Here is a 57,671-nt window from a genome sequence, read left to right on the forward strand (position 1 = left end):
GTCACGCTCGGGCCGCCGGCGATGGTCAGGCCGGTGTTGTTGAGCGTGGTGGCACCCGCGGTGACGCTGTTGACGGTGATGTCGTCGGCCAGGTCGAAGTTGACGTTGTCGTCGGCGCCGGTCTTGCTGACGAGGATGTTGCCGTCGGTGTTCTTCAGATCCACCGTTTGGCCCGGAGCGACGTTGGTGCCGTTGGCGCCCTGCGCGCTGACGTTGAAGCCCGCGTTCGCAGTTGCGCCAACCGCATCGAGCTGGCTCTTGTTGACGCCATCGGTCCCGGCAACGCCCGCGGCGACATTGGTGATCACCTGATTACCGGCATTGATACCAGCCGCGGTCACGCTCGGGCCGCCGGTGATGACCAAGCCGGTGTTGTCGAGCCGGCTGTTGCCGGCGGTGACGCTGTTGACGGTGATGTCGTCGGCCAGGTCGAAGTTGACGTTGTTATCGCCCGCGACCTTACTGACGGCGATGTTGCCATCGGTGTTGCGCAGGTCGATCGCCTCGCTGGGGTCGACGTTGGAGCCGTTGGCGCCCTGCGCGGTCAGGCCGAAGCCGGCGCCGGCGGCCTGCACCGCCTGGTTGGTAGCGAACAACTGACTGCCATTGACCGCGTCGGTGCTGGTGCCGCTGAGGCGGCCGGCGGCGACGTTGGTGACGGTGCGTTCGGCATTGGCCGCGCCCACGCTGACCGTGCTGGTCGGGGCGGTGCCGGCGAAGTTGTAGGTGGTGCCGCGGATCACGGTGCTGGCGGTGCCGACCGCGGCGGCGGTCGTCGAACCGCTGCCCAGCGCGACGCTGCGCGCGATGTTGGCCGAGGCGCCGTCGCCGATGGCCACCGCGCCGGCGGCGCCGGCGGAACTCGAATTGCCGAGGGCCACCGAGCCCTGCCCGGTCGCGGTGTTGAGGTTGCCCAGGGCCACGGCGCCCTGGCCGTTGGCGTTGTTGTCCGCACCGACCGCCACCGCACCGGTGCCGGTCGCGGTATTCGGATCGCCGATGGCGACCGCACCGTTGCCGTTGGCGGTCTGAGCGCGGCCGATGGCCACGGCGCCGCCGATGGCGCTGCTGCTGTTGGCGGTGGTGCCGGTCGAACCGATGGCGACGTTGCGACCGGTGGCGCCGGAAACGACGCCGTCGCCCTGGGCGATGCCGAAGGCGCCGTTGACCGTGGCGCCGCGGCCGAGGGCAATGCCCGAAGTGTTGGCTGCGCCGACCCCGGCCCCGCGGCCGATCGCGACGGAATCGACGGCATTCGCGTGCGCCGCTGCGGTCGTGCTGGTACCCGCGCCAAGGGCGACGGCGCCGGCGGCAGTCGCTTGGGCGAACTCGCCGAGGGCGACCGATTCGATGCCCGTCGCATCGGATTCGGTGCCGACCGAAGTGGACCGCTGCCCCGATGCCGTTGCCAGGTAGCCTACTGCAGTGGCGCTGAGGGCCGAGGCGCTGGCCGAATCGCCGAAGGCAGAAGCGTACTGGGCCGATGCCGTGGCCGATTGACCCAGTGCGACGGCATCCAAAGCATTCACCTGTGCCTTGTTGCCGATGGCGATACTGCCGATGCTGATCGCGCTGACGTCGGACTCACGGCCGATCGCGATGGAATCAATGGCTGCAGCCTCGGCTCCCGCGGTGGTATCAAACGCACCACCCAGGGCAATGGATCCTATGCCGCCCGCATTCGCATTCTCGCCAACGGCGGTGGATTCGCTGCCGGAAGCCTTGGACAAGGTGCCTAATGCGGTGGAATAGGTCCCCGAGGCACTCGCATCCTTGCCCACTGCCGTAGCACTAGTGGTAGTCGCCTTGGCGCCCTTGCCTATGGCGGTGGAGTGTTGGCCCTCCGCACTCGCACCGTTACCAAGGGCTGTCGCGTTTGTTTCACTCGCCTTGGCGATGCTGCCTACGGCAGTGGAAAAATCCCCCGATGCCTCCGAGTCGTAGCCCAATGCGGTGGCGCTGACCTTGGTAGCCTCGGCGCTGGACCCTAGGGCCGTCGCATAAGTTCCGCTCGAGATGGCCCGATAACCTACTGCCGTTCCCCAGGTCGTAACGCCGTCGGGGATGTCGGAAAATTCGCCGCAACGGAACCCACCTGCCTGGTTATCGTTGTAACAGGTCCAAGCCACCTCCGCAGATAACACAGGCGGCGCCGCACCGGCCAACACCAGCGCCACCGCCGACACCACCGCCGACGAAGCCTTGCGCGCCTGCTTCTTCCCGCCCTTAGCCAACTCCGAAGCCACCACCCAGGTTCCCAGGCTCTTGCTCCACACCTTGCAGTAAATAAAGTTCATCGGTCATTCCCCTTCGCCTTCCCGGCGATTCGCTCAGTTGTGAATACCGATCTCGGACCGATATCCGCCCGCGGTTAAGACGCCCCGTGAAAGGCGAACCGTGTAATGGAGGGTCTTGAATGCCGATGCGCTGCCGTTCGATTGCTCGAACCGAGGCCGTCCCGGGTATGGCCGATGGGCCTGCCATCGAATCCCCCCGCGAGCAGCAGCCACTCGGCTGTGTCGCTGTCCCTATGGCGGCCAGACTAGGGACGCCGATCGAAGCGGGCATCTAAGGAGATATATTTTTTTTGTGATTTTTTCGGGCCTTTTGCGCACCTCCTTCGACGACAAAGCTGAATGCCCTGGCGGCTTTTGCCCAGGCTGGGAAAGCCTTTCGCGGCCTGGGCCGACGGGGCGCGGCGGCCTGCGCGGGCCGCTCGCAGGCCCGGAAAAACGAGACTTAATCCACAAAAAAATGTGCGCCAGTACCGCCATGGAGATCTCGAGAAGAAAAATTGATCTTTCCCCGCAAGCGTTCCGGCGCGAAATGAACGCTACTGGGCGGATGCCCCACCCCCTCGGACGGCTCACGGGGGTCCGCCCTGCACGCTCACCGAGAGGACGGCCTTGCCAGAGCCGGCAACCGCCCATCCGTTGCCCACCTGACGGAATCCTCCGCCGCCGCGTCGCCGCGCAGCGCGCGCCTTCACCCACCGAGAGCGTCATGACCGAAGCCGAGTTCGAGATCTTCATGGATTCCCTTCGCGTCCCGGGCTCGACCCATATCTCGCCGAAGCGGGTCATCACCGCCCTAGGCATCCGGGCCAAGGACCTCACCGCGATCTCCAACCCGCACGGCAACGCGACGATCCGCAATCCGCACGGCTCGGCGAAACTGCAGCTCGCGCTGCGCAACCTGGTGCGGATCCTGTCGGCGGCCAAGGCCAACCACGAGAACGCCGAGCAGATGCTGTATTGGTTCATGAATTACCCGATTCCGCAGTTCTATTACCGGACCCCGTTCGAGCTGTACGCCGACGCGCGCACCGAGGAACTGCTATCGCTGTTGTCGATCAGTGCCCACCATCAAGCGGCCGGCGACGTCGCCGAGGCGCGCAAAGGCTGAACCCGATACGCAGGCGTACAGGGCTCGATCTCGCTCGGACATAAAGAAAGCCACGACGGTCGCGACCGCCGTGGCTTGGGGTGCCCCCTCGGGTCGGCTCAGAAGCGCAGCGAGTAACGCGCGTTGATGCCGTGGTCGTGCGCTTCGTCGGCGAACTGGCCGCTGTAGTTCAATTCCAGCAGGCTGCTCGGGCTCAGGCGTGCCGCCAGGCCGGCTTCGACCAGGGTGGCGTCTTCGCCCAAGGGCGCGCCGGCCACGCTGAAGCTATCGCCGCCGCGCCAGGCCACCTGGGTCTGCGGCGTCAGCTCGCCGCCGGCATGGCGACGCGCAAGGCCACCGCGCAGGCTCAACCAACTCCGATCCTGCTGCTCCCCCTTCAGGCCGACATCGAAACGCAGCCCCAGCGTCGACAGGTCGACGCGGCTTTCGGCGGCGCGACCGCTCAAGGCTGCGGCGGCACCACTTTCCTGGAAGGCATCGCTGTCCACCCGCACCTGGGCGAACTGCGCATAGGGCTCGAAGCCCCAGGCGCCGGCCTGCAAGCGATACGCGCCTTCGACGAAGCCCTGGCGCGTGTCGGCGTCGTAAGACGCACGGGTGCGATCGGCGAAACCGTCGAAGCCGATGCGGCGATCCAGCTCCACGCTCTGGCGCGCAACGGCCACACCGGCGCTGAGGCCGAACCCGCCCCAGCGACGGCCGCCGTACAACCCAAACTGGGTGGCGCGGACGCGGCCCCGGTCGAGACGGCCGTTGTCGCTGTCGATGCGGCCGCGGCCGGCGAGCGCACCGAGGCGCCAGCCGCCGTCGAAGCGATAGTCGTAGCCGAACAAAGTCGTCGAACCGCGGTACTTGTTGCGCGCGGCATTGCCGTCGCCATCGAGGGTGCCGCCGGACTTCAACAGCTCGATCCACGCTCCTTGCCTCAGCTCGTCACCCTCGCCGTCGCCCTCGCCGGCCCATCCGCTGCCGTTGCGCGCGCGCACCAGCGCGGCTTCGCGCAGGTGGCGGCTGTCGTCGAGCAGGATCGAACGCAGGCTGGCGTGGCCTTCGCCGCTCAAGCCATCGAGCGCGGCCAGCGCCTGTTCCGGGAACAACTGGGTCAACGGTTGCGGCAGGCCCTGCCCGACCGCGAGGCGGTCGGCTGCGGCCGCCGCGGCGAGTTGATTGCGGGTGCGCGCCACCGAAGCGAACGAGGCGCCGCGTACCACGCTCAGATCGACCTGGCTGGCCGCATAGCTGAGGCCGAACTTCAGGAACGGCGACAGCCAGGCCTGTTCCAGGGCCGCGAACTGCCCGGCGACGCCGCCGGCTGCATTGATGACGTTGAAGCGCTGGCCGAGCAGGTACTGCCCCGGCGCATACGCCACCTGCAAGGCGCCGCCTTCGATGGTCGCCTTGCCGCTCACCTCGATGCGGTCGGCGCGGCCGTCGGACGCGAGTTCGACGAGATAGCTGGAGCCGGCGGCTTGCACGTAATCGCCCTGCACGCTCAAGGTGCCGATGGAATTGCCGGGCGACACCCGGCCTTGCATCAGCACATCGCCGACGATGCGGCCGCTGCCGGCGAGTTCGCCCTGGGCCCGCACCGGCAGCGATGCGCTCGTCAGGCTGCCGTTGACCAACAAGGTGCCGCCTTCGACCTGTGCGGGATAGCGGTTGTCGCCAGTGAGTTCCAGTACGCCCTGTTTGACGTTGAGGCCGCCGAAGGCGTTGTCGCCGCTCAGGCGCAACCAACCCGCGCCGGACTTGCTCAACACGCCGGGGCCGCCGATGTCGTTGCGCCAGTCGTCCCAGGCATCGCCTTCCCACACCTTGAGGCCGCCGGCGGCGCGGTCCATCGCCACCTCGCTGTCTTTCAGGATTTGAGCCGGCCCGTCGATCGCCTTCTTCAGGTCGATCAGGCCCCAGCCGTAAATCACGTCGACGCCGGGCGCACCGAGGTCGGTCGCCGTGGTCAGCAACACGTCGCGCACCTGCGGGCCGCTCAGGTACGGGAAGCGCTCGAACAACAACCCCATCGCGCCGATCGCGTGCGGCGCGGCCATCGAAGTGCCGCTGAGGTCGGCGTAGTTCAATACCGGCTTGGTCTGGCCGAGCCGGATCTGCAGGGCCTGCTCGCCACTGAGCTCGCCTTCGATCTGCCCCTGCAAGGAGCCGCCGATGCTGGTGGAGTTGATCAAAGTGCCCGGCGCGGCCACGCACCAGTCCTTGGTGTAGGCGCAGATGCTGGAACTCGGCGAGATGACGTAACCGCCGTCGCCGGAGCGCTGCACGTTCGCCACGCTGAGCCAATACGGCTGCGCTTCGGGCCGGAACGCCGCCATGCCGGGATAGATGTTGGCGATGCGGCCGGAGTCGTTGCCCAAGGCGACGACGTTGACGATGCCGTGCCGGATCGCGCCGTCCATGTAGGCGTCATAGGAGGACTGATAGTCGCGATACGTTTGTTCGACCGCGGCCAGGGTGTTGGCCTGCGGCGAGTTGGCGATAGGCAACCAGATCTCCAGGTTCGCCGCACGCACACCGTGCGCACTCAGTTGCCGATAGAAATCCGTAACCACCTCGGCCTCGCCGCCGACGCCGCTGCTGGCGATGGCTGCGCGCTTCCAGGTGCCGTCGGCGCCCTGGTCCCAACGATAAATGGTGTCTCCGAAGAAACGCGCTGTCACCAGTCGCGAGCCCATCGCCACGCCGTGCATGCCGACGCCGTCGCGCTGAGCGACCATGGTGCCGGCCACGTGCGTGCCGTGGTTGCCGTAACCGGCGTATTGATACGGCGCGGTGCGGGCGGGATAGACGAAACTGAATTCGCGCGTGGGCGCATCGCCGCGCGTCGAGAAACAGCGGCCCGGCCCGCGAAAGACGATGACGCCGGGGTCGGAAATACAGCCCGATGCGCCCAGGCTGAGACTGACGTGCCCGCGCCCGGCGAATTCGGCATGGTCCAGGGCCACGCCGCTGTCGTACTGGCCCAAGGCGATGCCCGCACCGGTCAGGCCGCGCGCGTAGGCATGATGGGCGTTGATCGCGCCCAGGCCCCAGTCCCTCTCGAACTCTTTGCTGCGCCAACTGTCGGCATCGCCGTAGCGGCCGTCGTGCTCGCCGGGTGCGGCGACTTGCGCCGACGAAGGCGCGGATGCGAACAACAGGACACAAGCGATCGCGAGGGACAAAGGCTGAGCGCGTGCGCCGAGCGCTCGCGGAACCGCAACCGGGGCAATACGGGATGGCATGGAGCGAGGTTCCTCTTCGGTAACGACGATGAAGGACGGCGACGAAGGCCGCCGACAGTGGATTCCGATCTGCCGATCGACAGTTGCAGATCAACAGCTGCCGATTTCCGACGGCCGCTTTCGCGGCCCGCCGGTTCGTCTCGGTCGGTTTGGGTCCAGTGAGTGGGCGCCCGCTGCAATAACGTGATGACCTCCGTATCCCCCTACACCGCCGCGCGCCATGCGTGACGGTTTTCTCGTTCACCGTGATCGCGGGCACGCTGGCGACGGCTTGCACTCGAAGCCGAAGGCCGCAAACGTACGCGCGAATCGAAAGCAGGAGCCGACCGTACTCTTGCGAATACAGGCGGCATTGCTTCGCCGGGACGCCGCTACACCGACATCGAACGGCGTCCCGATCTTGTAACGCATGCAAGACAACGACACCCCAACGCTGTCACACCTGTAGTCGCGCGCATCGAAGGTCTTCGTTCAGGCGCTTGCACGGTCGCAGCCCGGCCTGAAACGAATCACCGATGCCGGCATCGGTCCGTTTGCAGAACGTCGCCGTCGATTACCGCGAAGGCACTGCGCGGCCTGTCCCAGTCGAATACCTGCACCGGCATGGGCGACTCCGACGGCGGCAAACCCGATGCAGCAGACCGATCTCCTCACCGCACCGCGGCCTCGCCGACAACGGGTTTCACCGCCTCGCCTTCTATAGTCCTGCCATCGGGCTTGGCCTCCCTCTTGGCCACATCGATATCGCCCGCCACGTAAAAGCTGAATTGCTCCGGCTTGAGGTATTTCCGGATCGCGGCATTCACCGATTCGGCGCTGAGCGCGGCCATTTTCCGATCGTACTCGGCCAGAAAATCCAGGCTGCGGCCGTAATACATGAGACCGCCGAGCAACGAGGCCAAGCCGGCATCCGTATCGCGGGCTTGTTCCTGCTCGGCGCGCATCGCCGTCGCCACGGTGCGCACTTCATCGGCGCTCACGCCATCGCGCAGCAGGCGATCGAGTTCTTCGCGTACGCCGCGCTCGACCTGCGCGAGATTCTGCGGAGCGGAGGTCGCGTGAACCATCCAGCTGCCTGCATCGTCGCGGCCGTCGAGGCTGGGCTGGGCGTCGAGCGTACTGGCGACACTGTAACTGAGCCCGCCCCGGTCGCGAATCCGCTGTCCCAACCGCGAATCGATGGTATGGCCGCCGAGAATCCGGTTCGCCACCCTCAACGCGAACGCGTCGTCGGTGTATTCGATCAAGGGAATATTGCTGCGCGCCAGCAGCACGCCACTGTCCTTGTCGGGCGTCGCGAAGCTGCGATGCTCGGCCGGCACCGCGACATGGCGCCTGGCGACCGGCGCATGGGCGCGCGGGGCCTTCCAATCGGCGAACAGCCGGCGCAATTCCCGCTCGGTCTCGACCGGATCGAAATCGCCGACCACGCTGATCACCCCGTTCGCGGCCCCATAGAAGTCCCGATGAAACGCCCGCACTTGTTCGCTGGTGAGGGCGCGGATGTCGGCCAGGGATCGTTCGGCATCGGCCTGGCGCATCGGATGGCCGACCGGCCAGGGATCGAAATGACGCGTCATGGCATCGCCGACGATGCTGTTCGCATCCTCGCGAGCGGCTTGCAGGCCGAGCGTCGCGCGTCGTTTGTATTGCTCGACCTGGGCATCGCTGTAGCGCGGCGTGCGCAACAGGCGCTCGGCCAAGGACAAGGTCTTGCCCAACTGCTCGCGTTGCGTGTTCAACGACAAATGCGCCGATTGCAAGCCGCCCCCCAGATCGATCGTGGAATTGAGTCTGGCCAGTTCCACCGCCAGTTCCGCGGCGCTCATCTTGAAGTTTCCGTCGCCCAGGAGCTCGCCGGCGGCTTGTGCTGCCGTATCGCGGCCACGCAAGCTCTCGACATCACCGAAACTGAAGAAGGCCTCGACCACGACCTTGTCGCCGCGGCTCTTCTTGGGCAACAAGGCCAGGCGCAATCCATCGCCGGAGCCGGTGTCGATGTGCACGAACCGGGTGCGTTGCCGGATATTGGAAAGCGATGCATCGAAGCGTTCGACCGTGTCGGCCTCGGCCTTGCCTGCGTAATCCGATAACAGGGATGCGGGCGATGGTGCGTCCGGGATCGCGACTCGCTGCGGCGATGCGGTCGCCAGCAAGCGTCCCAGGGTCCGGTTGGCCGGCCGCAGATAGGTACGCGCGACGCGGTTCACCTGCTCGGCGTCGACTGTCTCCAGGCTATCGCGATAACGGAAGTACAAACGCCAATCGCCGACACTGATCGCAGGGGTAAGCGCCATCGCCAGCCGGCCGGCGTCGGTGACTTCGCGAGCGAAATTCTGCCGCAGAAGCTGCTTGGCCGCGTCGACTTCCGCGGCAAGGATCGGCCGCTTGTCCAGCCCTTCGACTTGAGTCAACAGAAGATTCTGGGTGGCCGCGATGTCGGAGTCCTTCGCCAAAGTCGCGTAGGCCATCCACAGCCCCGGGGCTCGCAGCCACTGCGTGCTTGCGCCCGCGCTGACGGCATGCCGATTGCCTACCACCGTCGCGTACAGACGCTCGCCCACCGGCCCCTGCAAGATTTCGCCCAGGATCTGCAACGCCGGGGAATCGGCGTGGGTCGCCGCCGGCACGTGATATGCCGCCAACAACTGGCTGTAGCCGCCGACACGCCGCACCGTGACCTCGCGCTCGCCGGCTTGCGCGGGCTCGGCGGTGTACACCGTCTGCATCGGCGTGCGGGGCCGGGCGATCTTGCCGAAACGGCGCGCCGCCGAGTTCAAGGCCTGCGCCGGGTCGAAACCGCCGGCGATCACCAGGGTGGCGTTGTCGGGCCGGTACCAAGCGCGATAGAACGCTTGCAGCCGTTCGATGCGCAGGTTTTCGACATCGCTGCGCGCACCGATGATCCGTTTCCCGTAGTGGTGCCACTGATAGGCGGTGGAGGCCACGCTTTCGTAGAGTACGCCGGACAGATCGTCGTCGCGATTCTCCATCTCGTTGCGCACTACGGTCATTTCCCTATCGAGATCCTCGCGCGCGACGCGCGAGTGCACCATGCGATCGGCCTCCATGCCGAGCAACCAATCCAGCTTGGCGGCGTCGGCAGCGAACGAAGAATGGTAGTTGGTGTAGTCGGTCGTCGTGGTGGCGTTGGAGTCGATGCTGCGCTTGCTCAGTTCGGCGAAGATATCGGCGTGAGTAGGCGTGCCCTTGAACAGCATGTGTTCGAGCAGATGCGCCATGCCGGCTTCGCCGTAATTCTCGTGCGCCGAACCGACGCCGTAGACCAGATTGACGGTGACCTTCGCGTCGCCAGCGTCCGGAAGCAGGAGCACGCGCATCTCATTGCCGAGGCGATACTCGCAAACGCCTTCCATGCAGGGCCCTGAGGCGACGCCCGCGGGAGGTTTCAGGGTGTCCGCATTGGCGACGATCGAGGCCAGCGGCAGAGCGAAGAAAAACCAGGCCGACAGGGCCCGACGGTGATTCGATAACATGGGCTTTCCTAAAATCTAACGAGTCGCCTGCACGCTGCAGGCGAGGCTCGCGATAGACGGAAAGCAATCGGCAATAGTTCCCGCACCGGGCCGCTCACAAGTGTGATTCGGTAGGCCGGGCATTCAGCGCGAACGAACGCGGCAACTGAAATTTAACGAAGCCTCGCGGCGGTTACGCTCGCGAGGCTTGGGACTGGCTTGCGCGGTGAACCCGGCGCAGGCAACCGATCAGAACACCTCTCGGATGTCGGTGATCTTGCCCTCGGTGATCGTGATCAGCACGCTCTTGCCGGTCAGGTAATACTCGAAACGTTCGGCGATGGTCGCGCCGTATTTGTTCTGGATGGGGACGATGCGATCGGGCTTGCCGGCAACGTGCTGGAGCGTGCCGACGGTGTCGCCGACGTTGATCAATTTGTTGCCGAACGATACCGACTGGGCCCAGGCCGGCATGGCCAGAGTGGTGGCCAGGGCCAGGGCGATGACGAGACTGCGCATGGGAACTCCGTTTCGCGTGGGGGAACCGCCGACCGCGCGAGGCTTGTCGTCGGCCGGCGATGATGGACGCTCGACGCCCGCGTTGCGTAAGGCGACCAGGCCGGTAATCGCCGTTAACGTAATGCCGGATGGCGGGTCGGCGATGTGATGGCGTTCGCGGTGTTACATGCCGCTACGTCCAATCGACACATACGGCCAATCGACAAGCAATAACAAGCCTGCTCCCCGCGAGCGAGGAGGTTCTTCGCCGGTACGGATGGCCCGAATCCGGCTCCGGATCAGCGCTTGCGCCGCGCCAGACGCCGGTGGTTGGCCGACACCGTGCGCGCGACCGGCGCCAGCCCGGCCGAGAGGATGCGTTCGCCGCTCTGGGCGCCGCGCACCCACCAGTCGGCCGGCGACGGCATCGACCAAGGCGTCCAGGCGCCGCTCATGAGGTTGGACCAGGCGTCGTAGTACGCCTCCCACAACGCCCCCGACATCGCCCACGAGCCTTGCAGGGCGGCCGTCCACTTTTCCTCGAGCATGCGCTGCCACTCGCGTTGGTCGAGGACCGAAGGATCGGCGCCGGCCGCGGCGAAACGCATCAGGCGCTCGGCGATGACGAAGGGTGCGGAATACGCGACGCTGGACAATTGCGTGGTCGAATGCGCGCGGCGTGTCATGGCTCATCCCATCGGATCGGAAAAATCCAGTCTGACAGGGCCGTGCGTTGCCCACGTGACGAGGCATCGCATTGCAGCGACCAAGCCACTGGCTGAACGATTAAGCCGACATCGCGGCATCCCTGTTTTGCATAGGCAAAAAAAACAGGCCCGCCATTGCCGGCGAGCCAAGAGGAGAGACGAGATGAGACATGAGATGAGAGATACGGAGATGAAAGGCTGCGCAGATAAGGAAGGCGCGGATGCTTAGGCGGCAGGCCACCCCGGCTCGTCGGAGCCGTCCACGCGATTGAACAGATGGTCGACGCGCTGGAAGAAATCGGAGATGTTCTCGAACACCTCGTGACGCAGCACCAGGCCGCCGGCCTCGCGAACGAAGTACTTGAACACCCAGCCGTTGTCGGCGCGCTCGAATTCGCCGGTCTTTTCCGCAGGGGTCGGGGTCATGTGGATCTCCATGAAATGCCGGCATCCGTCCCTGCCGGCAGGGTGTAGGCGTTGCGCCCGATGCATTATCGCAAGCCGCACTCGCACCGCCTGAGATGGCCGAAAACGCGAAAACCCCGGCGCGGGCCGGGGTTTCGGGGTCGTTGAACCAGTGTTGGCGAGGAGTGGATGCGGAACTCATCGCCGGTCGGTGTTCAAGCTTGCGGCCGCGTCATCGCACGATGCCGTATGCGGTTCGCATCGCCCGCGGCCGCTTCGGCCCAGGCCACGCCGCGCGCGGGATCAACGCACCAAACGACCGCGGAACGCCGGCACCAAGGCCCCTTCGGCCAACTTGCCGTTCGGCTTCCAGACCACGGTCTGGGCCGGAAAGGATTTGTCTTTCGCATAGGCTGCGACCTTGCCGGCGAGCAACTTGACCGCGCCGCGGGCGCCGGGATTCCAGGCGAACACGCCTTCGCGGCCGTACCAGACCACCGGCGTCTGCGAGTCCAGGCGTCGGTCCGGGCACAGGGCGTAGTTGCGTTGCTCGATCACCCGCAATGCCGCGACGGGAATGCTTCTGATGCCGGGCCCGGTGCGTTCCGGCGAATGGTCGGGACACACGCGAGAGGCGCGCGCGATGGCTTCGTCGTAGACCTGGCGGTCGCCCGGGGCCGCCTGCGCCACGGACGCCGCGGCCAAGGCCCATCCGAAGCAAGTGGCGAAGATCTGCGCTTGGCGGTTCATGGAAACTCCTTACGTTTAACGATTGCGTTGACGCGTTTCGAGCGACGGCCCAGCCGGCCATGCAGAGCATAGCAACCGTAAATGGCTCTTCGATGCAGTACCAATGGCGGATGGACTCCATCGCAAACCAACGCGGAACGGCGGCGATGCAGGCCCTGCGAGCGGCTGGAAACACCGTTCGTCGACCGCCGCCGACGCTACCGGAAGCCTCGGACCGGGCATGTGAAATCCGCGCTCCTCGCACGCCGGCCGCTGCCTTTCCGGCGTTCGCTCAACCGGGAAAACGGCTTGCCATCAATTTACGGCGTAGCCGTCTCAAGGCCTGCGCCCACGCCCGCGTTTGCGCCGGGCGCGTAGATATCCGGTACGTACCGCTCCATGAAGGTCTGCGGGTAGCGCGGCGCGGTGAAGCCGTAGCGGGCGTAAAGCCCGTGCGCATCGCCGGTCGCCAGGGTGAAACGGCGCAGCCCCTGCAACTGCGGATGCGCCAGCACCGCCTCCATCATCTGCTTGCTGAAACCGCGGCCGCGGCATTCGGGCAACACGAACACGTCGACCAGGTTGGCGAAGGTGGCGTAGTCCGACACGACGCGTGCGAACGCGACCTGGCGGTCGCCGAGGAAGCCGCCGAAACACAGCGAGTGGGCGATGGATTTCTCGACCAGGGCCAGCGGGATGCCCTGGGCCCAGGTGCTGTGCTCGGACAAAAACCGATGCACGAAGCCGATGTCGATATGCTCGCGTTCAGAGGTGATGCGTAGTTCGTTCATTCCCCAGTCTCGATGGATGGCCGATCGCGACGGCAAGCCGATCCATCCGCGACGATGGATCGCTGCCCATGAACCGGTAATTTTGCCGCCGATCGCAGGCGCACGCATCCGCCTGCGTTCGCGGCCGATCCAGGGCGCCGGACCGGAACGCCGGTCGGCCCCGGACAGGCTCGGGCGGGCCAGGCGCCACTTGTGATGGCCGTCCAGTTTTGTGCTAGAGTGAGTCCCGATCCAGACAGAGCCCCGCCATGAGCAAAGCCGCCAAGAAGCCCTCGCCGGCCAAGCCGCTCGCCAAGTCGGCGGGGCGCGCGCAGTCCAGCGTGCACGAAAGCAAGCTCGGCCTGCAGGAATCGCAGGCCTACCCCGCATCCCAACGCCAGCGCGGCCTGTCGGTCAAGGAGCCGCCGCTGGACGTCCACGGCGCCCCCGCCACGCTCAAGGGCTATGTCAGTTATCTGCGCTCGGCCACGCCGCTGCAGCGCGTGGCGGCCGAACGCCAGGGCGTGCCGGCCCAGGTCGTCAAGCACATGGCCGCGAGCATGGAGTTGCCGGCGGTGCGCATGTTCAACATCCTCGGCATCGCGAAGGCCACCGCCGAAAGCAAGGCCGCACAACAGGCGCGCATCGCCGGCGCCAGCGGCCAGGCCGCGCTCGGCATCATGCGCTTGCTCGGCATCACCGAGGCCATCGTCGACGCGAGCACCGCCGAAGGCGCGCGCGGCTTCGATTCGGCCAAGTGGCTGGGGCGCTGGATCGAGCAGCCGCAGCCCGCGCTCGGCGGCCGCAAGCCGGCCGACCTGCTCGACACGCCGACCGGCTTCGACGTCGTCGCGCGTTTGCTCGGCTCGCTCGAAAGCGGCTCTTACCAGTGACGTCCGGCGCAGCCGCAAGGACGAGGCCGGCCTCATGAAACTCTGGCGCATCGCCACCGAAACCCGCGCTTATCGCGCCGACGATCTCAGCGGCGCCGGCGCGGCCGCGCGTCCGGGGCGTTGGAACGACGACGGCCAGCGCGTGCTCTACACCGCGACCTCGCTGGCGCTGGCGGCGCTGGAAACCGCGGCCTATGTCGACGCGCACGGCCTGCCCTTGAATCGGCACGTGGTGTCGATCGAGGTGCCGGCGGCGGTATGGAAGGCGCGCCTGCAACTGTCGCCGCAAGAACTGCCCGGCGCCTGGGACGCGGTGCCCGCCGGCATGGCCAGCGTGCGCGTGGGTTCGCAATGGCTGGCCAGCCAGGCCTCGGCGATTTTGCTGGTGCCGTCGGTGATCGTGCCGGAGGAATACAACGCCCTGATCAATCCCGAACATCGCGACGCCAAGAAGCTGCGCGCGACCACGGGCCGGCGCTTCCACTACAACGTGTTGTTCCGGGTGGCCTGAGCCGCAGCGACGCAGTGTGGCGCCGCATCGCGCGGCGCCCTCGCCCAACCCGCGCCAGGCCGTCCATGGCCCCTGCGCCGTCCTTGTCGGCGCTTCCTTGCGCCCCTCCCCGCGTCTCCTTCGCCGGTCAGACCCACGCCGCTTCCATGCGCTCGAAGGTTCCGTCCTGATGGAACAGCGGTCCGAACCACGGGTGCACGACATCGATCGTGACTTCGAAATGCGCTGCATCGAGGTCTCTATGCACAAGAACGAAGCGGCCCGGCCAGAGCGGCCGCGGCAACGGCAAACGCAGGCCGCGCCAGTGCAGGAAAAACCCCTGGTCGACGAACACCAGCCGGTTCGGCAGCACCTCCAGGCGCACGCGCATGCCCAGGCCGCCGCCGAAATGCTCGAGTAATTCGCCGTTTTCGCCCAGGACCATACGCGAGCGGAAACTGAACACCTCGTCGATGAAGTGATAGGTGCGGGTCTTGATCCAGCCCAGGCCGCTGCGCAAAGGCTGCACGTCGAAACGGAACGGCACTTCGTCGGCGTTCTGGTGCGGCAGCACGCGCGCATAGCGGATCGCACGCGCGAACAAGCCGCCCAGGCGCGTGCAGCGCACCTGGTGCATGTTGCCGACGTACTCGGCCTGGGCCTCGCCGTCGCCGAGGGTGAAGCGCGCCTGGATATGCGGATGCAGCAGCTTCCAGCGCGCTCCGAGCGCAGCCCGCAGCAAGGCGGCGAGATCGCTCGATGCCTCGGGTAAACGCGTTTCGCCGCGCGAACCGGCAAGACCGCGGTCGCTCGCCGCAGCGGCGCTCACCGAAGCTGCAGTGGCTTGCGGCGTCGAAGGCAGCGGGCCGGTACCGGCCGGATCGAGAACGGTGGGCTTAAAACAAGCCGGATTCAACAGTTCCATGTTGGTCCCCTGGGTGTTCGTCACCCGAATGAGTAGAACGGCAAGCGCGGTCGCTACCGGCGCTCAGTGCGCCGTCGAGATCGGGATGCAGGAAGCGGTAGCGCTGATCGAGCAGGCGGCGCGGTTCGACCTTGGGGCCGTCGAGCAGCATCGTCGCCATTTCGCCGAGCGCGAGCCGCAATGGCCAGGCCGGCATGCGCAGGAAGGCCGGCCGATGCAGGCTGTGCGCCAATGCGCGGGTGAAATCGGCCTGGCTGCAGCCGCCCGGCGCGACCAGGTTGTAAGGACCGCGGATACCGGCATGTTCGACGGCTTGTTCGACGAAACGCAGCACGTCGTCCAGGTGCACCCAGGCGAACCATTGTTTGCCGTCGCCGAGCACCGCGCCGGCGCCGAGCGAGGCCGACAACGACAGCATCGGCAACACGCCGCCGCTGCGATGCAGGACCAGGCCCAGGCGCATCGTGATCAGGCGCACGCCCCACTCGCTGACCGGCGCGGCGGCGCGTTCCCAGTCGCAGCACAACTCGCTGGCGAAATCGCCGGCCAGCGCCGTGGGTTCGCGCAATTCCGGGCCGCTGCGCGCCTGCGCGCCGTACACGCCGATCGCGCTGGCCTGCAGCCACAGCGCCGGCTTGCGTTGCGAACGCTCGCACCAGGCGCGCAAAGCCAGGGTGGTGTCGATGCGGCTCGCGCGCAACGCACGCTTGCGCGCCGGCGACCAGCGCGGGCCGACCACCGGTGCGCCGGCGAGATTCACCACCACATCGATGGCCTCGTCGTCGCGCAATTCGGCGGTGTCGGCGATGCAGCGCACGCGGCCGCCGAAACGCAAGGCGGCACGGCGCGGATCGCGGCTGAGCACGGTGACGCGATGGCCGCCGGCGATCAAACCTTCGACGAGAGCGGTGCCGATGAAGCCGGTGCCGCCGCTGATCAAAAAACCGGTCTGCGGCTGCCCGGCGAGCAAGGCGCGCGGCGCCGGTTCGGCGGCATTGACGCCTGCGGCGAGTCCGTCGCGCAGCGCCGATACGCCGATGCCGAGCGCCGCCGCGGTCAGCGCCCACGACGCCCAACCGTGCGAGACCGGCAGCAAGGCGCTCGGCGCGCTCCAGTCCTGTGCGGTCGCCAGGGCATACACGGCGAACATCGCGCCGCCGTTGACGGCGAGGATGGTGTGCAGCACGCGCTCGGTCGGCGGCAGCAGGCGCGTCGCGTCCTCGACGACGAAATCCCACAAGGTGATGGCGACTTCCACCAGCACCAGCGCCCACACCAGCGCCAGCCACAGGCCTTGCGGATGCAGCCAGGCGAACACCAGGAACAACGCGCCGTAGATGAAGGCGCGCGCCGAATGCAGTTTCAGTTCGAGCGCGGCGCTGCGGCGATTGGCGAGTTTTTCCATCAGTTCGTGATGGGCGACGGTGTCGATCGCGCCCAGCACGACCTGGATCAGCAACAAGGCGATGAAGACACGTTCCATGATCGCGCTCCGCTCAGAAGTGGGTCGGGCAATGCTCGTTGTCGCAGCGCGGCGCAGGCTCGTGCCCGGCTTCGCGATAACCGAGCCAGCGCGACACGCGGTGCCGGTTCGGTGCGATCCAGCGGTAAGCGCGCGCAGCCATGCGTCCCGCTCCCGGCACGCGCAGCGGCCAGGTCAGCCAGCCGAGGCCGACCGCGCGATAGGCCTCGGCGATGCCGGGCACGCCGATCCGCCATTCGCCGTTCGGCAGTCGCACGTGCAGGGCATTGCGCAGCGCTTCGAGTTCGAAACCCCATTGCGCGGCGTCGAACTCCGGCGCGGCGATGTCGACCAATTGCAGGCGGCCGCGGCGGTCGTGGGCCTTGAGCCGGTGCATCTCGGTGCGGCACAGCGGACAGGCGTGGTCGTACAGGGCGATGACGGCGTGCGGGACGGGATCGTGCTTGCTCATGGCCTGCTCCTACAGTTATTTCGGTAATTAGAGAAATTACTGGACAAAAAAACGCTCAGGACGGGTCGTCTCCGGCGCGCGCGCGGCCGGCTTCGGGCTGACGCGTTTCGGGGTGGCCTGCTTCGGGATCTGCTTCGGAGGCGGCGCCCGCTTCGGGATAAGGCTCGACCGGCGGAGCTTGGGGCGGCGGCAGCGGCTTGACCGGGCCGCGCACGTATTGCTGGATGCGCGCGCCCATCTTGAGCAGCTTGATCAGGGTCTTGGGGTCGAGCCGGTTCATCTCGTCGATCCAGCTGGTGCCGGTCTCCATGAAGTCCAGCACCTCGCGCATGCGCTCCAGGGTGCGCTGGTCGCGCGGATCGGCCGGGTGGCTGGCGCTGTCGAGCACCGAGCTGCGCAGCATGCTCAGGGTCGGCTCGATCTCGCGCCGGCGCCGCTCCTGGACCACGGCGCGGAAGATGTCCCAAACGTCCTTGTAGGTCTCGAAGTGGTCGCGGCGGTCGCCAAGCACGTGGGTGACCCGGGCCAGGTTCCAGCCCTGCAGTTCCTTGAGGCTGGTGCTCACGTTGGAACGCGCCAGGCTGAGGGTTTCGCAGATCTCGTCGGCGGTGATCGCGCGCTCGGACAGGAACAGCAGCGCATGAATCTGGGCGACGGTGCGGTTGACGCCCCAACGGCTGCCCATCTCACCCCAGTGGAGGATGAATTTCTCTTGGAGCGGGCTGAGCTGCATGGGTTTTCTCTTATTTCTGTTTAGACAGAAATTAAAGAATGATCCGGCGGGAGTCAATCTCCGTTCGTCGGTTTAGGGGCCGCTCGGATCAAGGGCTTCAAGGGTAGGAGCGGCGCAAGCCGCGACCACTCGAAGCCCGAATACGCAGGCCCTACGAATCATTCCAAAGCTACGCAGCTTTCGGCCGGCGACGACCTCGCGGCCCGAGGTCGCGGCTTGCGCCGCTCCTACCCCGAAGCCCACAGCACGGACCTCGCGGCCCGAGGTCGCGGCTTGCGCCGCTCCTACCCCGAAGCCCACAGCACGCAGCATCGGTCTCAGCCTGCGCGACCGCCCCGACGCAGGCTCGCGCTGCGAGCCGGACCATCCGTCGGCTGCTTCGATCAAGTCTTACCGGCTTGCCCATTTGTTACTAAGATTAGTACATGAGCCTGACCGACACCCGCCGCGCCCTCCTCGCCTACCTGCGCGAACGCATCGCCGCCGACGGCCTGCCGCCGTCGCAGCAGGAGATCGCCGCGCATTTCGGCTTCCGCCAGAACCGCTCGGCCGGCTATCACCTGCAAGCCCTGCAGGCCGAAGGGCTGATCGAGCTGCTGCCCGGCCGCGCCCGCGGCATCCGCCTAGTCCATGAGGCCGGTCTGGACGGCGAATTCGATACCAGCGGCTTCGACGACAGCGACCGTGCCGATGCCGCCGCCAACGACGATTCGCGCCTGTCCCTGCCGATCCTCGGCCGCGTCGCCGCCGGCGCGCCGATCGGCGCCGCCGCCGAGGCCGAGAGCCACGTCCTGATCGACCGCCTGCTGTTCTCGCCGCGCCCGGACTACCTGCTGCGGGTCAAAGGCGATTCGATGCGCGAAGACGGCATCCTCGACGGCGACCTGGTCGCCGTGCACCGCACCCGCGACGCCGCCAACGGCCAGACCGTGGTCGCGCGCATCGGCGAGGAAATCACCATCAAGCGCCTGAAGATCACCGCCGACGGCATCGAGTTGCTGCCGCGCAATCCCGACTACGCGCCGATCGTGATCGCCGCCGACGCCGACTTCGCGATCGAAGGCATCTACTGCGGCCTGGTACGCCGGGCCTGAGCGCGGCCATGAGCCACATCGTCGCGCTCGACCGCTTGATCGACACCCGCCAAATCTGGCGCGGGCAGTCGGCGAACCTGGCGCCGTCCTCGCAATCCACCGGCCACGCCGCGCTCGACGCCGCGCTGCCGACCGGCGGCTGGCCCGAGGCGGCCCTGAGCGAGTTGCTGCTGCCGGCCAACGGCGTCGGCGAACTGGAACTGCTGTGGCCGGCGCTGGCGCGGCTGTCGCAAGACGACGCCCTGCACGGCGGGCGCATGATCGTGCTGGTCGATCCGCCGTTCGTACCGTATGCGCCGGCCTGGCGCGATGCCGGGGTGGCGCCTGCGCGCTTGCAATGGATCCGCGCCCTGCATCGCGATGCCTTGTGGGCGGCCGAGCAATGCCTGCGTTCGGGCGCTTGCGCGGCGGTGCTGTGTTGGCCGCAGCGCGCCGACGACCGCGCGCTGCGCCGGCTGCAGGTCGCGGCCGAGACCGGGCAATGCCTGGGCTTCGCCTTGCGCGACAGCCGCGCCGCGTTGAACCCTTCGCCGGCGGCGCTGCGCATCGCCATCGACACCGCGCCGCGGCAGTTGCGCGTGCTCAAGTGCCGCGGCGGCAACGCGCCGGCCCGGCCGATCGCCTTCGCCCATGGCGCGCGCAACGGCATCGCCGATGCGGCAGTATCGACGCGTATCGAAACGATCCGCAACGAAAGCGAGCCGGGCCGGAACGAACCCGCCGTTTTGCCATCGATCCGCCTCGCCACGCAGCCGAGCCGAGGCGGGCGTCTCGATCTTGCACGGCATGAACCGTCGCCCGCGCCGCATCCCGCGCCGGTCCTGACCCTGCGCCCGCGTTGAGCCGGCCGACATGCGCTGGGCCTGCCTGCTGTTGCCGCAATTGGCGTTGGACGTGGTCCTGCGCAGGCATGCACAGCCCGAGCGCGCGCTGGCCCTGGTCGACGGCCCGCAGGCGCGGCGGCGCCTGTATGCGGTCAACGCCGGCGCACGCGCACTCGGCCTGAAACCCGGCATGTCGCTGATCGCCGCGCAGGCGATCGCCGACGGTTTCCAAACCGTCGACCACGACCCGCAAGCCGCCGAACAGGCGCGCCAGTTGCTCGCCGCCTGGGCCTATCGTTACAGCTCGCAGGTCAGCACCGCCTTCGCGCATGCGATCGTGCTCGAGGTCGGGCGCAGCCGGCGTTTGTTCGGGCCCTGGCCGCAGTTGCGCGAACGCCTCGCGCAGGAATTGCGCGAGCTCGGTTTCCGTCATCGCATCGCCGCCGCGCCGAACCCGCATGCCGCGCGTGTGCTGACCAATATCGAAGACGGGCTGTGCTGCGACGACGACCGGCTCGAAGCGATGTTGGCGAAGTTGCCGATCGAACGTTGCGGCTTCGACGCCGACACGGTCGAGGCGCTGCAGCGCATGGGCCTGCGCAGGCTCGGCGCGGTCTTCGCCCTGCCGCGTGCGCCACTGGCCCGGCGTTTCGGTCAGGACGTGCTGACTCGCCTGGACGCATTGCGCGGTGCGGCGACGCCGCCGCTGATCTATTTCCAACCGCCGGATGCCTTCGATGCGCGCATCGAACTGGGCCACGAAGTCGAATCCAGCCAGGCCCTGCTGTTTCCCTTGCGCCGGCTCACCGCCGACCTGTCGGCGTATCTGTCCGGCCGCGACGGCGGCGTCGAACGCTTCAAGCTGATCCTCGAACACGAGCGCCACGCCCACCATCTGAACCACCCGCCCAGCGAGGTCGTAGTCGGGCTGCTCGCGCCGGAACGCGATGCGACGATGCTGTTCGAACTCGCACGCGGGCGTTTGCAGCAGGCGCAGCTGCCGGCCGCGGTGGTCGGTTTGCGCCTGCTCGCCGAGGCCCTGCCGCCGTTCGTGCCGGCGCGCCGCGACCTGTTCGACACCCGTCCGCAACAGGCACTGCCGTGGACGCAATTGCGCGAACGCCTGCGCGCGCGGCTCGGCGACGACGGCGTGCAGGGTCTCGCGCCGCAGGCCGACCATCGCCCCGAGCGCGCCTGGCGCAGTCTGCCCGGCGACGTCGCCGCGCGCGCCGCCCCGCAGGCCGGCAAACTGCCGCGCCCGGGCTGGCTGCTGCGCGAACCTGAGCCGCTGCACGACAAAGTCGCCCAAGTCCTGGCCGGCCCGGAGCGCATCGAATCGGGCTGGTGGGACGAAGACGACGTGCGCCGCGACTACTACCTGGTCGAAACCGTCAAAGGCCAGCGCGCCTGGGTCTACCGCAGCGCCGGCGGCGACGGCCCGCTGATCCTGCACGGCTGGTTCGCATGAGCGCCCTGCCCGACCGCGCCCTGCCCGATTACGCCGAACTGCATTGCCTGTCGGCCTTCAGTTTCCAGCGCGGCGCCTCGATCGCCAGCGAGTTGTTCGAGCGCGCGCAAGCCTTGGGCTATCGCGCCCTGGCGATCACCGACGAATGCAGCCTGGCCGGCATCGTGCGCGCCTGGCAGGCGGCGAAGCAGACCGGGCTGGCGCTGATCGTCGGCAGCGAGATCCGCATCGACGGCGGGCCCAAAGTCGTGCTGCTGGTCGCCGAGCCGGTCGGTTACGCCTCGCTGTGCGGGTTGATCACCAGCGCGCGGCGACGCGCGAAAAAAGGCGAATACCGCTCGCTGCGCGAAGATTTCGACGGCCGCTGCGAAGGCCTGCTGGCGCTGTGGCTGCCCGACGGCGATGCCCATGACGACGCTCACGCCGATTGGCTGCGCGAGCGTTTCGGCGCACGCCTGTGGCTGGCGGTGGAACTGCATCGCGGCCCCGACGACGACGCGCGCCTGGCCCAACTGCAGGCGCTGGCCGCGCGCCACGGCCTGGCGACTGTGGCCGCCGGCGACGTGCACATGCACGAGCGCGCTCGCCGTCCGCTGCAGGACGTGCTGACCGCGATCCGCCATCGCACCACCGTCGCCGAGGCCGGCCATCGTCTGTTCCCGAACGGCGAACGCCACCTGCGCATCCGCAAGGCGCTCGCGGCGATCTATCCGCGCGCGATGCTCGAAGAAACCCTACGGATCGCGGCTATGTGCCGCTTCGACCTCAAGCGCGACCTCGAATACCAGTACCCGCACGAACTGATTCCGGCCGGCGAAACCCCGAAGACCTGGCTGCCGCGCCTGGTCGAAAAAGGCGCCGCGGCGCGCTGGCCCCGGGGCGTGCCCGCGGATGCGCAAAAACAGATCGAACACGAGCTGCGTGTCATCGCCCACCTCGACTACGAGTCGTATTTCCTCACCGTCCACGACATCGTCGATTTCGCCCGCTCGCAGGACATTCTCTGCCAGGGCCGCGGCTCGGCGGCGAATTCGGTGGTCTGTTACGCGCTGGGCATCACCGAGATCGACCCGATCCGCATGGGCATGCTGTTCGAGCGCTTCATGTCGATCGAACGCAACGAACCGCCGGACATCGACGTCGACTTCGAGCACGAACGGCGCGAGGAAGTGCTGCAGTACGTGTTCAATCGCTACGGCCGCGAACGCGCGGCGCTGACCGCGGTGGCGATCAGCTACCGCGGCCGCAGCGCGGTGCGCAACGTCGCCGCCGCCCTGGGCATGCCGCAGGACCAGATCGGCGAGCTGGCGCGCACGCTGGACCGCTGGAGCGAGGACGTACCCTTGCCCGAGCATCTGCGCGAACGCGGCTTCGACCCGGATTCGCCCCTGCTGCGGCGCGTGGTCGCGCTGTCCTCGCATCTGGTCCAACACGGTTTCCCGCGCCACCTCTCGCAGCACCCGGGCGGCTTCGTGATCTCCGAGCGGCCGTTGCACACCCTGGTGCCGGTCGAGAACGCGGCGATGGACGATCGCACCGTGGTGCAGTGGGACAAGGACGATCTCGACGCCCTGGGCATCCTCAAGGTCGACTGCCTGGCCCTGGGCATGTTGACCGCGGTGCGCAAGACCTTCGCCTCGCTAGAACGCCAGGGCCACGGCCAGCTCGACATGGCCGGCATCCTCGCCCGCGGCGAGGACGGGGCGGTCTACGACATGATCTGCGAGGCCGACACCATCGGCGTGTTCCAGATCGAATCGCGCGCGCAGATGTCGATGCTGCCGCGGCTGCGCCCGCGCACGTTCTACGACCTGGTGATCGAGATCGCGATCGTGCGGCCCGGGCCGATCCAGGGCGACATGGTTAATCCCTATCTGCTGCGGCGCAAGAATCCCGACTTGGTCGAATACCCGTCGGAAGCGCTGCGCACGGTGCTGGTGCGCACCCTCGGCGTGCCCCTGTTCCAGGAGCAGGTCATGCAGATCGCCATCGTCGCCGCCGACTACACGCCCGGCGAGTCCGACGAGCTGCGCCGCTCGATGGCGGCCTGGAAACGTCACGGCGGGCTCGAACCGCACCGCGACAAACTGCGCAGCGGCATGTTGAGAAACGGCTATACGGAAGACTTCGCCCACCGCATCTTCGAGCAGATCAAGGGCTTCGGCAGCTACGGCTTTCCCGAATCGCACGCCGCCAGCTTCGCCCTGATCACCTACGTCAGTTGCTGGCTAAAGCATCACCACCCGGCCGCGTTCGCCTGCGGGGTCATCAACTCGATGCCGATGGGCTTCTACACGCCCGGGCAGATCCTCCACGACGCGCGCCGGCACGGCGTCGCGGTGCTGCCGGTCGACGTGCGCTACAGCGAATGGGACTGCACCCTGGAACCGGTGCACGGCCGGGTCGGCAAGCATCCGCATGCGATCCGCATGGGCCTGCGCCTGATCAACAGTTTCGACGAAGCCTCGGCCGAGCGCATCGCCGACGCGCGGGTGCGGGCGCCGTGGCGCGACGTCGAAGACCTGTGCGCGCGCGCCGCCATCGACGCCCGCGTGCGCGCCCTGCTCGCCGATTCGGGCGCGCTGCGCGCGCTCGCCGGCCATCGCCACCGCGCGCGCTGGGCGGTCGCCGGCGTCGATACCCAGTTACCGCTGTTCGCCGGGGTGGCCCGCGACGAGGCGCCGGTGTCGCTGCCGTTGCCGACCGCGGGCGAAGACGTGCAGGCCGACTACGCCCTGCTCGGCACCACTCTCGGTCGCCATCCTTTATCGCTGTTGCGCAGTACCCTGCACGCGCGGCGCTGCCGGCGTTCTTCGCAACTGGCCAAGACCGAGTCCGGCACCCAGGTGCGTTTCGCCGGCCTGGTGACCGTGCGCCAGCATCCGGAAACCTCCGGCGGGGTGACCTTCCTCAGCCTGGAAGACGAAGACGGCACGGTCAATGCGATTGTCTGGCGCGATCTCGCCCAGCGCCAGCGCCGGGTCTTGGTGGAAGCGCGGCTGATGGCGATCGACGCGCGCCTGGAACGCGTCGACGGCGTGCAGAACCTGATCGTCTCGCGCATGGAAGACCTGACCGCCCTGCTCGGCAGCCTGAGCACGCATTCGCGCGACTTCCACTGAAGCGCCGCGGTGGCTTGCATGCGAGAAGCGGATCGCTAAGAGCCGAGAGCAAATCCCCCCTGCCCCCCTTTTCCAAAGGGGGGACAGCAACGGCCGGGGTGGGTGTCGAAGAGTGCTGCGTCGTAGCCGGCAGCATTCCTTGGCATTACTAGCCGGCCAATCAACGGCCACTCCACCACGTCCCCTCCCAGCCTCTCCCCCCTTTGAAAAAGGGGGGCCGGGGGGATTTGCTTCTGCCCGTCGAACACCGCCCCATCGAACGCTTGCTTCGCTCGCGCCTGCAACCCATCGGCTGCCGTCTCGCAGACGGGATCGGCCAGCTGCGCGCGCCGCCGCCTTCGACGCAGGACACGCCCACGCAAGGACTTCGATCAGGGCTTGGGGATACGCAAGGTCTTGCTGATCATCAGCGAACCCGATAGCGCGAACATCAGCACCAGCGGATGGAACTGCCAGGGCCCGAGCTTGAACATGCCCAGCCACAGATCGGCGCCGATGTCGCCCTGCACCGCGGCGATGGCGAGCACGATCACCAGCAGCAGGCTGGTCGGGATCGGCGTGCCCTCGAAGTATTTGACCTTGCCCTCGTCGCCGGCCAGGGCCTCGGCGGTGACGTTGTAGCGCGCCAGGCGGCTGACGCCGCAACCGACGAAATAGCTCAGCACCACCCAGTCCCAACCGCCCTGCAGGCCGCAGGCATAGGCCAGCGCCGCCGGCGCGACGCCGAAGGAGATCACGTCGGCCAGCGAATCCAGTTCGCGCCCGAGCGTGGACGAGGACTTGCGCCAGCGCGCGACGCGGCCGTCGAGGGCGTCGAAGATGAAGGCCAGCGGGATCAGCGCCATGCCGATCATCAAATCGCGCACGCCGCCTTCCTGCAGGAAACGCATCGCGGCGAAGATCGCGCCGGTGCCGCAAAAGGCGTTGGCGAGGGTGAACCAGTCCGCGAGATGGAATTCGCGGAGCATCGAAAAATGACGCGCCATGCGGTGCTGCTCCGTGGCGAACGGCCGCGGGGCCGTCCAGTAAGGGCGTTCAGCCTGCCAAAGCCGATGCGCCCGCCGCAAGAGGCAGAGGTCGCAAAGGCATCGATCCTCGCCGGTAGCGGCCCTCGTCACGCCCCTCGCAAGCGCTAGCGTCCCAGCCGGCGAACCACGCAGCGAGCCGCGTCGAGCCTGCTTCAGGCCTGCATGGCGGCGGTTGCTGCGCGGATGAACCCCGTGTTCGCGCCTGGCTTGCGCGCGGATGAACGGCGCGCCGGCGCCTCAGCGCGGAATCGCCAGGTCGGCGGCCTTCAAGGCCTGCCCTTGCGCGCGCGGCGCGGTCTGGATCAGCGCATCGGCCGGCAAGGGCTGGTCCCGGTCGAGGTGCGCGTCGACGCGGTCGAGCGCCTCGTAGACATAGGGCAACAAGGGCAAATAACGCGTGCTCAGCGCCGGCAGGCCGAGGAAGGCATCGAAGTGCTGGACGTTGCGCACCTGCCAGTAACGCACCTGCGCGCCGGCCTCGCGCGCCATCGCCACATAGGGCGCGCTGCTGAAGGCCGGCGGGATCAGGCCGTCGTCGAGGCCGTGCACGACCACGATCGGCAGGTCCTTGCGCGGCGCCGACGCGCGGGTCGCCTCGATGCCCTTGCGCACGCGTTGTTGCGCGGCGGCGAGCGCGGCGCCGCGCCCGGGCTGTTGCTCAGCGAGCGGTTCGCCGTTCCACAACTCGCGCAGGCCCGCCAGCGGCGCGAGGCGTTGCTCGGGCTGCGCCGCATTCGGGCCGAACAGATACACCCCCGCGCCCGGCGGAATGCCGCTGGCATCGGACCACCAGGCCGCGCGTTCGGCTTCGCTGGCGGCGCGTTCGCTGATCGGCGCGCCCGGAGCGACCTGGCCGGCGCTGTAGACGTAGCGGACCCAGGGCTGGTCGGGATTGCGCGTGCGCGGCTGCTGTGCCGCGCTGAAGCGGCCGTAGGCCGAGGCATAGGTCGCCGCGACCGCGCGCCACAGATCGAAGTTGACCGACAAGGCGCCGGCGCGCAGTGCGTCGTCGCTCCAGCCGTTGCCGCGCATGCGCTCGTAGGCGGCTTGCGCACGCACCTGCGTGCTCGCCTGCTTCGCCGCCTCGCCGAGCAAGCCCAGGGCGGCGGCGTAGTTGCAGAACGATTCCGCGCTGTCGCCGCTGATCGGCGCCACCGGCATCGCACCCAGCGGCTTGTGCAACAAGGCGCAAGGCATCAACAAGGCGGCTTCGGTGGTGTAGTCGTACAAGGGCCGCGCGCCTTCGACGTAGACGTTCGGCTCGCCGGCCACGACCGCATCGAGCCAGCGACCCTCGCGCCCGCCCTCGTCGTCGAGTTCGGCCGCGCGTAACACCGCGCCGCCGCCGTTGGAAATGCCGACTGCGATCACCCGCGTATTGGCGAAGGTGAAAGGCGCCTGTTTCGGAAAGGCTTGGTCGAGCGAGCGCAAGCCGAACTGCGCGGCCTGACGCACGTGCCGGCCCCAATCGGCCTCCGGGTTGTCGCGCGAGTGCGCATGCTTGAAGGCGACGCCCTTCGAAGCTTCGCGTTCGTTCGCATTCGGAGTGAAGGCCAGCCCGCCTTCGGCGACCGGGCCGGTGGTGCCGTCGGCACGCACGCCGATGCCGGCATCGAAATCGAAATAGTCGGTGCCCGCGCCCTTGTCGGTGTAGGCCACCGCGCAGCCCTTCGGCAGGCCCCAGGCGCCGGCGACCGCGATCGAGCCGTAGACGCCGCGCGAGCCCGACGAGGCGCTGACCACCAGGCAACGCTTCTTGGCATCGAACTCGTCGGGCACCTGCACCAGTACGCGATGCGGCTGATGGGCGCCGGGCAAATTCGCGAACGCGCTGAACTCGCGCCCGGGCACGCGCGCGAGGCTGCCGTACAGCTCACCGTAGCCGCCGCCCGGGGCGAGGTCGGCGATGCCGCGCCAGTTCGCCCACAAGGCGCGCCGACGCAACTCCGCAGCGGTGGGATGCGCGGCGTCGGCGAACGCCGGCGGCAGCATCGCGCGCAAGCCGTCGAGGCCGAGGCCTGCGCTGAGCAGGTCGTCGTGCTCGCCGCGATGCTCGGTCTGGCGTTCGGCGCTGAACATCGATGCGGATTCCTGGCGGGCGTTCGGGGCGGCGGAGCGCTGCTTGGCGGCGACCGCCACCGGCGATGCCGCGCAAGCCAGCAAGACGAGGGCGGCGGTGGCCGCGGCGGTGCGAAGGGATTGGGCGCTCATCCTCTCAGGCTAGCAAGTCGCGCGCAGCGCCTCATCGTACTTTCGTACAGCCGTGCACGGCGGCCGCGGCCGGTGCGCCGGGCCTGTTAGGCTAAAGACGATGCCGACCCTGCTGATCGCCGACGACCACCCGCTGTTCCGCGCCGCGCTGCGCCAGGCCGCGGCCGATGCCGTGCCCGACACCATGATTCGCGAAGCCGGCACGCTCGACGACACCCTCGCCGCGCTCGAAGCCGAGCCCGGCATCGACCTGGTTCTGCTCGATCTGCACATGCCCGGTAACCACGGCCTGGCCGGGCTCGCGGCGATCCGCGCGCAGTACCCCGGCACCGCGGTCGCGGTGGTGTCGGCCAACGACGATCCGCGCGTGGTGCGGCGCGCGCTCGACCATGGCGCCGCCGGTTATCTGCCCAAGAGTTCCGGCCTGGACGAATTGCGCGATGCGATTCGCGCGGTGCTCGCTTGCGAGCAGTGGCTGCCGGCCTCGTTGCGCGCCGCGGTCGCGCGCACTCACAGCGAGCGCGGCGACGCCGACCTCGCCTCACGCCTGGCCAGCCTGTCGCCGCAGCAGTTCCGGGTGCTGACCCTGGTCGCACAGGGCTTGCTCAACAAACAGATCGCCGATCGCCTCGACGTGCAGGAGCGCACAGTCAAGGCGCATCTGTCGGCGATCTTCGACCGCCTCGGCGTGCGCAACCGCACCCAGGCCGGCGTGGTCTTGCGCGAACTCGAATTGTCCGACCCGGCGCGGCGAATCGAAGACTAAGCGCTAGCGTCGGCTCGGACGTTCGGCGCCCGCCGCTCGACCCCGGATTCCTTGGTGGCGTCTAGCGTCGGACACTCGCGCCGTCAAGACTGCGCACGCCATCGCGGATCGTGATAGGCCTGCGACGAAGCACGCGGCACAGACCTTGGCACATTCAGGCTGTTTATCGTTTTCGCGGCCCGTGTTGTCCACACAGCCTGTGGACAAGCCTGCGGACAGTTCTCTTCCAACCACTCGCAACGCATTGCTACGCAAGCATTGCAATAGGGTTGGCTAGAAAATGACCACCAAATTTCCTTGACTTTGCTCACGCTTGGTCACCACCCGAATTGGGCGCGGCGATGGCGCTCAGCGCTCGATTCCGCCGGCGGCGAGCAAACGGTCGAGCACCGATTTCAGGGCCAGCGGCTTGACCGGTTTGGCCAGCAGCGACCAGCCGGCGGCATGCACCGATTGCCGCACCGCAGCACCGGTGTCGGCGCTCAGCAGCAGGCAGGGCCGTGCGCCGAACTCGTCACTGAGCCGCTGCGCCAGGGCCACGCCGGTGTCGTCGTCGTCGAGGTGGTAGTCGAACAGCCACAGCGCCGCGGGCTGCTCGCGCATGGCCCGGCGCGCGTCCTCGCCGACGCTGGCGGTGACCACCGCGCAGCCCCAGCGCCGCAGCGTCTCGCTCAATGCGCCCAAGGCCTGCGGATCGTTGTCGACCGCGAGCACGCGCAGCCCGGCGATGCCGCGCGCCGCGCCGGCGGACGCGATCGGCTGCGATGCGATCGGTTGCGGCACGGGCAGGCTCGGCACGCGTACGCCGAACGCGGTGCCGTGGCCGACGCGGCTGTGCAGGCTCAGCGGCGCGTTGAGCAATTGCGCAATGCGGTCGGCGATCGACAGGCCCAGGCCGAGGCCCTGCCCCGGCGCGTCCTCGCCACGGCGGAATTCCTCGAAGATCATCGTGCGCTGGTCGGCCGCGATGCCCGGGCCGCTGTCGTGCACTTCGATCGACAGGCCGCCACCGCGCCGACGCACGCCGATCAACACCCGACCCTGCGCGGTGTAGCGCACCGCATTGGCGAGGAAGTTCTGCAATACGCGGCGCAGCAACTGCGGGTCGCTGCGGGTCCAGGCGCGCGAGGCGACATAGCGGAAACGCAGGCCGCGCGCGGCGGCGATCGCGCCGAACTCCGAGGCCAACGGCTCCAGCACTTCGGCCAGCGGAAACTCGCGCGGCTGCGGCACCAGGCCGCCGGCCTGCAAACGCGACATGTCGAGCAAACCGGTCAACAGATCGCCGGTGGAATCGAGCGCGCCGCCGATCTGGGCCACGGTTTCGCGTTGCGCCGGCTCGGCGACCTGCTGCGCCAAGGCATCGGTGAACAACTGCGCGGCATGCAGGGGCTGCATCAGGTCGTGGCCGACCGCGGCGAGGAAGCGGCTCTTGGCTTCGTTGGCACGCTCGGCCTCGCGGGTCGCCACTTCCAGGTCGGCGGTGCGCTCGGCGACGCGCTGCTCCAGGGTTTCGTTGGCCTGGATCAGGCCGGCCTCGGCGCGCCGGAACGCGGTGACGTCGGTGAAAGTCGCGACGAAGCCGCCGCCGGGCATCGGGTTGCCGCGGATTTCGATGATGCTGCCGTCGGCGAGCACGCGCTCGGACAAATGCGCGGTGCCCGCGCGCATGAAGGCCAGGCGCCGTTCCAGCGAATATTCGATATCGGCCTGCATCGGCAGGCGCTGCATCGCCCAGCGCGCGAGATCGGCGATCGGCCGGCCGACCTGCAGCAACTCGGCCGGATAGCCGAACAGCTCGGCATAACGGCGGTTCCAGGCGACCAGGCGCAGTTGCGCGTCGACCACGCTGATGCCTTGGCTCATGTTCTGCAACGCCGCTTCCAGCAGACGCTGGTTGAAACGCAGGTCGGCCGAGGCCTCGCCGACGATCGCCGCCACGGTGTCGAGATCGCGCCCGGCTTCGCGCCGCGCCGCGTCCAGCAGCACCCGCGCCGAGGCCGAACCCAGCACCGCGGCCAGTTCGCGTTCGACCCCTGCTTCGACCGTGGCATCGACCGCGCCGCCGGCCGGCACCCCGTCGAGCAATTGCGCGACTCTTTCGCGCGACAGAAAGCGCAGGCCGGCGTCGCGCAAGGTCTGTGCATCGAGCCCGCGGCGCGCATGGCGCGGCGATTCGCGCCGCCACAGCGCCGCCAGCACGGTGGTCAGGGTGCCGATGAACAGACTGACGCCGACCGCGCGACCGAGCCGGCTCCAGCCGGTCAGGCCGAACAAACGTTCCGGCGCCAGCCAATGCCAACCGAACGGCCCCTCGTGCAGCCACGACGGCGCGATACCGCGCGCTTCGTACAACAGCGGCAGCAGCAACACCCAGGCCCAGGCCGCGAAGCCGGCGACGATGCCGGCGAAGGCCGCGCGCGCCGGCGTCTGCGGCCGCCACACCGCGAACGCGAGCGCCGGCGCCAGGGTCGCCAATGCCGAGAACGACACCGCGCCGACGTCGGCCAGCGCCTCGCTGCCGGCGATCAGGCGGCTATAGCCCCAGGCCAACAGCATGATCGCGACGATGCCGGCGCGGCGCAGCGCGAGCACGCGCCCGCGCAAGTCGTCGTTGCGTGCCCAGGCGCCGCGCAGCAGGCCCGGCGCGAACCAGTGGTTGCCGATCATCAGGCTCAGGGTCAGGGTGCTGACCACGACCATGCCGGTGGCGGCGCTGAGCCCACCGAGGAAGGCGAACAGCGCCAGCGATTCGTGCCCTTGCGCCAGCGGCAGGGCCAGCACGTACAGGTCCGACGGCACCTGGGTGCCCAGCAGGGACTGGCCGACCTTGGCCAGCGGCAGCACCGGCAAGGCGATCAACAACAGATACAGCGGGAACTGCCAACGTGCGGTGCGCACGTCGGCTTCATCGCGGCATTCGACCACTGCGACGTGGAACTGGTGCGGCAGGATGAACATCGCCAGCCCGCCGAGCAGCACCAGCGGCACGAAACCGCCGGCCGGCTGCGCCGGTGCGTCGACGGCGACCGTCGCGGCTTGCGGCAGATCGCCGAGGCCGAACCAGACGAAGGCGCCGAGCGCGAGCATTGCGGCGAGCTTGAACACCGACTCGAACGCCATCGCCAGGACCAGGCCGCGGTTGTGCTCGGCCGCGCTGGCGCGGCGGGTGCCGAACAACATCGCGAACAAGGCCATCGCCAGGGCCACGTACAGCGCGCTGTCGCGCCAGGCCGGCAGCGCGCCGCCGTCGGTCGCGCGCGTGGTCAGCATCGCGAAGCTCATCGCCACGGCCTTGAGCTGCAGGGCGATGTAGGGGATCAGGCCGAGCGCGGCGATCAAGGTCACCAGCGCGGCAAGCCAGGCGTCCTTGCCCAGGCGCGTGGCGATCAGGTCGGCCAGCGAGGTCGCGTTGGTTTCGCGCGCCAGCTTGACCAGTTTGACCATGAAACCGAGCGCGAGCGCGTAGAACAGGATCGAGCCGAGGAAGGTCGGCGGCAACGGCCAACCGTAACGCGCCGCCTGCGTGACCGTGCCGTAGAAGGTCCACGAGGTGCAGTGCACCGCGAGCGACAGCGCATAGATGTGGCGCCAATGCCGCGCCAGCACGTTCGGCCGCCGCTCGGCGAACAGCGCGGTGCCGAACATCAGCGCCAGCCAGGCCAGGCTGGCGAAGGCGACGACGGTAAGGCTCAGCATGAGGCGGCGACGGGAGGCATCGGCGCAGGATAGCGCAGCGGTTCGGTGCGGCGGATGGGCCTGCGGATGAAAAGGGGTCGCTTTGGCTACGCGAAGCGAAGGCTGGGCAAAAGCAAATCCCCCCTACCCCCCTCAACAAAAGGGGGAACAGCATGGGCTTTGGGTGGGGAACGAATCTCCCGGAAGCACTTCCCTGTTTACAAGAGAGAACGGCACGAGCTTCGGGATCGAACGAATCGTCCCGAAGTACCTCCCCCTTTGGAAAAGGGGGACCGAGGGGGATTTGCTCTCGGCTCTCGGCTCTCGGCTTTCACTTCTCAATATCCGACCCAAGCCAAACAAAACGAATCCCCGCCATCCGTGGCAGAGGATTCACGCCGTCACGGCGACGTCGTCGGTCGCCGCGGCAACGATCAGAACGCGTACTTCACCGACAGCGTGTACTGGCGCGGCGGGCCGTAGAAGCCGGTGTAGACGCCCAAGGCCGAGTTGAGGCTGTAACCGGTGGTGCGGTATTCCTTGTCGGCCAGGTTGGTGCCCTGCAGCGACACCGTCCACGGGCCCGGGCTCTTCCAGGTCACGCCGGCGTTGACCAGGCCATAGCCGTCCTGGGTGATCGGCACTGCGCCGGTACGGATGATCTCGGTGGTCGCCACCACGTCGCTCTGGTAGCTGTAGCCCACGCGCGCCGACAGATTGCTGCCGTTGCTCAGGTCGGTGCGGTACTCGACGTTGAGCGCGCCGGAGAAGTCCGGGGCGTTGGTGAACTCCTGCTCGTTGGCGATGTTGACGCCGGCATAGATGAATTCGTCGTACTTGGCGTCGAGCCAGGCCAGGTTGCCCGAGATCAGCCAATGCTCGTTCGGCAGCCACTGGTATTCGACTTCCAGGCCCTGCACCGTGCCGGAGCCTGCGTTGGTGAAATCGCCGAAAAAGGCATCGTTGGTGCCGTCGCCGTTGCTGTCGTAGGCGGTGAACACCGACAACTGGATGTCTTTGTAGTCGTTGTGGAAATAGGCCAGGTTCAAGAACAGGCGCTGATCGAAGAAGGCCATCTTGCTGCCGACTTCGAAGCTGTCGACGACCTCGTCGTCGAAGGGCTCGGCCGAGCGCGGCACCGCGGCGGCCTGTGCGCGGATGTTGTAGCCGCCGGACTTGAAGCCGCGCGTGGCCAGGCCGTACAGCAGAATGTCGGGCGCGATCTGGTAGTCGAGCGAGATCTTCGGCGAGGTGTTCTTGAAATTGATCTTGCGGTCGAAATTCGCCGCGACCAGGCCGTTGGGCACGCTGAAGCTGGCGTCGCGGTAGCCGCGGTTGAGCACCTTGGCGCGCTTGTCCTCGTCGGTGTAGCGCACGCCGACGTCGAGCTTGAGCTTGTCGGTAAGATCGAAGGTCCAGTCGGCATAAGCGGCGATGCTCTCGGTGAAGACCGTGCCCTGGGTGTCGCCGAAGCTGGCGTTGAAGAAGTTGTTGAGCACCTGGCCGCCGGCCTCGCCGTCGAAGGCGTACACGCCCATGACACCGCGGGCGCGGCCGCCGCCGTCGTAGTTGGCCTGCAGCTCGTGGGTGATCTGCTGGTCGCTGTAGAACGCCTTCACGTCGGCAATCTTGTTCTGCAGAGTGTCGAAGTCGATGTTGGTCTCGGTGTCCGACTCGCGCTTGGCCAGCACGTACTTGAAGCTCCAGTCTTCGCTGGCGCGCCAATTGACCGTCGCCGACGCGCCCTTGATGGTGGTGTCGTTGATGTTGGGCATGCCGCTGCGGATGTCGTAGCGCGAATTCAGCGGCGCCTGGCCCGGGGCGAAACGGTTGGCGGCGAGCATCTTGGCGCCGCGCACGCCGGACTGGTCGTCCATCCAGTCGAAGGCGAACTGGATATCGAGGGCATCGCTGACGTAGGCGCCGAGGCTGCCGCGCAGGGCGAGAATCTCTTTATCGCTGACGTCCTGGCCGGTAACCACGTTCTCGCCAAAACCGTCGCGGTTGAGGCTGGCCACCGAGAGGCGGCCGCGCAGGGTGGCATCGCCGCCCTGGGTGCTGCCGCCGATCGGGCCGGCGATCGCCGCCTTGACGTCGAGCTGGCCGTAGTTGCCGACCGTGACCGAAGCGAAGCCGTCGAGCGAAGTCGGCAGGCCGCGCGAGATGTACTTGATCGCGCCGCCGATGGTGTTCTTGCCGTACAGCGTGCCCTGCGGGCCGCGCAGCACTTCGATGCGCTCGACGTCGAACACGTCGAGCAAGGCCCCCTGCGGACGGGCGATGTAGACATCGTCCATGTAGATGCCGACGCCCGGGTCGACGCCCCACAGCGGATCGGACTGGCCGACGCCGCGGATATAAGCGGTGATGGTGCTGCTGGAGCCGCGCGCGGCGTAGATGGTCAGATTGGGCACCTGCGCGTCGAGGTCGCTGAGGTCTTCGACATTGAGCCGATCCAGCGCCTCGGGCGTGAACGCGGTGATCGCGACCGGCACCTCCTGCAAGGTCTCCTCGCGCTTGCGCGCGGTCACGGTGATCGAACCCAGCGTCTTGGCCTGCGCCTCGGCGGCCGGCGCGGCTTCCTGCGCCCAGGCGGCCGGCGCCAGCAACGCGCCGGCGATGGCCAGGCTCAACGTGCTGTGACCGATCTTGCTGCGTGTCTGCTTGCCTTGCTTCACGTGTGTCTCTCCCCTTGTAGCGGCCGTTTGCAGCAGCCGTTCGTAGCGATCGCGATGGGCCGGTGTCCGCACCGCCGCCATTCCGCCCCCACGCGAGAATGGCGGCGGCAGCTGGACGAAGGCCCCCGTCATGCCGCGCAGACTATGAGGACGCGGTCACGCCGGGCAGCTGTACCTTCGGACAATGCCCCGTCCGCCCGCGCTTGCCGACACTGCGCGCACCGACGGGCCTGGACGTTCGTCACGGGGAAACAAACCGATGGCGTTCGTGATCGTGCTGGCCGCGCTGTGCTTTCTGATGTATGTCGCCTATCGCGGCCACAGCGTGATCCTGTTCGCGCCGGTGGCGGCGCTCGGCGCAGTGCTGCTGACCGACCCGAGCCTGGTCGCGCCGATGTTCACCGGCCTGTTCATGGACAAGATGGTCGGCTTCCTCAAGCTGTATTTCCCGGTGTTCCTGCTCGGCGCGGTGTTCGGCAAGCTGATCGAGGTCTCGGGCTTCTCGAAATCGATCGTCGCCGCGACCATCCGCCTGCTCGGGCGCGAACGCGCCATGCTGTCGATCGTCGCGGTCTGCGCCCTGCTCACCTACGGCGGCGTGTCGCTGTTCGTGGTGGTGTTCGCGGTGTATCCCTTCGCCGCCGAGCTGTTCCGCCAGAGCGACATTCCCAAGCGCCTGATCCCCGGCACCATCGCGCTCGGCGCGTTCACCTTCACCATGGACGCGTTGCCGGGCACGCCGCAGATCCAGAACATCATCCCGACCGCGTTCTTCGGCACCGACACCTGGGCCGCGCCCTGGCTGGGCCTGATCGGCGGCGTGTTCATCCTGATCGTCGGCCTGCTCTATCTGAACTGGCGCCGCCGCGTGGCGCTGCGCGCCGGCGAAGGCTACGGCGAGAATCTGATCAACGAGCCGGCGCCGTTCGCCGGCGGCCGCCTCGCCCATCCGGCGGTCGCGATCCTGCCGCTGCTGCTGGTCGGCATCGCCAACAAAGCGTTCAGCGTGTGGCTGCCGCAGGTGTACGGCGCTCGACACAGTTTCGACCCGGCGGTCATCGGCGACGCCGCGCCGGTAGTGCAGGAGGTGTCGAAAATCGCCGCGATCTGGGCGGTCGAAGGCGCGCTGTTGATCGGCATCGCCGCGGTGGTCGTCTTTGCCTGGAAGCCGGTGACGGTGAGCTTCGCCGAAGGCAGCAAGGCGGCGATCGGCGGCGCCCTGCTCGCGGCGATGAACACCGCCAGCGAATACGGTTTCGGCGCGGTCATCGCCGCGCTGCCGGGCTTCCTGGTGGTCGCCAATGCCCTGGCCGCGATTCCGAACCCGCTGGTCAACGAAGCGGTCACGGTGACCGCCCTGGCCGGCATCACCGGCTCGGCCTCGGGCGGCATGAGCATCGCGCTCGCGGCCATGGCCGACAGCTTCATCGCCAACGCCAACGCCGCCGGCATCCCGATGGAAGTGCTGCACCGCGTCGCCGCGATGGCCTCCGGCGGCATGGACACCCTGCCGCACAACGGCGCGGTCATCACCCTGCTGGCGGTGACCGGCCTGACCCATCGCCAGGCCTACAAGGACGTGTTCGCGATCACCCTGATCAAGACCATGGCGGTGTTCGTGGTGATCGGGGTGTTCTATGCGACCGGGGTGGTGTGAGGCCGGCGTTGCGGCGGCTCATCGATCGTTCGTTGCGTATCGATCTGCCCTTACCTCACCTCATCCGCCCTCACCCCCACCCCTCTCCCGCACGCGGGAGAGGGGCTTTAAGCGGGTAGGAAGGCTCAACCCGCGCAGTTGTAGCAGACCAGGGCGAAGTCCTGGTCGGTGTCGTCGCCGGCGTTCGGCAGTGCGTTGGAGTTGATGTCGGTCGCGCGCACTTCGACGTTGACGCTGCCGCCATGCTGCGCGGCCTGCAGGAACACGCCCTCGCCGTTGTTCCTGGCATCGGCGCTGCCGCCGGTGACCGACCAGCCGCTGCTGGAGAAAACGTTACCGAGGTAAGTGCTGGCGCCGGCGGTGACGCGCAGATCGAGGTTATTGTTCCAGGCTGGGGTGGTGCCGCCGAGGCCATGGCCGGGCGCATCGGTCCAGACCAGCATGATCCGGATCGGCTTACTCGGGTCGGCCGCGGTGAAGGTCCTCGTCCAGGTCTCGCCGCTGGCATTGAACACACGGCTCTGATCGACGTATTGCACGCTCTGCGCCGGCTGCAGCACCGGCTTGATCAGCATCCGCCCCCAGCCCTGCTTGCTGTCGGGCGCGGTGCCGAGGGTGCCGCCGTCGGCATCGAGACGGCCGATCAGGTTCTGCGCGACCGCGGTATAAGCGGCCTTGGTCAACGCCGGGCTCGGATCGACGCCGAAGCGTGCGCGGTAGTACTGCACGAACAAGGCGCTGGCGCCGGCGACCTGCGGCGAGGCCATGCTGGTGCCGCACATCAGGCCGTGGCCGCTCGCGCTGTTGGCCGAGTCGATCGAACACCCCGGCGCGACCATGCTCGGTATGCGCCGGCCATCGAGCGCCGGCCCGTGCGCGGTGTTGCTGGACAAGTCGTTGATCGCGGTCAGCTGCACCGTGGCCGAGGTCTGTCCCTTGGTCGAGCCGATGGTGAAGGTGTTCTTGGCTTCGTCCGGCGTGCCCTGGCTCTGGGTGCCGCCGTTGCCGTTCATGAACGACAGCACGTAGTTCAGCGGCTGATCGCCGGGCGCATCGGGGTCGGCATCGCGCACGCCGACATCGACCTGGCGGGTGGCGTTGTCGTAACCGCGCGGCGAACCGGCCGGGCCCCAGCTGTTGCCGGAGATCACCGCGCGGTTGCGCACCGACTGGGTCATCAACAGCAACATGCCGCCGGCCTGGCTGTAGGTCGGCGAATAACGCTGCTCGACCAACTTGGCGCCCGGCGCCACGCCGAGACCGCGGCGGAAGCTGCCGTTCGGCGTGGTCGCGTTGACGTTCGATGCGCCGTCGCCGGCCATGATCGCCGCGGTGTGGGTGCCGTGCGCGCTGCTCGCCGCCGCGCCGCAGGTGCTGCCCACGCAGGCGGTCATGCGCGCGGCCAGGTCGGGATGGGTGTGGTAGATGCCGCTGTCGACGTTGGCCATAGTCACGCCGCTGCCGTCGACGCCGATGGACGTCAGATAAGCGCGATAACCGGGCAAGGCGAAATTGCTCGCGTTGACGTTGCCGGCGTTGATCTGGCTGCTGATCTCGCCGCGCAGGCCGCCGTCGGTCGGCACGCTCTGCACGCTGTAAACGCCGGGCGTCTGCGCCAGCGCCGAGAGGCGGTCGGCCGACAACCGCAGAGTCTGCGCCTGCAGATGACGATCGATCGCATGCGCCTCGGCGCCGACCTTGCTCGCACCGAGCACGTTCAATGCAGTGACGAAGCCGGAGTTGCCGCGGCGGCTGACGACATCGACCTCGACCGGCCCGGCCGCGGCCTTGCGCAGGTCGGCCTTGCGCAGTTCTGGTTGCACCCGATACGCGGGCAGGAAATCGCCGCTCCAGCGCACTTCAGGGCGGCCGGCAAGCCGCGACAAAGCATCGCGACGGCCCCAGGCGACATAAGTGTAGGGATGGACGTACTGCACCGGCTCCAGGCCGGCACGACGCAGTTCGTCGAGCCAGGCCTGGCGCACCGGGCCGCCGAACTGGATCAGGCGCCAGTCTTCGCCATCGGCGCGCGCGCGGCCCCAGGCGCTGCTGGGCTGCACCGGCGTGGATGCGAGCGGGTCGAAACGCAATCCGCCCAGATCGAGTTCGAAACGCGGATCGGCGCCCGGCGAGGCGGCCGGAGCGGAAGAAGCGGTGGCGGCGAAGCCGATCGCTACGGCGATGGCGAGATGCAACAGACGACGGTCGGTCATGCGAGTTCTCCGATGGATCGATGGAACGCCGTCGGCGACGACGGCGGCTCGGGTTAGAGAAGTGCTGAAGAGCGACTGCGGGCGTCCCTGCTGCTGGCGTCGTGGGACGGCTACCGACACTGCGCCCGCGCCGGGGCGGCGTCCACGTGAATACGAACGGCGTTCCGCCGGCGACGTTGAGTGGCATCACAGAAAGCGATGCGCGCCGTTGGGTGCCGGCGGCCCGCGGCCGTGGCCTGAGACGGCGGTCGCGGCTTGCGCCGCGGCGGGGTTCGGCCGAAGCCAGGCCATCGGCCTTCAGCGCGACCGTCCGGCCATCCAAAAAATTCCAAACGAATCGAAAAATATTCGCCCTGGACGACGTGTCGGCGAGCGCAGCAGCGAAATCATCGGGGACCCGATGCGTTTCGACGATTTCGACAATGCCAAAACCGCGCGCTGCCGCTGCGCCGGCGCTGTGCGCGACGCGCGCGGCGTCCTATAGTCGGGCGGTCGCCGCTGCCCTACTCGTCCATGCGCCTGCTCTTACTGCGTTGCCTGTTGTCGATCGTCTCGCTGCTGTCGCCCTTGCTCGCCTCGGCGGCGGATGCGCCGCACGCATTGAATCCGCGCGCGATCGCCTTCTACTACAACTGGTACGGCAGCCCGACGCTCGACGGCGCGCCGCTGCATTGGGCACACGATGTATTGCGCGAGAACGACCGCGACCGGACGGCCAAGCGCCTGCCCGGCAACGGCGACATCTCGGCCAATTTCTATCCGCAACTCGGCGAATACAGCAGCGCCGACCCGGCGGTGATCGAGCGCCACATGGCGATGATCGCCTCGGCGCGGATCGGTGTGATCGCGGTGACCTGGCTCGGCGTCGACGACCCGAGCTACAAGAGCCTGCGCCCGCTGTTCGAAGCCGCACAGCGCCACGGCGTGCGCATCTGCTTCCAGATCGAGCCGGCCGCGCGCAAGACCGCCGCCGACGCGCGCGCCTCGATCCGCTATCTGGTCGAGACCTTCGGCGCGCATCCGGCCTTCTATCGCGATCCGGACAGTAAACGCCCGCTGTTCTTCGTCTACGACTCCTATGTCATCGACGCCAAGGACTGGGCCCAGGTGCTCGGCCGCGACGGTGCCGACAGCATCCGCGGCACCGCTTTCGATGCCGATGTGCTCGGGCTGTGGGTCGGCGCCGACGAGCATGCCTTCTTCGAGCAGTCCGGCTTCGACGGCTTCTACACCTATTTCGCCAGCCGCGGCTTCAGCTACGGCGCCACGCCCGAGCATTGGCCCGAGTTGCAGCGCTGGGCCAAGCAACACGGCAAGCTGTTCGTTCCTTCGGTCGGCCCGGGTTATATCGACACCCGCGTCCGCCCCTGGAATGCCAAGAACACGAAGGAGCGCGACGGCGGCCGCTATTACGACGCGATGTTCGAGGCGGCGATCGACAGCGGCGCGCCGTTCATCGGCATCACCTCGTTCAACGAATGGCACGAAGGCACCCAGATCGAACCGGCAGTCGCGTTCAAGCACGCCGCCTTCGAGTATCTGGATTACGCACCGCGGGCACCGGAGTATTACCTCGAACGCACCGCGCATTGGCTGCAGCGCTATAAGTCCGCCGCCGAATAGCGCCTCACCGCTTCAAGGGTAGGAGCGGCGTCCCACGGGGATTTCCTGCGGTCACAAGCCGCGACCGCGCCGCCGCAGAGCCGGCGCAACGCGATGTAAAAGGTCGTGGCTGAAGCGTTCCCCACCCTACCGGGCTGACGAAGCCGCTTGAGATAGCGCGGTCGCGGCTCGCGCCGCTCCTACCCTTTACAGGCGCCGCGTCTTGCGGATTCGTCGCGGCTATCGCTCGCGCACCGGCCGTTTGGCCAGGCGCCGCTGCAGGGTACGCCGATCGACGCCGAGCACGCGCGCGGCGGCGGAGACGTTGCCGCCGCATTCGGCCAAGACGCGCTGCACGTGTTCCCAGCCCTGGCGCCTCAACGACGGCGGGTCGAGCGGCGGTTCCGGCGGCGGCGCTTCGGCCGCGGGCGACTCGAACGACTGCGCCAACGCTTCGATGTCGAACGGCTTGGGCAGGTAGTTCCAGGCACCGCGCCGCATCGCGTCGACCGCGGTGGCGATGCTGGCGTAGCCGGTCGCGAGCACGATCCGCGCCTGCGGGCAGCGCTCGCGCAGGTCGCGGATCAGCAGCAGGCCGTTGTCGGCGCCGAGCTTGAGGTCGAGCAGGATGCCTTCGGGCGCGAACTCGTCCAGCGCCGCCAGCGCACTCGCCGCATCGTGGCGCGCCTGCACTTCGACGCCGCGACGCTGCAGCAAGCGCGCCAGCACCTGGCAGAAGGCCAGGTCGTCGTCGATCAACAGCATGCGTGCGGGCAGGCTCATGCCGGCGCCCCGGTCAGCGGCAGATCGACTTCGGTAACGCAGCCCCCGCCCTCGCGTTCGAACTGGCGCACGCGGCCGCGGCTGCGTTCGATGCTGGCCTTGGAGATCATCAGGCCGATGCCGAGCCCCGGCCCCTCGCTGTCGTGGCGCGGGCGCGCGGCAATGCCGGCGGGGCCGGCGCCGCGGTCGAGGATCGTCACCACCAACCAGCCCTCGCGCACCTGCGTGGCGACCTCGACCGGCTCGTCGCGGCCGCGCGCGGCATTGGCGTCGGCGGCGTTGTTGATCAGGTTGATCAGCGCCTGCGGCAAGGCCGCGTCGATGCGCACTTCGCGATCGGCGGCGCCGCCGCGGAACACCGCGGTCGCGTTCGGCCGCAGCAAACGCCAGCGATCGACGCAGGCGTGGACGAAACGGTCGGCGTCTTCGACGGTGGCTTCGCCGGCGGCGCCACGGCGCGCCATCTCGGCCAGCGCGCGCACATGGTCGCGGCAATGCGCGAGCTGGCCGCGCAGCAGTTCGACGTCCTCGCGCGCCGGCGGCGCGTCGCTGGCGATCCAGTCGTCGACCAACAGGCTCATCGTCGCCAGCGGCGTATTGAGTTCGTGCGCGGTGCCGGCGGCGAGCGAACCCAGCGCCGACAACGACTCGTCGCGGATCGCGCGTTCGCGCGCTTCCGACAATCGGCGGCGCTGGTCGCGCACGATGCTCATGAAGCGGCTCAGGACTACGCCCATGATCACCGCCGAAAGCAGGAAATTGACCCACATGCCGGTCACGTGCAGCTCGAAATCGCCGCCGTGCACGTGCGGCAGCGGCACGTGGTGTTGCAGCAGCCAGGTGTAGAGCGCCGCAGTCAGCACGGTCAGGCCGAGCATCGGCGCGATTTCCAGGCCGATCGCCGCCACCGCCACCGGCACCAGGTACAGCGACACGAAGGGGTTGGCCGGGCCGCCGGAGAAATACAGCAAGGCGGTCAAGGTCAGCAGATCGACCAGCAACTGCAGGATCAAGGCGCGCGCACCGGCGTTGCGATGGCGCAGCCACCACACATGACTGACCACGTTGAAGGCCAGCAGGCCGGCCGAAATCGCCAACAAGGGCCGTGCCGGAATCGGCAGATTCAGGCGCTCGACGACATAGGCGACCGTGAGCATCTGCCCGGCCACCGCCATGTATCGCAGGTAGATCAGCAGGTGCAGCAAAGGCGGAGTCCACGGAGCGGGAGCGGCGATTATCGCATCCGCGCCAATGCGCCCGCGGGCCGCCCCGGAGCCTGCGTCATCCGGTCGCAGCCGCGGCCCGCGGCCGCGGCGGGGACTCGTGACGGCCCTGTCAGTTCCGACAGCCCGCGGCCCCGCCCGATATCCGCGCGTTATCCTCGGCCGGGCCAGAATCGTCTGGCCACTTCAGGAACGGACCTCATGAAATCAAAGGGATTGGCTCTCATGAACACCCTGTTCGGCAGCGCGCTCGTCGCCGCCGCGGTCGCCGCCTCCGCATTCGCGCCGGCGGCCGCGCAGCAGATCGCACCCCAAGCCATCACCGGGCCGGTGCTGTATTGCTTCGTCAGCCCCAACGACCAACCGCCGGTGGGCAACTTCGGCCGCTGCACCTCGTTCTATCCGGCCAGCAGCTACACCGCCGCGTTCGAGATCCGCAATCTGCCGGCCGGCAGCTACAGCTATGTCTGGACCACCGAGCTGGGCCTGGTGCTGCCCTGCACCACTTCGCGCTGCAGCCAGCAGTACCGCGGCGGCATGGCGATCTCCGACATCGTCAACGTGACCTACACCAACCTGGCCACCGGCGAAGCCAAGACGCTGAGCCGCTCGCTGGCGATCAACGGGCCGTTCTGAGCGCAGGTTCGGCCACGTCCGCCGGATAAGAAAAAGCGGGCCGAGGCCCGCTTTTTCTTTGTCGATGCAGGACTCGCGCCTGTGCCGCGTCCTCAGCGGAAACGGTAGTCGAGCTCGAGCCAGAACTGACGGCCGTAGGGGTCGTAGTTGCCGACCGGATAGAACGGCCAGCCGCCGCCGCTGCGGTCCGCCGGCGGCTTGGAATCGCGCAGGTTGTTGACGATGAAGGCGATCGAACCGCGGTCGTTGAAGCGATACGAAACGCTGCCGTTGTAGCGCGTGTACGGCGCGATGCGGCCGCTGCCGTCGCTGTTGGGCAGGCTGCCGTAGCGCAGGGCGACGAGGTTCGAGCTCCAGGGGCCGATGTTCCAGGTCACGCCGGCATTGATCTTGCTGCGCCAATCGGTCGCGTCGAGCGAATCGCGGCGATCGGTCTTCTCGTCGTCGGAGAACTGCTGGTAATCGTGCTTGAGCACCAGGGTGTAGCCCAGGCGGCTGCTGAAGTCGCCGTAGCGGCCGGCGTTCCAACGGAAGTTGGTCTTCAGGTCGATGCCGTCGGTGCGTTCGGACGCGGCGTTGATCGCATTGATGAGCACGCGGCGAACCTGGTTCGGCTGCACCGCGGCATCGGCCGGGTTGCGCAGCACGCGGCTCAGCGCGTTCTGGCACAGCGGCGAGTTGATGTCGCGGCCCTCGCCGCCGACGGTCGCGCCAAGACGGCAATCGGCCTCCTCGCGCAGGATGCGGCTGCTGCTGAGGTTGGTGACTTCGTCCTCGAGACGGATGCTGTAGTAATCCAGCGAAACGTCGAAGCGTTCCGACGGCGACCAGACCAGGCCGAAGCCGTAGGACTTGCCGCTTTCCGGCTTCAGGTCGCGGTTGCCGGCGCTGGTGTAATCGATCGCCAGCCCCGAGTAATCGCAATTGTCGTAAGGCTGGCCGGCGGTGCGGCAACGCCAGTAGTCGGTCATGCCCGGGTTATAGCCGCGTGTTTCCGCGGCGAAGATGTAGTTCATGTCCGGCGCGCGGAAACTGGTCGAGGCGCTGCCGCGCAGCAGCAGGCTGTCGAAGGGGCGGTACTCGAGGCCGACGTTCCAGGTGCCCTTGCCGGATTTGCGCCCGGCGAAGCGGAACTCGTCGTAGCGCGCCGCCGCCGATGCGGTCAGGGTGCTGAAGATCGGCACGTTGATCTCGGCGCCGATCGCATAACGGTCGCGCTCGCCTTCGGCACGCGTACCCGAGCTGGTGTTCCAGAACGTGCCGTCGCCCAGGCGCGCATCGGGGCGGTTGCTGTAGCCCTGGTTGCCGGCTTCGAGCACGCCGGCGAAGCCGACCGTGCCGGCCGGCAGCTCGAACAGGTCGCCGTTGACGGTGAAGCTGAGGTTCTGGATCCAGGCGGCGTTCTCGCTTTCGTAGAAGCCGGTCAGGCGCTGGTAGTCGGCCGGCGTCAGCGGTTGGTACAGGCGCGAGGGACTCGGGTTGTACACGCCGATGCCGTTGCGCGTGCCCAGGCGCGGGCCGAGGTAGAACTCGTTGATGCCTTTCAGGAACTGGCGGCGCTTGGTGCGGTTCTCGTAGCGGCCGCGGTTGTAGGCGACCTCAAAGTCCCAACCCGACTCGCCGAAGCTGCCGCGCAGGCCGGTGGTGAACGCCCAGGAGCGTTCGAGGAAGCGATTGTTGTTGGCGTGCGCCGAGCCGATCTCTTCCGGGGCGATGCGGCGGTACCAGATTTCGTTGAGGCCGCTGGCCTGGTTGTAGAAATAGTTGTTGTCCGAAGTCCAGCTCGGCGCGCGGGTGTTGTTCTCGATGCTCGAAATGCCCAGTTGCAGGTCGGCGAACACCTCGGTGCGGTCGCTCAGACGCCAGGTCAACGAACCGTAGGCATCGGCGTTTTTCTTCTGGGTCTGCACGGTCCAGAACGCCGGCGAGGCCTCGTTGCTGCCGCAGTACCAGCCCTGGCGAGGATTGCGCGTGCGCTGCACCGAGCCGTGGTACAGCCCCGAGACCGCATCGCAGGCCGCGCCCGGGTCGATGAAACCGTTGCTCTGCGCGTTGCGCCGGAACGCCACCTGGGTCGGCAGCAGCGCCGTGCCGGAAGGTTGGTCGAGCAAGGAATCCATGAAGTCGCGCTGGTCGCCCCAGATCGCTTCGCGATGCAGCAGCTCGATGCCGAAGACCGCGTCGAACTTGTCGCCCGACAAACCGCTGACCACCTGCAGGCGCTGGTTCTGGCCGCCGCCCTGCTCGGTGCCGCCGACGCGCAGATTGACTTCGGTGCCTTCGAACTTGTCCTTGAGGATGATGTTGACCACGCCGGCGACCGCGTCCGAACCGTAGATCGCCGAGGCGCCGCCGGCCAGCACTTCGATGCGCTTGATCAGCGCGGTGGGAATGTTGGCGAGGTTGACGACGTTGACCGAACCCTCATACGCCAGCGGGTAATCGACCAGGCGCCGGCCGTTGACCAGCACCAGGGTGTGGTTGGGACCGAAGCCGCGCAGGTTGATGGTGTTGGCCGCGGGCGTGAAGGTATTGCCGAAATCCTCGCCCTGCACCGAGCCGGTGTTCTGGGTCAGCGCGCTGATCGCATCGAAGGCACTGCGATAACCCTGCGCGTCGATCTCTTCCTTGCTGATGATGGTGACCGGCGACGGCCCTTCCAGGGTTGCGCGCGGAATGCGCGAGCCGGTTACGACAACTTGTTCGAGATTGGTCGCGGCCCGGTCGGCCGGCGGTGCCTCCGCGGCCTGGACAGCGGACGCGGCCATCATGGGCAACGCCAGGGCGAGAACGACGGAAAGCGGACGGCGTTGCAGCCGCAGGACAGCGTGCATGGGGAATCCTTGGCAGAGGGGTGGGCCAGGCCGCCGGGTGTTGCGATCCCCGGACACTGGCGACTGGCGTTCGATTCATCTTTGTTGCTATGCAGCACACACAGAAATGAAGGCGCTGCATCTGCATATGGCGACCGGGAATTTGCTTTGCGACGCAGAGCCTGCCGAGCCCGTCGAAACGGCGATGTGCGCTTGCGCACGAAGCCGATGCGAGCCGCTCGTGAACGTGGCGTCGGCAAATCGACAGAATCGGCAAAGCCGCACGCAATGCGATTCGATAAGTGCTCGTTATCTGCGTGACCGTTCGCACGTTGATGGGGATAACTGCGCCATCGTGGTGAATTCGCCGTCGCCTGTGCGCATTCGAACAGTGACGTAGCGCATCCCACGACACATTGATCTGTGACGCAACCAGGACTTTGCGGCTTGCCGGCCGACATAAGCTCGCGCTCCCCGACACGACCGATGACAGGAGCGCGCCGATGACCCGCTCGATAACCGCCTCCGAACAGGCCGCGATCCGCACTCGACTGCAGGATCGTTACGGCACGCTCGGACGCAGCACGCCGTCGAAAGCCGCGCGCGCCAAACTCGACGCGACGCAAAGCGCCGCGCCGGACGTGCAGGCCTCGCCGCTGCTGGTTTCGCCGCTCGACCTGCCGCGTCCTCCGTTCGTGGTGCGCGCGCTCGCCAGCCTCAGCTATGGCGCCACCGCGCAATCGATCAGCGAGTTCAACGCGCTCGGCACCACCGATACGCAACGGCTGGCCAACTACGTCGACTGGCAACTGGACTGGGCCAACATCGACGACAGCGCGGTCGAGACGCGTTTGCTCAACGCCGGCTACACCACCCTGGGCAAATCGCTAACCCAGTTGTGGGCCGACCATGTCAAGCCGAACCCGGCCTACGAAGTGCGCATGCGCCCAGCCTGGGAAGCGCAACGCGCTGCGCTGGTGCGCGCGGTGCATTCCAAGCGCCAGTTGCGCGAGGTCATGGTCAATTTCTGGCACGACCATTTCAACGTCACCGCCAGCGACTACGACGCCGGCCCGGTCTACGTGCATTACCAGCGCGACGTATTGCGCCCGCATGCCTTCGGCAATTTCCGCGCGATGCTCGAGGAAGTCGCCAAGAGCACCTCGATGCTCTACTACCTCGACAACGCCTCCAACACGCGCGCCGGCCCGAACGAAAACTTCGCCCGCGAATTGCTGGAACTGCATACGCTCGGCGCCGAGCATTACCTGGGTTTCATGGACCCGTTCCAGGTTCCGCCCGATGCCGAAGACCCGACCTACCCGGCCGGCTACACCGACATCGACGTTTACGAGACCGCCTCGGCCTTCACCGGCTGGTCGATCAAGAACGGCCACTGGCAGTACCCGACCGAGAACGACGGCAGCTTCGTCTATCGCCAGGCCTGGCACGATGCCGGCCCGAAGTTCCTGCTCGGCCGCATGCTCTATCCCGAGCAGCCGGCGCTGAAGGACGGGCGCGACGTACTCGACCGCCTCGCCAGCCACCCCGGCGTGGCCCGCTTCATCTGCAAGAAACTCATCCGCCGCTTCGTCAGCGACACGCCCAGCGCGGCTCTTGTGACCAGCGCGGCGGCGATCTTCCGCCAGAACTGGCGCAGTGCCGACCAGATCGCGCTGACGCTGCGCCACATCGTCTTGTCGAGCGCGTTCGCGCAAGCCTGGGGCCTGAAGTCGCGGCGCCCGTTCGAGGCCGTCGCCGCAGCGATGCGCACGCTCGGCAGCGACTGGACGATTGCGGTCGGCACGCCGAAGAGCGACGAGTTCGCCTGGCGCATGGGCTTCACCGGCCACGCGCCCTACGAATGGCCGGCGCCGAACGGCTATCCCGACACCCAGGCCGCGTGGTCGGGTTCGGGCAGTTATGCGATGACCTGGAAGATCCTCAACTGGATCACCGAAACCCAGGACGGCGGCGTGCCGATGGCGCCGATCCTCGCCACCACGCGCAGCAAGGTGCCGTCGTGGACGCCGACCAAGCTGGTCGATTTCTGGTGCAAGCGCATCCTCGGCTATCTGCCGACCGCGGCGCGCCGCCAGACCTTGATCGCCTTCATGGCCCAGAACGGCGACCCGCTCACTTACGTGGTCACCGACACCAACACCTGGGCGGCGAGCGACCTCAAGCGCCACTACAACCAGGACCGATTGCGCAGCATGGTGTCGCTGATCCTGATGTCGCCCGAATTCCTCAGCCGCTAGCAGGCCGCCGACATGACGCTGACCCGACGCGAGTTTCTCAAAGGCACTGCCGCCGTCACCGCCGGTGCGGTGGGCGGCCCCGCCCTGCTGTTCGCCAACCCCGCCTTCGCCGCCGCCAACGGCCACGACACTGTCGTGCACCTGTTCCTGCGCGGCGGCCTGGACGGCCTCAACCTGGTCGTGCCGATCAGCGGCAACGACCGCAGTTTCTACGAGCAGGCACGGCCGAATCTGTCGATCGCCGCGACCGGCACCTACGGCGCCTTGCCGTTGACGCTCGGCACTGGCGCCGCCACCGGCTTCGGCTTGCATCCCTCGGCGAACGGCCTGCGCGATCTGTGGAACGCCGGGCACCTGGCCATCGTGCACGGCTGCGGACTCGCTACCAGCGTGACCCGCAGCCACTTCGATGCGCAGCTCTACATCGACCTGGGCACGCCCGGGCAACAAGGCATCGGCAGCGGCTGGTTGACGCGCGCGATGAACACCCAGCCGAACCTGAGCGGCGCGGAAAAACTGCCGGCGCTCGGCGTCGCTTCGCGGCAACCGGCCGGGCTGTTGGCTTCGGTGCAGGCGCTGACCATGGCCAGCCCGAGCGATTTCGCCCTCAACGCCGGCGCCTGGTCGTGGCAGACCGCGCGGCCCGATTCGCCGGTCGGCTTCCGCGGCGTCAACGAAACCCTGGCCAGCCTGTGGGCCGGAACGACCGCGCTCGAACTCGGCGGCCAACGCGCCGACCGCGCCTTGCAGGTGATCGCGCGCCAGTCCTACAGCGCGCCGCCGGCGGGCTGGCCGAGCAGCGGCTTCGCCCAGCAACTGTGGACCATCGCCCAGTCGATCCAGTTCGACCTCGGCCTGCACTACGCCACGCTCGACCTCGGCGGTTGGGACACCCATGACGGCCAGGGCACGGCCGGCAGCGGCTATCACTACTACCAGAACAAGATCGCCGAACTCTCGCAGGCCTTGTCGGCGTTTTATGCCGCGCTGGATGCGAGCGGACACGCCTCGCGCGTGACCGTGGTGGTGCAGTCCGAATTCGGCCGGCGCGTGCGCGCCAACGCCAACGGCGGCACCGACCACGGCTACGGCAATCCGGTGCTGGTGCTGGGCGGCCCGGTCAACGGCCGGCGTTTCTACGGCACCTGGTCCGGGCTCGATCCGGAAATCCTGTCGCCGCATTTCGGCGACGTGCCGGTGACCACCGACCACCGTCAGGTGCTGTCGGAAATCCTGGTGCGGCGGATGGGCAATACCGACCTTGCGACGGTATTTCCCGGCTACACCGGCTATGCGCCGCTCGGGATCATGCGCGATTTCGGAACACTGGCGAAACCGCTGCCGGAGCTGCGCCGGCTGTACAAACCGGCGACGAAACCGGCGGCGGCGGACGATCCGGATTTGCTGGAGCGTTTGCTGCGGTATATGCGGCAATTGGTGGACTGACGCCGGACCGTCCGCGCGCTGGCCGAGGGACGTTGCTTCTTTTCGCGGGGCGAGCAAGAGCAAATCCCCCGCGCTCTGCCTTCGCGCTCTTCACCGATTTCCGTCGGCGCCGCCCCCTTCTAAAAAGGGGGCCATCGGTCAGCGCTCGCTGTCCCTTGCTTGATGCAACCCAAGTTCTTCCCCCCTTTGAAAAAGGGGTCTAAGGGGGGATTTGCTGTTGCTGTTGCTGTTGCTGTTGTAGCGCCCACCCCACTACTCCGCCCCGAACTTCTCCGCGAACAGCACCGACACCCAGTCGACGAACACCCGCACCCGCGGCGACAGCTGCCGATGCTGCGGATACAACACCGACACCGGCACGCCCGGGCTGCGGTAGTCGCTCAACACTTCCACCAGGCGGCCATCGCGCAGATGCGGTTCGATGTGATGCCGCGGCAACTGGATCAATCCGCAGCCGCGCAAGGCCGCGGCGACATAGCATTCGGCTTCGTTGACCGAGATCCACGAGCTCAGCGGCACCTCGCGCAATTCGCCGTCGACGATGAACTCGAACGGATACCGCACATCGCGGTTGCTGGAGAAAAACCCCACCGACTGGTGCGCGGACAATTCGTCGGGATGTTTTGGGGTGCCGAAATACGCCAGATAGTCGGGGCTCGCACAGGTCGCTTCCGGCATCACCGCCAGGCGCTTGGCGATCAACGACGAGTCGCGCGGGTTGCCGGCGCGCACCACGCAGTCGATGCCCTCGCGCACCAAGTCGACCAGGCGGTCGCCGCTGCTGATCGCCAGGTCGATATGCGGGTAACGCGCGCGGAACTCGTCGATGCGCGGCAGGATGATCCCGGTCGCGTGCGAGCCGTGCAGGTCCAGGCGCAAGGTGCCGCGCGGATTGCTCGCGACCGAGCGCAGCGCCGAATCGGCATCGTCGAGTTCGGCCAGGATGTGCACGCAGCGTTCGTAGTAGGCCTGGCCGTCGAGGGTCGGCCGCACCTGGCGCGTAGTGCGTTCGAGCAGGCGCACGCCCAGGCTCGCCTCCAGCTCCTTGATCGCATGGGTCGCGGTGGCCTTGGGCAGGTCGAGCACGCCGGCGGCGCGGGTGAAGCTGCCGAGCTCGACGATGCGGGTGAACAGGCGCAGGGCCTCGAAACGGTCCATGACGGGCTCCCGGGCGGCCGGCGGCGACATTGTTGGCAATTATTGAATTGTATTGCCAATCCAGCATGGTTTATCCAACTCAGAACAATCAGCAGACTGCCTCCACCGCGGAACCCTGGCATCCCGCCCCCGCCGCCCAACCTGGAGCCCAGCCATGTCGTCCACCCAGCCCGTCCAGACCCAGACCGCCCTCGTCACCGGCGCCTCGCGCGGCATCGGCCGCGCCATCGCCCTGCGCCTCGCCGCCGACGGCTACGCGGTCGTCGTCAACTACGCCGGCAACGCCGCCGCCGCCGAGGCCGTGGTCGCGCAGATCCGCGACGCCGGCGGCCAGGCCATCGCCGCCCAGGGCGATGTCGCCGATCCCGTCGCGATGGAGCGCGTGTTCGCCCTCGCCTTGCAGACCTACGGCCGCCTCGACGCGGTGGTCAACAGCGCCGGCATCATGCCGTACGTGCCGATCCAAGGCGGCGACCTGGCCGAGTTCGACCGCGTCATCGGCACCAACCTGCGCGGCAGCTTCGTCGTGCTCGGCCTGGCCGCGCAGCACCTGCGCGACGGCGGCCGCATCGTCGCCCTGTCGACCAGCGTGATCGGCAAGGCCTTCCCTACCTACGGCCCCTACATCGCCTCCAAGGCCGGCGTCGAAGGCCTGGTGCACGTGCTCGCCAACGAACTGCGCGGCCGCAACATCACCGTCAATGCGGTCGCCCCGGGCCCGGTCGGCACCGAGCTGTTCCTGCACGGCAAGAGCGAAGAACAGATCGCACACTTCCGCGGCCTGGCGCCGCTGGAACGCCTAGGTACGCCGGAGGAAATCGCCGCGGCCGTGTCCTTCCTCGCCGGCCCCGACGGCAGTTGGGTGAACTCGCAGGTGCTGCGCGTCAACGGCGGCTACGTTTTCTGATCGTCGGCGGCGCGGTCTTCGCCGCGCCGTCTCCCGCTACCCATCCCCTTCATCGCGGGCGTCGACGACGCCCGTCAGCGGAGCTTTGCCATGAACCAGCAGATCGTTCTCGTCACCGGCGCCTCCAGCGGTTTCGGCGCCCTCTCCGCGCGCGCGCTCGCCGACGCCGGCCACACCGTCTACGCCAGCATGCGCGACACCGCCGGCCGCAACGCCGTCCAGGTCGAGGCCGCCCGCGCCTATGCCCGCGAGCACCGGGTCGACCTGCGTGCACTCGAACTCGACATCGCCTCGCAGGCCTCCGCCGACGCCGCGATCGCGCACGTCGTCGCCGCGCATGGCCGCCTCGACGTGCTGATCCACAACGCCGGCCACATGGCCTTCGGCCCGGCCGAAGCGTTCATGCCCGAGCAGTACGCGCAGCTCTACGACACCAACGTGATCGGCAGCCAGCGCGTCAATCGCGCCGCCCTGCCACAGTTGCGCGCACAAGGCCGCGGCTTGCTGCTGTGGGTGTCGAGCAGCAGCGTGCGCGGCGGCCCCCCGCCTTATCTAGCCCCCTATTTCGCCGCGAAGGCGGCGATGGATTCGCTGGCGGTCAGCTATGCCGGCGAACTCGCGCGCTGGGGCATCGAGACTTCCATCGTGATGCCGGGTGCGTTCACCTCGGGCACCCATCACTTCCTGAATTCGGGCACGCCGGCCGACAGCGCGCGCAACGCCGACTACGAGGCCGGCGTCGCCGCCGGTTTCGGCGAGGAGATCCTGGGCAAACTCGCCGGCACCGTGCCCGAGGACGCCGACGTCGCCAGCGTCGCCGAGGCCATCGTCGAGATCGTCGCGAGCCCTTACGGCCGGCGCCCGTTCCGCGTGCACGTCGACCCGGCCGGCGACGGTTGCGACGTCGTCAGTGCGGTCGGCGACCGCATCCGCGCCGAGTTCCTGCGCCGCGTCGGCCTGGGCGACCTGCTCGGAGTGCGCCTGCCGTCGAATACCCAGCCGCAGCGCGACCGCGGCTGAGCGCGCGACGGCCGGCATGCGGCCGCCGCCGGCTCAGTTCTCGGGCTTGGAAGCGTCGAGCTCGAAACAGTGTTCGCCGGCCGGATGACGCCAACTGCGCGGATGCCATTCGTTCGTAGCTCGACGCTTGGCATCCTCGCGCCCGGTGTCGGTGGCGAAGCTCGCGCACAGGCGAAAGCGGCCGGCCTCGCCGGCGAGGTAGCGGTAAGGCGCGGCGGTAACCGGATCGACCGTGCTCAGGGCCACGCCCGGTTGGTTCGCCAGGCTCGGCAGATCCGCCGGCAGGCGCGCCTGCTGTTTCCAATAGTCGCGCACCTCGTCGTTGATACGGTCCAGTTCCTGCGTGCGGCGCTGATCGAGCTTGGCCTCGCGCTGCGAACCTGGGCCGCCCATGACCACGATCGCCGCCGTCACCGCCGCCGCGATCGCCACTGCGGCTGCGATCAGCAGCCAACGTCCGACCGGTGCGCTCATGCCTGGCTCTCCTCGCGACGCAGGTCCCACAGGTAGTAACCGAATACGCTGCCGGCGATCGTCGCGACCACCAACACCTTGAGCACGAAACGCAGGCTCAATTCGCCGCCGAGCAGGTTGTAGACCAACGCGGTCATGTCGCCGATCAACACCGTCGCGGCGATGAACAAGGTCAGGTAAGTCAGCCAGCGACGCACCGGCGACAGGCGCTTGATCGGATGCCGCGCAACGTCCTGGGCGACCCGGTGGGCGACGAAAGCGAACACCGGGAAAGCGATCACCAGCGCCGACACCGACCAGCGCAGCGAGTCGTCGACGCTCTTGCGCCAAAACTCGTAACCGTTGTCGGCGGCATCCGGCCAGGCGATGTTGATCAGATCGAACAACAAGCTGCCGAGGTGGTAGGCGACGAAGTACAGGGTGGTGAACATCACTAGGTAGGCGAAGGCCTCGCGCGCCGACAACGAGGCGCGCGGCTTCGGCACCGGCAGCACGAAACCGACGTCGGCATAGGCGTCGAGCGCGCCGCGGGTCTGCTCGGCACTCCAGCCGGCCGCCGCCAGCGCCTGTGCGGTCGCCTCCTTCGATTGCCCACGCAACAAGGCTTCGCGGACGAAACCCTCCAGTTCCAGACTTCCCGAGGCCATGGCCACCGCTCCATAAAGGGACGCCCGGAATGTAGCAGTGCCGGGGCTGGCCGGCGCAGGGATCGGCGAGGTAGCGGAAAACGCTACCCGCGGGGGACCGACGTCGCTACGCCGAGTCTTCGCCGCGCAGACCTTGCCGACAAGGGGCCGCGCGGCGGCGGCCTGCACCGCCGCTCGTCGAGCCTGGCCGTCGTCGTGCCCGAATGCGGCTATATTCCGCGAACGCGCCATGGACGGCCCGGCGCAAGCGCACGAGCCGGAGCCATCGCCGCCGCACAGGGGACATGCTCATCACAGCAGGCCCACCCACACAGCAGGCCCACTAAAGCACGCCCACCACAGGTCGAACCATGCGCCACACAGACGATGCAAGGCCAGCACGACTGTTGATGCTGGCATCGGCTTTTGTCCTGCTGCTGCCGTGGTGCAGCGCCGCAGCGCAAGCCCAAGCCGCGCGCCCGCCCGCGCCGGAAGCGAGCAAGCTCGTAGCCACGGCCTCTCCGGAAGACTATGCCGCCGTGCGCAAGGTCCTCGACCGCTATATCGAGGCCGGCCGCCAGGGCAAGAGCGAGCTCATGCGCCCGGCGTTCCTGCCGCAAGCGACCATCCACGGTCTCGCGGCCGACGGCAGCATCGGCGGCAGTCCGATCCGCAGCCTGTTCGACTACATCGACAGCGCACCCGCGGCCAAGCAACTGCAGGCGCAGATCGTCTCGATCGAGATCGTCGGCACCATCGCGCAGGCACGGGTCGAATCCGACCAGTGGAACGGCGCCCGCTACAGCGACCTGTTCCAACTGCTGAAGGTCGGCGGCGAGTGGAAGATCCTCAGCAAGATCTACCACACCCACTGACCTTCCTACTCTGGAGTAGGAGCGGCGGGAGTAGGAGCGGCGCAAGCCGCGACCACGCGGCTGCGGTCGGCGACGTACGATCCATCGGGAACCAAGCGCCCACGACCTCAGGCACTGCCCGTCTCCGGGGTTTCGCGTTGCCGGACCGGCCGCGTCACCTGCTTCTCCACGCACGCCGGCAGCCCGTCGCCCGCCTGTGCGGCTTCGCGCCGATAGACGCTCGGCGGCACGCCGACCAGTTCGGCGAACCGCGTGCTGAAGGTGCCCAACGATGAGCAGCCGACCTCGAAGCAGATCTCGGTGACGCTGAGGTCGCCGCGGCGCAGCAAGGCCATCGCGCGCTCGATGCGCCGAGTCATCAGATACGAATACGGCGACTCGCCGTAAGCGGCGCGGAACTGCCGGCTCAGATGCCCGGCCGACATGCCCACGCCCTGGGCGAGCGCCTCGACGTCGAGCGGCTGCGCGTACTCGCGGTCGATGCGGTCGCGCACGCGGCGCAGGCGCGCGAGGTCGCGCAGGTAAGTCGTGGCATCGGGGCTGTTACTCATCGGCGCGATCCTGCCATGCCCGGCGCGAGCCGCCTAGCGCGATCGGCCTGGTGCGATCGGCCTCGTCCAAGCATCGGCGACGCTGGTTGCGCCCGCGCTCCATCGAAGCGCGATCCGAAACTGCGGACGGCTGCTCTTAAATCGCCCTCCGCGCGGGCGCAGGCCTGGGTTGTGCGCTGCCGGGTTCCACTAATCTCGCGATTGGATCGATCTAAACCGTTCCGGTCGGTCCCCGTCGCGGCGGCGCCCCGCCGTTCCTGGCCAGTTCCAGTCGTCCCCTGCCGCAGCCCCTTCGCGGCAACGATCGTCGAGCCGGCCGCCTTCGCACCGACAAGGACATCCTCATGCCATCGAGACAGAGCGCTTCACCCCGACCGGGCCTGCACGCAGGCCCGAGGCTCATGAGCCTGACGTTCACCAGCCTGCAGTTGACCAGCTCGCAGTTCGCGGGCCTGCTGCTGTGCCTGGGCTTCGCCGGCACGGCCTCGGCCGCCAACCTCGCCTTGAACAAACCCGCCACCGGTTCGACCGCCTGCAACGCCAACGAAGCGCCGGCGAAGGCTTTCAACGGCAGCACCGGCGGCGGCAACAGCGACAAGTTCTGCTCCGCGGCCAGCAGCCGTTGGTTGCAAGTCGATCTCGGCGCCAGCCGTTCGATATCGAGTTTCGTGATCAAGCATGCCGGCGCCGGCGGCGAACCGGCGTCGTTCAACAGCAAGAGCTTCAACATCCAGACCTCGGCCAACGGCAACGCCTGGAGCACCGCGGTCAGCGTGAGCAACAACAGCGCCAACGTCAGCACGCACCCGATCGCGGCGACCAGCGCGCGTTACGTCCGCCTCAACATCGCCACGCCGACCCAGGGCAGCGACAGCGCCGCGCGCATCTACGAGTTCGAGGTCCACGACGCGCCGCCGGCCACCGAGAAGCTGGTGCAGGTGCTCGACCAGGTGCCGCAGTTCGGCATCTATCGCAGCACCGAGCCGACCACCTACACGCCGCCTGCGGGCGTACTGATGTGGAAGCGCGGCACCGAGTACGCGCGCAAGCTCAGCGACGCCGAGAAGGCCAAGATCGGCGACGACGTCGCCCTGCGCATCGTCTATCACGCCCAGTGCGACCCCTACGATCGCTTCGCCTCGGCCTTCTTCATCAGCACGCCGAAGGGCATTGCGCCGACCGTCGACACGCCGCGGGTGACCTTCACCGACTTCATTTCGCCGTTCAGCGACATGTGGCAGGGCGCGAAAGCGACCCGGGTGTATCCGGATGCGCCGATGAACCCCTATGCCGCGGCGCTGGCCAATCCCGACCGCGACATCTGGGTCGGCATCAGCGGCGGCGCCAATCCGCAATACGGCGGCGATGCCTGCGAACAACACGGCGTGACCGACCCGGCGATCGCCGAAGTCGGCTTCAAGTACTCGCTGGCGTTGGTCTCCACCCAGGCGCTCACGCCCGGCAGCGACCCCGACGTGATCGGCCTGCTGTCGCGTTCTTCGGAAAAGGACGACAGCATCGCCACCGCCACCGTCTCGCACACCGCCAACCTGGGCATCGCCACCCTCGCGGTCAGCATCGCCGGCTACGGCGCTTCCAGCGGCGGCCAGGAATACACCAACACCAACATCGCGGTGAAGCTCAACGGCACGCAGATCGCGACCTTCAGCACCAAGATCGATTGCGCGAGCTACGAGCAGTTCAGCCCGCGCGGCAACCCGGGCATCTTCCGCAACAACAACACCACCAACCCGCGCAGCTGGTGCCCGGGCGCGCTGGTGCCGATGCGTTATTTCGACCTCGGCAACATCGCCGGCAAGACCCTGCAGGTCGGTCTCGGCGTCGGCAATCCCTCGCCGTGGACCGCCGACTCGCAATACGTGACCAGCGTGAGCGTGCTCGAACACTGATCGCGCGCAGGACGCCGGCCGCTCGCGACGGCCGGCGTCCTCCTGGGTCGATGAAATCGCCTTGGTGGGCCGCGGCATCGGCGCAGCGGACAGGCGCGTCCCGGCGCCGGAATGGACCGTTTGCGGCCGGTTACGGCGCCTCGACCTCAAAGCCCTTGGCCTGCAGCTTGGCGACGACGCCGTCGGCCTTGAGCAACTGCGATATCGGCAGGACGGTGAAGACCACCCGCTGTTCCTTCAGCGCGCCGTCGACGGCGTGATACCAGTGCTCGGCCATCTGCGCCTGGACATCGTCCATACCGAGCTTCTGCGAGAAGCCCGAGCCGGTCAGTGCGTCCAGACAAGCCTCGTGCTGATCTTCGTAAGGCAAGGCACGCAGCGCGTCGATGTCGCCGGTGGCCCAGGCATTGGCGCGCGTAGTCATGATCGCCAGGTCGGTTTCGAGC

The 57,671-nt window shown here is 67.9% G+C and carries 41 protein-coding genes and 1 pseudogene (1 of these 42 running past the window's edge); 17 read left to right on the forward strand and 25 right to left on the reverse strand.

What is annotated here, in order from left to right:
• Window positions 1-2,297: ESPR-type extended signal peptide-containing protein (locus EX88_RS0104540; protein ID WP_430536893.1), on the reverse strand; the 2,297-nt coding region annotated here is incomplete at its 3' end.
• 706 nt (window positions 2,298-3,003) lie between these two features.
• Between EX88_RS0104540 and EX88_RS0104545 the strand changes: the two genes are divergently transcribed.
• Window positions 3,004-3,405, forward strand: a complete 402-nt coding sequence (locus EX88_RS0104545) for a hypothetical protein (RefSeq protein ID WP_031370818.1) — start codon at window positions 3,004-3,006, stop codon at window positions 3,403-3,405.
• A 98-nt stretch (window positions 3,406-3,503) separates the two neighbouring features.
• Here the strand turns inward: EX88_RS0104545 and EX88_RS0104550 are convergent, their stop codons facing one another.
• The 7 genes from EX88_RS0104550 to EX88_RS0104580 all read right to left on the reverse strand — a co-directional run bounded on the left by EX88_RS0104550 (window position 3,504) and on the right by EX88_RS0104580 (window position 13,247).
• Complete coding sequence (locus tag EX88_RS0104550; protein ID WP_051884484.1) at window positions 3,504-6,581, reverse strand: autotransporter domain-containing protein; 3,078 nt, start codon at window positions 6,579-6,581, stop codon at window positions 3,504-3,506.
• A gap of 710 nt (window positions 6,582-7,291) precedes the next feature.
• Complete coding sequence (locus tag EX88_RS0104555) at window positions 7,292-10,138, reverse strand: M16 family metallopeptidase (RefSeq protein WP_051884487.1); 2,847 nt, start codon at window positions 10,136-10,138, stop codon at window positions 7,292-7,294.
• Window positions 10,139-10,366: 228 nt separating this feature from the next.
• Window positions 10,367-10,636: a hypothetical protein gene (locus tag EX88_RS0104560; protein ID WP_031370821.1), complete on the reverse strand. Its 270-nt coding sequence runs from the start codon at window positions 10,634-10,636 to the stop codon at window positions 10,367-10,369.
• Window positions 10,637-10,914: 278 nt separating this feature from the next.
• A complete protein-coding gene (locus tag EX88_RS0104565) occupies window positions 10,915-11,301 on the reverse strand; it encodes a hypothetical protein (RefSeq protein WP_031370822.1) in 387 nt (128 codons plus the stop codon).
• 246 nt (window positions 11,302-11,547) lie between these two features.
• Entirely contained in the window at window positions 11,548-11,748 is a 201-nt protein-coding gene (locus EX88_RS0104570; RefSeq protein WP_152566097.1) for a hypothetical protein, read from the reverse strand.
• Between the two features lie 282 nt (window positions 11,749-12,030).
• The gene (locus tag EX88_RS0104575; RefSeq protein ID WP_051884488.1) at window positions 12,031-12,477 is read right to left on the reverse strand and encodes a hypothetical protein; all 447 of its coding nucleotides are present in this window, start codon (window positions 12,475-12,477) and stop codon (window positions 12,031-12,033) included.
• Window positions 12,478-12,776: 299 nt separating this feature from the next.
• The gene (locus EX88_RS0104580; RefSeq protein WP_051884490.1) at window positions 12,777-13,247 is read right to left on the reverse strand and encodes a GNAT family N-acetyltransferase; all 471 of its coding nucleotides are present in this window, start codon (window positions 13,245-13,247) and stop codon (window positions 12,777-12,779) included.
• Between the two features lie 248 nt (window positions 13,248-13,495).
• Here EX88_RS0104580 and EX88_RS26750 point away from each other — a divergent pair, with 248 nt between their 5' ends.
• Window positions 13,496-14,119: an antitoxin Xre/MbcA/ParS toxin-binding domain-containing protein gene (locus EX88_RS26750; RefSeq protein ID WP_081930626.1), complete on the forward strand. Its 624-nt coding sequence runs from the start codon at window positions 13,496-13,498 to the stop codon at window positions 14,117-14,119.
• A 34-nt stretch (window positions 14,120-14,153) separates the two neighbouring features.
• Window positions 14,154-14,630 carry an RES family NAD+ phosphorylase gene (locus EX88_RS0104590; protein ID WP_031370827.1) on the forward strand — a complete coding sequence of 159 codons (477 nt, stop codon included), beginning with the start codon at window positions 14,154-14,156 and terminating at the stop codon, window positions 14,628-14,630.
• A gap of 127 nt (window positions 14,631-14,757) precedes the next feature.
• On the opposite strand, the gene EX88_RS24325 is transcribed toward EX88_RS0104590, so the two are convergent.
• Genes EX88_RS24325 through EX88_RS0104610 form a run of 4 tightly spaced genes read right to left on the reverse strand, consistent with a single transcriptional unit; the run spans window position 14,758 to window position 18,201 of the window.
• Window positions 14,758-15,534 carry a DUF4166 domain-containing protein gene (locus EX88_RS24325; RefSeq protein WP_081930627.1) on the reverse strand — a complete coding sequence of 259 codons (777 nt, stop codon included), beginning with the start codon at window positions 15,532-15,534 and terminating at the stop codon, window positions 14,758-14,760.
• Window positions 15,506-17,017 (reverse strand): TIGR01777 family oxidoreductase, encoded by a 1,512-nt coding sequence (locus EX88_RS0104600; protein ID WP_051884492.1) that lies wholly within the window; start codon window positions 17,015-17,017, stop codon window positions 15,506-15,508. Before EX88_RS0104600 ends, EX88_RS24325 begins: the two co-directional genes overlap by 29 nt.
• A 13-nt stretch (window positions 17,018-17,030) precedes the next feature.
• Window positions 17,031-17,468, reverse strand: coding sequence for a thiol-disulfide oxidoreductase DCC family protein (locus EX88_RS0104605; RefSeq protein ID WP_051884494.1), 438 nt, complete (start codon window positions 17,466-17,468; stop codon window positions 17,031-17,033).
• Between the two features lie 55 nt (window positions 17,469-17,523).
• Window positions 17,524-18,201 carry a GbsR/MarR family transcriptional regulator gene (locus EX88_RS0104610; protein WP_081930628.1) on the reverse strand — a complete coding sequence of 226 codons (678 nt, stop codon included), beginning with the start codon at window positions 18,199-18,201 and terminating at the stop codon, window positions 17,524-17,526.
• Window positions 18,202-18,626: 425 nt separating this feature from the next.
• Between EX88_RS0104610 and lexA the strand changes: the two genes are divergently transcribed.
• The 4 genes and pseudogenes from lexA to EX88_RS0104630 all read left to right on the forward strand — a co-directional run bounded on the left by lexA (window position 18,627) and on the right by EX88_RS0104630 (window position 24,709).
• Window positions 18,627-19,295, forward strand: a complete 669-nt coding sequence (lexA, locus tag EX88_RS0104615) for a transcriptional repressor LexA (protein ID WP_031370832.1) — start codon at window positions 18,627-18,629, stop codon at window positions 19,293-19,295.
• Between the two features lie 8 nt (window positions 19,296-19,303).
• Window positions 19,304-19,927, forward strand: a pseudogene (gene imuA, locus EX88_RS0104620) (translesion DNA synthesis-associated protein ImuA); the annotation flags it as partial.
• Window positions 19,928-20,147: 220 nt separating this feature from the next.
• Complete coding sequence (locus EX88_RS0104625; RefSeq protein ID WP_031370834.1) at window positions 20,148-21,587, forward strand: Y-family DNA polymerase; 1,440 nt, start codon at window positions 20,148-20,150, stop codon at window positions 21,585-21,587.
• Window positions 21,584-24,709 (forward strand): error-prone DNA polymerase, encoded by a 3,126-nt coding sequence (locus EX88_RS0104630; protein ID WP_031370835.1) that lies wholly within the window; start codon window positions 21,584-21,586, stop codon window positions 24,707-24,709. The genes EX88_RS0104625 and EX88_RS0104630 overlap by 4 nt, the downstream gene beginning before the upstream one ends.
• Window positions 24,710-25,080: 371 nt before the next feature.
• Here the strand turns inward: EX88_RS0104630 and pssA are convergent, their stop codons facing one another.
• Together pssA and EX88_RS0104640 are read right to left on the reverse strand one after the other, a co-directional pair.
• Entirely contained in the window at window positions 25,081-25,695 is a 615-nt protein-coding gene (gene pssA / locus EX88_RS0104635) for a CDP-diacylglycerol--serine O-phosphatidyltransferase (protein ID WP_031370836.1), read from the reverse strand.
• 279 nt (window positions 25,696-25,974) lie between these two features.
• Window positions 25,975-27,948: a 3-hydroxybutyrate oligomer hydrolase family protein gene (locus EX88_RS0104640; protein ID WP_051884496.1), complete on the reverse strand. Its 1,974-nt coding sequence runs from the start codon at window positions 27,946-27,948 to the stop codon at window positions 25,975-25,977.
• Between the two features lie 100 nt (window positions 27,949-28,048).
• On the opposite strand from EX88_RS0104640, the gene EX88_RS0104645 reads away from it, so the two are divergent.
• The gene (locus EX88_RS0104645) at window positions 28,049-28,714 is read left to right on the forward strand and encodes a response regulator transcription factor (protein ID WP_031370838.1); all 666 of its coding nucleotides are present in this window, start codon (window positions 28,049-28,051) and stop codon (window positions 28,712-28,714) included.
• 348 nt (window positions 28,715-29,062) lie between these two features.
• Here the strand turns inward: EX88_RS0104645 and EX88_RS0104650 are convergent, their stop codons facing one another.
• Both EX88_RS0104650 and EX88_RS0104655 read right to left on the reverse strand, forming a co-directional pair.
• Window positions 29,063-32,413 carry a hybrid sensor histidine kinase/response regulator gene (locus EX88_RS0104650; RefSeq protein WP_031370839.1) on the reverse strand — a complete coding sequence of 1,117 codons (3,351 nt, stop codon included), beginning with the start codon at window positions 32,411-32,413 and terminating at the stop codon, window positions 29,063-29,065.
• A 413-nt stretch (window positions 32,414-32,826) separates the two neighbouring features.
• Window positions 32,827-35,013: a TonB-dependent receptor gene (locus tag EX88_RS0104655; protein ID WP_031370840.1), complete on the reverse strand. Its 2,187-nt coding sequence runs from the start codon at window positions 35,011-35,013 to the stop codon at window positions 32,827-32,829.
• Window positions 35,014-35,329: 316 nt separating this feature from the next.
• Between EX88_RS0104655 and EX88_RS0104660 the strand changes: the two genes are divergently transcribed.
• Window positions 35,330-36,727, forward strand: coding sequence for a GntP family permease (locus EX88_RS0104660; RefSeq protein WP_031370841.1), 1,398 nt, complete (start codon window positions 35,330-35,332; stop codon window positions 36,725-36,727).
• A 125-nt stretch (window positions 36,728-36,852) separates the two neighbouring features.
• Here EX88_RS0104660 and EX88_RS0104665 read toward each other — a convergent pair whose 3' ends face one another.
• Entirely contained in the window at window positions 36,853-38,940 is a 2,088-nt protein-coding gene (locus EX88_RS0104665) for a S8 family serine peptidase (RefSeq protein ID WP_031370842.1), read from the reverse strand.
• 513 nt (window positions 38,941-39,453) lie between these two features.
• On the opposite strand from EX88_RS0104665, the gene EX88_RS0104675 reads away from it, so the two are divergent.
• Complete coding sequence (locus EX88_RS0104675) at window positions 39,454-40,563, forward strand: glycoside hydrolase family 99 protein (RefSeq protein ID WP_051884497.1); 1,110 nt, start codon at window positions 39,454-39,456, stop codon at window positions 40,561-40,563.
• 219 nt (window positions 40,564-40,782) lie between these two features.
• Here EX88_RS0104675 and EX88_RS0104680 read toward each other — a convergent pair whose 3' ends face one another.
• Both EX88_RS0104680 and EX88_RS0104685 read right to left on the reverse strand, forming a co-directional pair.
• Window positions 40,783-41,325, reverse strand: coding sequence for a response regulator transcription factor (locus EX88_RS0104680; protein WP_031370844.1), 543 nt, complete (start codon window positions 41,323-41,325; stop codon window positions 40,783-40,785).
• The gene (locus EX88_RS0104685; RefSeq protein WP_051884499.1) at window positions 41,322-42,530 is read right to left on the reverse strand and encodes an ATP-binding protein; all 1,209 of its coding nucleotides are present in this window, start codon (window positions 42,528-42,530) and stop codon (window positions 41,322-41,324) included. The genes EX88_RS0104680 and EX88_RS0104685 overlap by 4 nt, the downstream gene beginning before the upstream one ends.
• A 243-nt stretch (window positions 42,531-42,773) precedes the next feature.
• Here EX88_RS0104685 and EX88_RS0104690 point away from each other — a divergent pair, with 243 nt between their 5' ends.
• Complete coding sequence (locus tag EX88_RS0104690; RefSeq protein WP_031370846.1) at window positions 42,774-43,184, forward strand: hypothetical protein; 411 nt, start codon at window positions 42,774-42,776, stop codon at window positions 43,182-43,184.
• 92 nt (window positions 43,185-43,276) lie between these two features.
• Here EX88_RS0104690 and EX88_RS0104695 read toward each other — a convergent pair whose 3' ends face one another.
• A complete protein-coding gene (locus tag EX88_RS0104695; protein WP_031370847.1) occupies window positions 43,277-46,018 on the reverse strand; it encodes a TonB-dependent receptor plug domain-containing protein in 2,742 nt (913 codons plus the stop codon).
• 482 nt (window positions 46,019-46,500) lie between these two features.
• Between EX88_RS0104695 and EX88_RS24330 the strand changes: the two genes are divergently transcribed.
• Window positions 46,501-48,258, forward strand: a complete 1,758-nt coding sequence (locus EX88_RS24330; RefSeq protein WP_051884501.1) for a DUF1800 domain-containing protein — start codon at window positions 46,501-46,503, stop codon at window positions 48,256-48,258.
• Between the two features lie 12 nt (window positions 48,259-48,270).
• The gene (locus EX88_RS0104705) at window positions 48,271-49,704 is read left to right on the forward strand and encodes a DUF1501 domain-containing protein (protein WP_051884502.1); all 1,434 of its coding nucleotides are present in this window, start codon (window positions 48,271-48,273) and stop codon (window positions 49,702-49,704) included.
• Window positions 49,705-49,956: 252 nt separating this feature from the next.
• Here the strand turns inward: EX88_RS0104705 and EX88_RS0104710 are convergent, their stop codons facing one another.
• Window positions 49,957-50,862, reverse strand: coding sequence for a LysR family transcriptional regulator (locus EX88_RS0104710; RefSeq protein ID WP_031370850.1), 906 nt, complete (start codon window positions 50,860-50,862; stop codon window positions 49,957-49,959).
• Window positions 50,863-51,016: 154 nt separating this feature from the next.
• Between EX88_RS0104710 and EX88_RS0104715 the strand changes: the two genes are divergently transcribed.
• Together EX88_RS0104715 and EX88_RS0104720 are read left to right on the forward strand one after the other, a co-directional pair.
• Window positions 51,017-51,769 carry an SDR family oxidoreductase gene (locus EX88_RS0104715; RefSeq protein ID WP_031370851.1) on the forward strand — a complete coding sequence of 251 codons (753 nt, stop codon included), beginning with the start codon at window positions 51,017-51,019 and terminating at the stop codon, window positions 51,767-51,769.
• Between the two features lie 90 nt (window positions 51,770-51,859).
• The gene (locus tag EX88_RS0104720) at window positions 51,860-52,789 is read left to right on the forward strand and encodes an SDR family oxidoreductase (protein ID WP_036148066.1); all 930 of its coding nucleotides are present in this window, start codon (window positions 51,860-51,862) and stop codon (window positions 52,787-52,789) included.
• Between the two features lie 33 nt (window positions 52,790-52,822).
• Here the strand turns inward: EX88_RS0104720 and EX88_RS0104725 are convergent, their stop codons facing one another.
• Together EX88_RS0104725 and EX88_RS0104730 are read right to left on the reverse strand one after the other, a co-directional pair.
• On the reverse strand, window positions 52,823-53,263 hold the full coding sequence (locus EX88_RS0104725) for a hypothetical protein (RefSeq protein ID WP_031370853.1): 441 nt from the start codon (window positions 53,261-53,263) through the stop codon (window positions 52,823-52,825).
• The gene (locus EX88_RS0104730; RefSeq protein WP_031370854.1) at window positions 53,260-53,910 is read right to left on the reverse strand and encodes a DUF5671 domain-containing protein; all 651 of its coding nucleotides are present in this window, start codon (window positions 53,908-53,910) and stop codon (window positions 53,260-53,262) included. The genes EX88_RS0104725 and EX88_RS0104730 overlap by 4 nt, the downstream gene beginning before the upstream one ends.
• Window positions 53,911-54,299: 389 nt before the next feature.
• Here EX88_RS0104730 and EX88_RS0104735 point away from each other — a divergent pair, with 389 nt between their 5' ends.
• Window positions 54,300-54,764, forward strand: coding sequence for a nuclear transport factor 2 family protein (locus EX88_RS0104735; RefSeq protein WP_081930629.1), 465 nt, complete (start codon window positions 54,300-54,302; stop codon window positions 54,762-54,764).
• Between the two features lie 107 nt (window positions 54,765-54,871).
• On the opposite strand, the gene EX88_RS0104740 is transcribed toward EX88_RS0104735, so the two are convergent.
• Window positions 54,872-55,315, reverse strand: coding sequence for a helix-turn-helix transcriptional regulator (locus tag EX88_RS0104740; protein ID WP_031370856.1), 444 nt, complete (start codon window positions 55,313-55,315; stop codon window positions 54,872-54,874).
• 401 nt (window positions 55,316-55,716) lie between these two features.
• On the opposite strand from EX88_RS0104740, the gene EX88_RS0104745 reads away from it, so the two are divergent.
• Entirely contained in the window at window positions 55,717-57,225 is a 1,509-nt protein-coding gene (locus EX88_RS0104745; protein ID WP_031370857.1) for a discoidin domain-containing protein, read from the forward strand.
• A gap of 130 nt (window positions 57,226-57,355) precedes the next feature.
• On the opposite strand, the gene EX88_RS0104750 is transcribed toward EX88_RS0104745, so the two are convergent.
• Window positions 57,356-57,671: the final stretch of a TraB/GumN family protein gene (locus tag EX88_RS0104750; protein ID WP_031370858.1), read on the reverse strand. The gene runs 725 nt beyond the window's last position; only the last 316 of its 1,041 coding nucleotides appear in the window; its start codon lies off the right edge, out of view; the stop codon is at window positions 57,356-57,358.

The sequence above is a fragment of the Lysobacter antibioticus genome, assembly GCF_000731095.1.
Lineage (GTDB): Bacteria > Pseudomonadota > Gammaproteobacteria > Xanthomonadales > Xanthomonadaceae > Lysobacter > Lysobacter antibioticus_B.

Excerpts from the sequence above, each read along its gene's own strand:
- EX88_RS0104720 (WP_036148066.1), top strand. The coding sequence starts at position 51,860 with ATGAACCAGCAGATCGTTCTCGTCACCGGCGCCTCCAGCGGTTTCGGC.
- EX88_RS0104650 (WP_031370839.1), bottom strand. The coding sequence starts at position 32,413 with ATGCTGAGCCTTACCGTCGTCGCCTTCGCCAGCCTGGCCTGGCTGGCG.
- EX88_RS0104590 (WP_031370827.1), top strand. The coding sequence starts at position 14,154 with ATGAAACTCTGGCGCATCGCCACCGAAACCCGCGCTTATCGCGCCGAC.
- EX88_RS0104705 (WP_051884502.1), top strand. The coding sequence starts at position 48,271 with ATGACGCTGACCCGACGCGAGTTTCTCAAAGGCACTGCCGCCGTCACC.
- EX88_RS0104675 (WP_051884497.1), top strand. The coding sequence starts at position 39,454 with ATGCGCCTGCTCTTACTGCGTTGCCTGTTGTCGATCGTCTCGCTGCTG.
- EX88_RS0104580 (WP_051884490.1), bottom strand. The coding sequence starts at position 13,247 with ATGAACGAACTACGCATCACCTCTGAACGCGAGCATATCGACATCGGC.
- EX88_RS0104745 (WP_031370857.1), top strand. The coding sequence starts at position 55,717 with ATGAGCCTGACGTTCACCAGCCTGCAGTTGACCAGCTCGCAGTTCGCG.
- EX88_RS0104545 (WP_031370818.1), top strand. The coding sequence starts at position 3,004 with ATGACCGAAGCCGAGTTCGAGATCTTCATGGATTCCCTTCGCGTCCCG.
- EX88_RS24330 (WP_051884501.1), top strand. The coding sequence starts at position 46,501 with ATGACCCGCTCGATAACCGCCTCCGAACAGGCCGCGATCCGCACTCGA.
- EX88_RS0104630 (WP_031370835.1), top strand. The coding sequence starts at position 21,584 with ATGAGCGCCCTGCCCGACCGCGCCCTGCCCGATTACGCCGAACTGCAT.
- EX88_RS0104555 (WP_051884487.1), bottom strand. The coding sequence starts at position 10,138 with ATGTTATCGAATCACCGTCGGGCCCTGTCGGCCTGGTTTTTCTTCGCT.
- EX88_RS0104660 (WP_031370841.1), top strand. The coding sequence starts at position 35,330 with ATGGCGTTCGTGATCGTGCTGGCCGCGCTGTGCTTTCTGATGTATGTC.
- EX88_RS0104605 (WP_051884494.1), bottom strand. The coding sequence starts at position 17,468 with ATGAGCAAGCACGATCCCGTCCCGCACGCCGTCATCGCCCTGTACGAC.
- EX88_RS0104640 (WP_051884496.1), bottom strand. The coding sequence starts at position 27,948 with ATGAGCGCCCAATCCCTTCGCACCGCCGCGGCCACCGCCGCCCTCGTC.
- pssA (WP_031370836.1), bottom strand. The coding sequence starts at position 25,695 with ATGGCGCGTCATTTTTCGATGCTCCGCGAATTCCATCTCGCGGACTGG.
- EX88_RS0104715 (WP_031370851.1), top strand. The coding sequence starts at position 51,017 with ATGTCGTCCACCCAGCCCGTCCAGACCCAGACCGCCCTCGTCACCGGC.
- EX88_RS0104665 (WP_031370842.1), bottom strand. The coding sequence starts at position 38,940 with ATGACCGACCGTCGTCTGTTGCATCTCGCCATCGCCGTAGCGATCGGC.
- EX88_RS0104575 (WP_051884488.1), bottom strand. The coding sequence starts at position 12,477 with ATGAACCGCCAAGCGCAGATCTTCGCCACTTGCTTCGGATGGGCCTTG.
- EX88_RS24325 (WP_081930627.1), bottom strand. The coding sequence starts at position 15,534 with ATGGAACTGTTGAATCCGGCTTGTTTTAAGCCCACCGTTCTCGATCCG.
- EX88_RS0104560 (WP_031370821.1), bottom strand. The coding sequence starts at position 10,636 with ATGCGCAGTCTCGTCATCGCCCTGGCCCTGGCCACCACTCTGGCCATG.
- lexA (WP_031370832.1), top strand. The coding sequence starts at position 18,627 with ATGAGCCTGACCGACACCCGCCGCGCCCTCCTCGCCTACCTGCGCGAA.
- EX88_RS0104680 (WP_031370844.1), bottom strand. The coding sequence starts at position 41,325 with ATGAGCCTGCCCGCACGCATGCTGTTGATCGACGACGACCTGGCCTTC.
- EX88_RS0104725 (WP_031370853.1), bottom strand. The coding sequence starts at position 53,263 with ATGAGCGCACCGGTCGGACGTTGGCTGCTGATCGCAGCCGCAGTGGCG.
- EX88_RS0104730 (WP_031370854.1), bottom strand. The coding sequence starts at position 53,910 with ATGGCCTCGGGAAGTCTGGAACTGGAGGGTTTCGTCCGCGAAGCCTTG.
- EX88_RS0104740 (WP_031370856.1), bottom strand. The coding sequence starts at position 55,315 with ATGAGTAACAGCCCCGATGCCACGACTTACCTGCGCGACCTCGCGCGC.
- EX88_RS0104565 (WP_031370822.1), bottom strand. The coding sequence starts at position 11,301 with ATGACACGCCGCGCGCATTCGACCACGCAATTGTCCAGCGTCGCGTAT.
- EX88_RS0104690 (WP_031370846.1), top strand. The coding sequence starts at position 42,774 with ATGAACACCCTGTTCGGCAGCGCGCTCGTCGCCGCCGCGGTCGCCGCC.
- EX88_RS0104600 (WP_051884492.1), bottom strand. The coding sequence starts at position 17,017 with ATGGAACGTGTCTTCATCGCCTTGTTGCTGATCCAGGTCGTGCTGGGC.
- EX88_RS0104645 (WP_031370838.1), top strand. The coding sequence starts at position 28,049 with ATGCCGACCCTGCTGATCGCCGACGACCACCCGCTGTTCCGCGCCGCG.
- EX88_RS26750 (WP_081930626.1), top strand. The coding sequence starts at position 13,496 with ATGAGCAAAGCCGCCAAGAAGCCCTCGCCGGCCAAGCCGCTCGCCAAG.
- EX88_RS0104735 (WP_081930629.1), top strand. The coding sequence starts at position 54,300 with ATGCTGGCATCGGCTTTTGTCCTGCTGCTGCCGTGGTGCAGCGCCGCA.
- EX88_RS0104570 (WP_152566097.1), bottom strand. The coding sequence starts at position 11,748 with ATGACCCCGACCCCTGCGGAAAAGACCGGCGAATTCGAGCGCGCCGAC.
- EX88_RS0104710 (WP_031370850.1), bottom strand. The coding sequence starts at position 50,862 with ATGGACCGTTTCGAGGCCCTGCGCCTGTTCACCCGCATCGTCGAGCTC.
- EX88_RS0104625 (WP_031370834.1), top strand. The coding sequence starts at position 20,148 with ATGCGCTGGGCCTGCCTGCTGTTGCCGCAATTGGCGTTGGACGTGGTC.
- EX88_RS0104695 (WP_031370847.1), bottom strand. The coding sequence starts at position 46,018 with ATGCACGCTGTCCTGCGGCTGCAACGCCGTCCGCTTTCCGTCGTTCTC.
- EX88_RS0104610 (WP_081930628.1), bottom strand. The coding sequence starts at position 18,201 with ATGCAGCTCAGCCCGCTCCAAGAGAAATTCATCCTCCACTGGGGTGAG.